This is a genomic window from Modestobacter sp. I12A-02662, assembly GCF_041028325.1.
Taxonomy (GTDB): domain Bacteria; phylum Actinomycetota; class Actinomycetes; order Mycobacteriales; family Geodermatophilaceae; genus Modestobacter.
Map to the genome: position 1 here is coordinate 57,672 of NZ_JABGDE010000010.1, position 55,151 is coordinate 112,822.

Annotated in this window: 57 protein-coding genes (2 of these 57 cut by a window edge); 33 read left to right on the forward strand and 24 right to left on the reverse strand. The window is 74.6% G+C overall.

Annotated elements, in window-relative coordinates; genetic code table 11:
* From HL189_RS15740 to HL189_RS15765, 6 genes are all read left to right on the forward strand, one after another.
* A protein-coding gene (locus tag HL189_RS15740) for a DEAD/DEAH box helicase (RefSeq protein ID WP_369134792.1) crosses the window boundary here: on the forward strand, window positions 1-965 show its final stretch. 1,429 nt of this gene lie to the left of the window's left edge; the window shows 965 of its 2,394 coding nt (coding positions 1,430-2,394); its start codon lies off the left edge, out of view; the stop codon is at window positions 963-965.
* Window positions 966-1,083: 118 nt separating this feature from the next.
* Complete coding sequence (locus tag HL189_RS15745; protein ID WP_369134655.1) at window positions 1,084-1,701, forward strand: antibiotic biosynthesis monooxygenase; 618 nt, start codon at window positions 1,084-1,086, stop codon at window positions 1,699-1,701.
* A 604-nt stretch (window positions 1,702-2,305) separates the two neighbouring features.
* Complete coding sequence (locus HL189_RS15750; RefSeq protein WP_369134656.1) at window positions 2,306-2,923, forward strand: AarF/UbiB family protein; 618 nt, start codon at window positions 2,306-2,308, stop codon at window positions 2,921-2,923.
* The gene (locus HL189_RS15755; RefSeq protein ID WP_369134657.1) at window positions 2,866-3,468 is read left to right on the forward strand and encodes a very short patch repair endonuclease; all 603 of its coding nucleotides are present in this window, start codon (window positions 2,866-2,868) and stop codon (window positions 3,466-3,468) included. The genes HL189_RS15750 and HL189_RS15755 overlap by 58 nt, the downstream gene beginning before the upstream one ends.
* 266 nt (window positions 3,469-3,734) lie before the next feature.
* A complete protein-coding gene (locus tag HL189_RS15760) occupies window positions 3,735-4,325 on the forward strand; it encodes a hypothetical protein (protein WP_369134658.1) in 591 nt (196 codons plus the stop codon).
* Complete coding sequence (locus HL189_RS15765) at window positions 4,322-4,780, forward strand: hypothetical protein (protein ID WP_369134659.1); 459 nt, start codon at window positions 4,322-4,324, stop codon at window positions 4,778-4,780. Before HL189_RS15760 ends, HL189_RS15765 begins: the two co-directional genes overlap by 4 nt.
* On the opposite strand, the gene HL189_RS15770 is transcribed toward HL189_RS15765, so the two are convergent.
* Both HL189_RS15770 and HL189_RS15775 read right to left on the reverse strand, forming a co-directional pair.
* Window positions 4,769-5,116: a type II toxin-antitoxin system PemK/MazF family toxin gene (locus tag HL189_RS15770; RefSeq protein ID WP_369134660.1), complete on the reverse strand. Its 348-nt coding sequence runs from the start codon at window positions 5,114-5,116 to the stop codon at window positions 4,769-4,771. The genes HL189_RS15765 and HL189_RS15770 overlap by 12 nt on opposite strands.
* The gene (locus HL189_RS15775; RefSeq protein WP_369134661.1) at window positions 5,103-5,333 is read right to left on the reverse strand and encodes a ribbon-helix-helix domain-containing protein; all 231 of its coding nucleotides are present in this window, start codon (window positions 5,331-5,333) and stop codon (window positions 5,103-5,105) included. The genes HL189_RS15770 and HL189_RS15775 overlap by 14 nt, the downstream gene beginning before the upstream one ends.
* An 88-nt stretch (window positions 5,334-5,421) precedes the next feature.
* On the opposite strand from HL189_RS15775, the gene HL189_RS15780 reads away from it, so the two are divergent.
* Window positions 5,422-5,658 carry a ribbon-helix-helix domain-containing protein gene (locus HL189_RS15780; RefSeq protein WP_369134662.1) on the forward strand — a complete coding sequence of 79 codons (237 nt, stop codon included), beginning with the start codon at window positions 5,422-5,424 and terminating at the stop codon, window positions 5,656-5,658.
* 387 nt (window positions 5,659-6,045) lie between these two features.
* Here the strand turns inward: HL189_RS15780 and HL189_RS15785 are convergent, their stop codons facing one another.
* Window positions 6,046-6,594 (reverse strand): hypothetical protein, encoded by a 549-nt coding sequence (locus HL189_RS15785; protein ID WP_369134663.1) that lies wholly within the window; start codon window positions 6,592-6,594, stop codon window positions 6,046-6,048.
* A gap of 203 nt (window positions 6,595-6,797) precedes the next feature.
* Here HL189_RS15785 and HL189_RS15790 point away from each other — a divergent pair, with 203 nt between their 5' ends.
* The 4 genes from HL189_RS15790 to HL189_RS15805 all read left to right on the forward strand — a co-directional run bounded on the left by HL189_RS15790 (window position 6,798) and on the right by HL189_RS15805 (window position 11,441).
* Window positions 6,798-8,033 (forward strand): MFS transporter, encoded by a 1,236-nt coding sequence (locus HL189_RS15790; RefSeq protein ID WP_369134664.1) that lies wholly within the window; start codon window positions 6,798-6,800, stop codon window positions 8,031-8,033.
* A gap of 211 nt (window positions 8,034-8,244) precedes the next feature.
* Window positions 8,245-9,828: an amidase gene (locus tag HL189_RS15795; RefSeq protein WP_369134665.1), complete on the forward strand. Its 1,584-nt coding sequence runs from the start codon at window positions 8,245-8,247 to the stop codon at window positions 9,826-9,828.
* Between the two features lie 93 nt (window positions 9,829-9,921).
* The gene (locus HL189_RS15800) at window positions 9,922-10,560 is read left to right on the forward strand and encodes a MerR family transcriptional regulator (RefSeq protein WP_369134666.1); all 639 of its coding nucleotides are present in this window, start codon (window positions 9,922-9,924) and stop codon (window positions 10,558-10,560) included.
* Entirely contained in the window at window positions 10,557-11,441 is an 885-nt protein-coding gene (locus HL189_RS15805) for a hypothetical protein (RefSeq protein ID WP_369134667.1), read from the forward strand. Before HL189_RS15800 ends, HL189_RS15805 begins: the two co-directional genes overlap by 4 nt.
* Window positions 11,442-11,495: 54 nt before the next feature.
* Here the strand turns inward: HL189_RS15805 and HL189_RS15810 are convergent, their stop codons facing one another.
* Window positions 11,496-12,026 (reverse strand): NUDIX hydrolase family protein, encoded by a 531-nt coding sequence (locus tag HL189_RS15810; protein ID WP_369134668.1) that lies wholly within the window; start codon window positions 12,024-12,026, stop codon window positions 11,496-11,498.
* A gap of 103 nt (window positions 12,027-12,129) precedes the next feature.
* Entirely contained in the window at window positions 12,130-14,787 is a 2,658-nt protein-coding gene (locus tag HL189_RS15815; protein WP_369134669.1) for a S8 family serine peptidase, read from the reverse strand.
* Between the two features lie 218 nt (window positions 14,788-15,005).
* On the opposite strand from HL189_RS15815, the gene HL189_RS15820 reads away from it, so the two are divergent.
* Window positions 15,006-15,545, forward strand: a complete 540-nt coding sequence (locus HL189_RS15820; protein ID WP_369134670.1) for a dihydrofolate reductase family protein — start codon at window positions 15,006-15,008, stop codon at window positions 15,543-15,545.
* 40 nt (window positions 15,546-15,585) lie between these two features.
* Window positions 15,586-15,792 (forward strand): hypothetical protein, encoded by a 207-nt coding sequence (locus HL189_RS15825; protein WP_369134671.1) that lies wholly within the window; start codon window positions 15,586-15,588, stop codon window positions 15,790-15,792.
* 10 nt (window positions 15,793-15,802) lie between these two features.
* Here HL189_RS15825 and HL189_RS15830 read toward each other — a convergent pair whose 3' ends face one another.
* Complete coding sequence (locus HL189_RS15830; protein ID WP_369134672.1) at window positions 15,803-16,759, reverse strand: DUF808 domain-containing protein; 957 nt, start codon at window positions 16,757-16,759, stop codon at window positions 15,803-15,805.
* A gap of 209 nt (window positions 16,760-16,968) precedes the next feature.
* Window positions 16,969-17,403: a hypothetical protein gene (locus HL189_RS15835; RefSeq protein ID WP_369134673.1), complete on the reverse strand. Its 435-nt coding sequence runs from the start codon at window positions 17,401-17,403 to the stop codon at window positions 16,969-16,971.
* A gap of 286 nt (window positions 17,404-17,689) precedes the next feature.
* Here HL189_RS15835 and HL189_RS15840 point away from each other — a divergent pair, with 286 nt between their 5' ends.
* A complete protein-coding gene (locus HL189_RS15840) occupies window positions 17,690-18,148 on the forward strand; it encodes an acyl-CoA thioesterase (protein WP_369134793.1) in 459 nt (152 codons plus the stop codon).
* Between the two features lie 57 nt (window positions 18,149-18,205).
* Here HL189_RS15840 and HL189_RS15845 read toward each other — a convergent pair whose 3' ends face one another.
* Both HL189_RS15845 and HL189_RS15850 read right to left on the reverse strand, forming a co-directional pair.
* A complete protein-coding gene (locus HL189_RS15845; protein WP_369134674.1) occupies window positions 18,206-19,111 on the reverse strand; it encodes a hypothetical protein in 906 nt (301 codons plus the stop codon).
* 39 nt (window positions 19,112-19,150) lie between these two features.
* Window positions 19,151-20,638 carry a DUF4407 domain-containing protein gene (locus HL189_RS15850; RefSeq protein WP_369134675.1) on the reverse strand — a complete coding sequence of 496 codons (1,488 nt, stop codon included), beginning with the start codon at window positions 20,636-20,638 and terminating at the stop codon, window positions 19,151-19,153.
* A 244-nt stretch (window positions 20,639-20,882) separates the two neighbouring features.
* On the opposite strand from HL189_RS15850, the gene HL189_RS15855 reads away from it, so the two are divergent.
* Complete coding sequence (locus tag HL189_RS15855) at window positions 20,883-21,506, forward strand: hypothetical protein (protein ID WP_369134676.1); 624 nt, start codon at window positions 20,883-20,885, stop codon at window positions 21,504-21,506.
* Window positions 21,507-21,548: 42 nt separating this feature from the next.
* On the opposite strand, the gene HL189_RS15860 is transcribed toward HL189_RS15855, so the two are convergent.
* Window positions 21,549-22,565 (reverse strand): LLM class flavin-dependent oxidoreductase, encoded by a 1,017-nt coding sequence (locus HL189_RS15860; protein WP_369134677.1) that lies wholly within the window; start codon window positions 22,563-22,565, stop codon window positions 21,549-21,551.
* A 142-nt stretch (window positions 22,566-22,707) separates the two neighbouring features.
* On the opposite strand from HL189_RS15860, the gene HL189_RS15865 reads away from it, so the two are divergent.
* The 3 genes from HL189_RS15865 (at window position 22,708) to HL189_RS15875 (ending at window position 25,017) form a co-directional block, all read left to right on the forward strand.
* The gene (locus HL189_RS15865) at window positions 22,708-23,118 is read left to right on the forward strand and encodes a hypothetical protein (RefSeq protein WP_369134678.1); all 411 of its coding nucleotides are present in this window, start codon (window positions 22,708-22,710) and stop codon (window positions 23,116-23,118) included.
* A 5-nt stretch (window positions 23,119-23,123) separates the two neighbouring features.
* The gene (locus HL189_RS15870; RefSeq protein WP_369134679.1) at window positions 23,124-23,885 is read left to right on the forward strand and encodes a class F sortase; all 762 of its coding nucleotides are present in this window, start codon (window positions 23,124-23,126) and stop codon (window positions 23,883-23,885) included.
* Between the two features lie 268 nt (window positions 23,886-24,153).
* Window positions 24,154-25,017 (forward strand): dioxygenase, encoded by an 864-nt coding sequence (locus tag HL189_RS15875; RefSeq protein ID WP_369134680.1) that lies wholly within the window; start codon window positions 24,154-24,156, stop codon window positions 25,015-25,017.
* 10 nt (window positions 25,018-25,027) lie between these two features.
* Here HL189_RS15875 and HL189_RS15880 read toward each other — a convergent pair whose 3' ends face one another.
* Both HL189_RS15880 and HL189_RS15885 read right to left on the reverse strand, forming a co-directional pair.
* The gene (locus tag HL189_RS15880) at window positions 25,028-25,378 is read right to left on the reverse strand and encodes a DUF3303 family protein (RefSeq protein WP_369134681.1); all 351 of its coding nucleotides are present in this window, start codon (window positions 25,376-25,378) and stop codon (window positions 25,028-25,030) included.
* Window positions 25,379-25,480: 102 nt separating this feature from the next.
* A complete protein-coding gene (locus tag HL189_RS15885) occupies window positions 25,481-25,621 on the reverse strand; it encodes a hypothetical protein (protein ID WP_369134682.1) in 141 nt (46 codons plus the stop codon).
* Between the two features lie 92 nt (window positions 25,622-25,713).
* Between HL189_RS15885 and HL189_RS15890 the strand changes: the two genes are divergently transcribed.
* Together HL189_RS15890 and HL189_RS15895 are read left to right on the forward strand one after the other, a co-directional pair.
* Window positions 25,714-27,285 carry a protein kinase gene (locus tag HL189_RS15890; RefSeq protein ID WP_369134683.1) on the forward strand — a complete coding sequence of 524 codons (1,572 nt, stop codon included), beginning with the start codon at window positions 25,714-25,716 and terminating at the stop codon, window positions 27,283-27,285.
* A gap of 100 nt (window positions 27,286-27,385) precedes the next feature.
* Complete coding sequence (locus HL189_RS15895) at window positions 27,386-28,234, forward strand: formate/nitrite transporter family protein (protein WP_369134684.1); 849 nt, start codon at window positions 27,386-27,388, stop codon at window positions 28,232-28,234.
* Window positions 28,235-28,242: 8 nt separating this feature from the next.
* Here HL189_RS15895 and HL189_RS15900 read toward each other — a convergent pair whose 3' ends face one another.
* Window positions 28,243-28,623: a DUF4440 domain-containing protein gene (locus HL189_RS15900; RefSeq protein WP_369134685.1), complete on the reverse strand. Its 381-nt coding sequence runs from the start codon at window positions 28,621-28,623 to the stop codon at window positions 28,243-28,245.
* 203 nt (window positions 28,624-28,826) lie between these two features.
* Between HL189_RS15900 and HL189_RS15905 the strand changes: the two genes are divergently transcribed.
* The gene (locus HL189_RS15905; RefSeq protein ID WP_369134686.1) at window positions 28,827-29,897 is read left to right on the forward strand and encodes a glutathione S-transferase family protein; all 1,071 of its coding nucleotides are present in this window, start codon (window positions 28,827-28,829) and stop codon (window positions 29,895-29,897) included.
* Between the two features lie 3 nt (window positions 29,898-29,900).
* Here the strand turns inward: HL189_RS15905 and HL189_RS15910 are convergent, their stop codons facing one another.
* The gene (locus HL189_RS15910; protein WP_369134687.1) at window positions 29,901-30,491 is read right to left on the reverse strand and encodes a TIGR03086 family metal-binding protein; all 591 of its coding nucleotides are present in this window, start codon (window positions 30,489-30,491) and stop codon (window positions 29,901-29,903) included.
* A gap of 117 nt (window positions 30,492-30,608) precedes the next feature.
* On the opposite strand from HL189_RS15910, the gene HL189_RS15915 reads away from it, so the two are divergent.
* From HL189_RS15915 to HL189_RS15930, 4 genes are all read left to right on the forward strand, one after another.
* Window positions 30,609-31,901, forward strand: a complete 1,293-nt coding sequence (locus HL189_RS15915) for an alkaline phosphatase (protein ID WP_369134688.1) — start codon at window positions 30,609-30,611, stop codon at window positions 31,899-31,901.
* A 163-nt stretch (window positions 31,902-32,064) separates the two neighbouring features.
* Window positions 32,065-32,688: a hypothetical protein gene (locus HL189_RS15920; protein ID WP_369134689.1), complete on the forward strand. Its 624-nt coding sequence runs from the start codon at window positions 32,065-32,067 to the stop codon at window positions 32,686-32,688.
* 66 nt (window positions 32,689-32,754) lie between these two features.
* Window positions 32,755-33,006 (forward strand): hypothetical protein, encoded by a 252-nt coding sequence (locus HL189_RS15925; protein ID WP_369134690.1) that lies wholly within the window; start codon window positions 32,755-32,757, stop codon window positions 33,004-33,006.
* Window positions 33,003-33,425, forward strand: coding sequence for a DUF1810 domain-containing protein (locus tag HL189_RS15930; protein ID WP_369134691.1), 423 nt, complete (start codon window positions 33,003-33,005; stop codon window positions 33,423-33,425). The genes HL189_RS15925 and HL189_RS15930 overlap by 4 nt, the downstream gene beginning before the upstream one ends.
* Window positions 33,426-33,468: 43 nt before the next feature.
* On the opposite strand, the gene HL189_RS15935 is transcribed toward HL189_RS15930, so the two are convergent.
* Window positions 33,469-34,203 carry an alanyl-tRNA editing protein gene (locus HL189_RS15935; protein WP_369134692.1) on the reverse strand — a complete coding sequence of 245 codons (735 nt, stop codon included), beginning with the start codon at window positions 34,201-34,203 and terminating at the stop codon, window positions 33,469-33,471.
* A gap of 132 nt (window positions 34,204-34,335) precedes the next feature.
* Between HL189_RS15935 and HL189_RS15940 the strand changes: the two genes are divergently transcribed.
* The gene (locus HL189_RS15940; protein WP_369134693.1) at window positions 34,336-36,645 is read left to right on the forward strand and encodes a helicase; all 2,310 of its coding nucleotides are present in this window, start codon (window positions 34,336-34,338) and stop codon (window positions 36,643-36,645) included.
* A gap of 9 nt (window positions 36,646-36,654) precedes the next feature.
* Here the strand turns inward: HL189_RS15940 and HL189_RS15945 are convergent, their stop codons facing one another.
* The 5 genes from HL189_RS15945 to HL189_RS15965 form a co-directional block, all read right to left on the reverse strand.
* The gene (locus tag HL189_RS15945) at window positions 36,655-38,934 is read right to left on the reverse strand and encodes a SpoIIE family protein phosphatase (RefSeq protein WP_369134694.1); all 2,280 of its coding nucleotides are present in this window, start codon (window positions 38,932-38,934) and stop codon (window positions 36,655-36,657) included.
* A 10-nt stretch (window positions 38,935-38,944) separates the two neighbouring features.
* Entirely contained in the window at window positions 38,945-39,730 is a 786-nt protein-coding gene (locus HL189_RS15950; protein WP_369134695.1) for an alpha/beta fold hydrolase, read from the reverse strand.
* An 89-nt stretch (window positions 39,731-39,819) separates the two neighbouring features.
* Window positions 39,820-41,382, reverse strand: coding sequence for an SIR2 family protein (locus tag HL189_RS15955; protein ID WP_369134696.1), 1,563 nt, complete (start codon window positions 41,380-41,382; stop codon window positions 39,820-39,822).
* Window positions 41,379-42,110, reverse strand: a complete 732-nt coding sequence (locus tag HL189_RS15960; RefSeq protein WP_369134697.1) for a phosphodiesterase — start codon at window positions 42,108-42,110, stop codon at window positions 41,379-41,381. Before HL189_RS15960 ends, HL189_RS15955 begins: the two co-directional genes overlap by 4 nt.
* A gap of 315 nt (window positions 42,111-42,425) precedes the next feature.
* The gene (locus tag HL189_RS15965; protein WP_369134698.1) at window positions 42,426-43,064 is read right to left on the reverse strand and encodes a hypothetical protein; all 639 of its coding nucleotides are present in this window, start codon (window positions 43,062-43,064) and stop codon (window positions 42,426-42,428) included.
* A 147-nt stretch (window positions 43,065-43,211) separates the two neighbouring features.
* Between HL189_RS15965 and HL189_RS15970 the strand changes: the two genes are divergently transcribed.
* Window positions 43,212-44,048 (forward strand): DUF1206 domain-containing protein, encoded by an 837-nt coding sequence (locus HL189_RS15970; RefSeq protein ID WP_369134699.1) that lies wholly within the window; start codon window positions 43,212-43,214, stop codon window positions 44,046-44,048.
* A gap of 8 nt (window positions 44,049-44,056) precedes the next feature.
* Complete coding sequence (locus HL189_RS15975) at window positions 44,057-44,920, forward strand: DUF1206 domain-containing protein (RefSeq protein WP_369134700.1); 864 nt, start codon at window positions 44,057-44,059, stop codon at window positions 44,918-44,920.
* 15 nt (window positions 44,921-44,935) lie between these two features.
* On the opposite strand, the gene HL189_RS15980 is transcribed toward HL189_RS15975, so the two are convergent.
* Window positions 44,936-45,283, reverse strand: a complete 348-nt coding sequence (locus tag HL189_RS15980) for an STAS domain-containing protein (protein ID WP_369134701.1) — start codon at window positions 45,281-45,283, stop codon at window positions 44,936-44,938.
* 263 nt (window positions 45,284-45,546) lie between these two features.
* On the opposite strand from HL189_RS15980, the gene HL189_RS15985 reads away from it, so the two are divergent.
* Both HL189_RS15985 and HL189_RS15990 read left to right on the forward strand, forming a co-directional pair.
* The gene (locus tag HL189_RS15985; protein ID WP_369134702.1) at window positions 45,547-45,855 is read left to right on the forward strand and encodes a hypothetical protein; all 309 of its coding nucleotides are present in this window, start codon (window positions 45,547-45,549) and stop codon (window positions 45,853-45,855) included.
* Between the two features lie 213 nt (window positions 45,856-46,068).
* Window positions 46,069-46,449 (forward strand): hypothetical protein, encoded by a 381-nt coding sequence (locus HL189_RS15990; protein WP_369134703.1) that lies wholly within the window; start codon window positions 46,069-46,071, stop codon window positions 46,447-46,449.
* Window positions 46,450-46,467: 18 nt separating this feature from the next.
* On the opposite strand, the gene HL189_RS15995 is transcribed toward HL189_RS15990, so the two are convergent.
* A complete protein-coding gene (locus HL189_RS15995) occupies window positions 46,468-49,422 on the reverse strand; it encodes a sacsin N-terminal ATP-binding-like domain-containing protein (RefSeq protein ID WP_369134704.1) in 2,955 nt (984 codons plus the stop codon).
* 61 nt (window positions 49,423-49,483) lie between these two features.
* Window positions 49,484-50,173: a hypothetical protein gene (locus HL189_RS16000; protein ID WP_369134705.1), complete on the reverse strand. Its 690-nt coding sequence runs from the start codon at window positions 50,171-50,173 to the stop codon at window positions 49,484-49,486.
* Between the two features lie 270 nt (window positions 50,174-50,443).
* Between HL189_RS16000 and HL189_RS16005 the strand changes: the two genes are divergently transcribed.
* The gene (locus tag HL189_RS16005; RefSeq protein WP_369134706.1) at window positions 50,444-51,943 is read left to right on the forward strand and encodes an aldehyde dehydrogenase family protein; all 1,500 of its coding nucleotides are present in this window, start codon (window positions 50,444-50,446) and stop codon (window positions 51,941-51,943) included.
* Window positions 51,940-53,538: a GMC family oxidoreductase gene (locus tag HL189_RS16010; protein ID WP_369134707.1), complete on the forward strand. Its 1,599-nt coding sequence runs from the start codon at window positions 51,940-51,942 to the stop codon at window positions 53,536-53,538. Before HL189_RS16005 ends, HL189_RS16010 begins: the two co-directional genes overlap by 4 nt.
* 67 nt (window positions 53,539-53,605) lie before the next feature.
* Here HL189_RS16010 and HL189_RS16015 read toward each other — a convergent pair whose 3' ends face one another.
* Window positions 53,606-54,922, reverse strand: coding sequence for an MFS transporter (locus HL189_RS16015; protein ID WP_369134708.1), 1,317 nt, complete (start codon window positions 54,920-54,922; stop codon window positions 53,606-53,608).
* Between the two features lie 73 nt (window positions 54,923-54,995).
* Here HL189_RS16015 and HL189_RS16020 point away from each other — a divergent pair, with 73 nt between their 5' ends.
* Window positions 54,996-55,151: the 5' end (the start) of a GlxA family transcriptional regulator gene (locus HL189_RS16020; protein ID WP_369134709.1), read on the forward strand. It continues 822 nt past the right edge of the window; the window shows 156 of its 978 coding nt (coding positions 1-156); the start codon lies at window positions 54,996-54,998; its stop codon lies beyond the right edge, outside the window.

The window sequence follows — 55,151 nt, forward strand, 5'->3', positions numbered from 1 at the left end:
GACGGTCCAGCGCCGTCACCCTGCTCAGCGCGTCCATCGTCCGGCACCTGCGCTCCGTGCCCCTCGAGGACCTCGACTCGGACGCCCGCAAGCTGCTCACGTTCGTCGACAACCGGCAAGATGCCAGCCTTCAGGCTGGACACTTCAACGACTTCGTCCAGGTCAGTCAGCTGCGGGCGGCGCTGCATGCAGCGCTGGAGAAGGCCGGCCCGGAGGGGCTGACGCACGACACCATCGCCGGTGCGGTGACCGAGTCGCTCGGCCTGCAGACCGTGGACTTCTCCGCCAACCCGCAGGCGAAGTTCAGCGCCAAGGCGGCCGCGGAGCGAGCGCTGCGCGCGGTGGTCGAGTACCAGCTGTACGTCGACCTGCAGCGGGGCTGGCGCGTGACCATGCCCAACCTCGAGCAGACCGGTCTGCTCCGGGTCGACTACCGCGACCTGAAGGAGCTGGCCGCGGACGACGAGTCGTGGACCGGCACCTATCTGCTCAACCAGATCTCCGCCGCGCACCGCGAGGAGCTGGGCCGGATCCTCCTCGACGAGCTTCGGCGCGTCCGCGCCATCGACGTCGACTGCCTCCCGGAGGAGGGGTTCGAGCGGCTGCGGAAGGAGTCCCGTCAGCAGCTCATCGAGCCGTGGGCCATGTCCGAGGACGAGCGGTTGGTCGAGGTCGGGCACGCCGCTCCGCGCCCCTCCAAGCCCGGCGGCCCGCGCGGGCGCCTGGCGCTGACCGGGCGCGGCGCGTTCGGCCGCTACCTGCGGACGGACGCAGCCGGGCTGCCGGGTGTGGTCAAGACCGAGGATGCGAGCAAGGTCATCATCGACCTGCTCCGCGTGCTCGCCGAGGCCGGCCTGCTGATCCAGTCGGACGGCCCGGACGGGTCGGAGTCTGCCTGCCGCGCGCCCGGCCAGTTCCGACCGCTGCTGCGCCACGGGAGGATCGATGAGCAGTACGTTTCGTGATCGCGGTCGCGACGGCACCCCGTCCCGTGCAGGCATTGCGACAGAAATCGATCACAGCCAAGGTGAGCCCTAGTGGCGACGCCACCGGGGCGCCGCCACGAGCGGAAGGTGCGGCGGCATGCACGCTCGATCCACCACCATCAAGGCCGACCCCGACAACCTCGACGCCGGCATCGCCTTCACACGCGACGAGGTGATGCCGGCGATCCAGCAGATCGACGGCTGCATCGGCCTCTCGATGCTCGCCGATCGCGAGAGCGGCCGCTGCATCGTCACGACGTCCTGGGCGGACGCCGACGCGATGCGCGCGGCCACCGAGGACGTCCACCCCATCCGGCTCATGCAGGCCCTCGGCGCCCAGGGCCTCGACATCCAGGAGTGGGAGATCGCCGTCCTGCACCGGGAGCGCCCGGCCGGGGACGGCGCCGGCGCCCAGGTCACCTGGGCCCGCATCCCGCCGAACCACCTGAACGAGCTGCTCGATGCCTACCGGCACAACCTGATGCCGCGGCTGCAGGAGCTGATGGGCTTCGACAGCCTCAGCATGCTCGTCGACCGGCGCACCGGTCGCACGGTCAGCGTCACCGCCTTCGAGACCCGCGACGCCCTCGCGCTGGTCCGCAAGCACGCCAGGCACCTGCGCGAGCAGTTCTCCCAGGCCATGGGCGCCCGCATCACCGACATCGCCGAGATGGACCTCGCCGTCGCCCACCTGCGCGTCCCCGAGACGGTCTGATGGACGTCGCCGCCTGAGGAGGAGCGCCAGGAGCGTCAGCCCATGGCGATCGACACCCGCGGTGCCGACCTCAAGCGCTACTTCCAGGAGGACGCCGGCGGTCCCGTGGTGATGCTCAACCCGCTACGCTTCACCGAGGGCGGCCGCGAGTCCTACGACCAGTACACCAAGGCCCTCTCCGAGACCTTCCTCCCCCGTTACGGCGGCGAGGTCGTCTACGCCGGCGACGGCGGCACGCCGCTAGTCGCCGAGCAGGGCCGCCGTCCTGCTCGTCCGCTATCCCTGCCGCTACTCGTTCAGCCGCATGGTCGCCGACCCGGACTGCCAGCAGGGCACGCACCTTCGCACTCAGGCGCTCACCGAGGCCGTGCTCCAGCCCACCACCCCCTGGTAGCGGTGACGGGCTCGGACGAGGGGACGCCGGCACGAGGCTGCCTCGCCCGAACGGCGCGTCTCGCCGCGCTGCCCGCCGCCTACGCCGGCCGCACCGCTCGGTCTCGGCAAGCGCCTCGGTGGCCGCCCCGCCGAGCTCGTCGCCGCACAGGTCCAGCAACGCATCGCCGAGCAGCTGTTCGCCACGCTTGGCCCTCTCAAGGGCGGCGCCATGAAGATGGGGCAGGCGCTCTCCGGCACGGAGGCCGCACTCCCGGAGCAGCTGGCCGGCCCCTACCGCGAGACGCCCGTCCCGTTGCAGGAGGCGGCGCTGCCCATGCCGGCCGCCCGCGTCCACGAGCAACTCACAGCGTCATTCAGTCCGCACTGGCGCGAACGATCCCGCGGCTTCGACGACCGGCCCGCCGCGGCCGCCAGCATCGGGCAGGTCCACCGCGCCACCTGTTCGGACGGCACGCCGGTGGCCGTCAAGGTCCAGCCCCCGGGCGCCGCCGAGGCGCTGGTCGCCGATCTCGGCATGCTGCGGAGGCTCTCCCCGATCGCGAAAGCGGCGGTCCCGCACCTCGAGCGGCAGGCTGGCCTGCTCGGCGCAAAGGACACCAGCCTGATCGCCTGGCTTGATCCGCCCTCTGTCAGTGGCAGCAGACAAGCTGCATCCGTACGGAGGTGGCAATGCAGCCGAACGGAGACGCGCCGTTGGACCCCCTCCTCGAACCGATCGTCGATCCGGGCCCACACCCAGGCGCGTCGACAGACGACGTCAGGGCGCGCATGTCCCGCTTGCGCCGGCGAGACAACAAGCCGGAAATCGCAGTCCGGCGGCTGCTGACAGCGGCCGGGCTGCGCTACCGGGTCGCCTACCGCATCCCGGGCCAACGGCGGCGCACGATGGACATCGCCGTACCTCGCCGAAAGCTGGCCGTCTACATCGACGGCTGCTTCTGGCACAGCTGTCCGGAGCACCTCCACCTGCCCAAGGCCAACGCGGATTGGTGGATCCGCAAGATGGAGATGAACCGGGCCCGCGATGCCGCGAGCACCGCACAGCTCGAGGCCCTCGGTTGGACCGTCTTGCGGTTCTGGGAGCACGAGCCACCGGCCGACGTGGCGGCCGCGATCCTCGATGCGGCGCGGCGGCGACCGGAGGACTCACGCGAGCAACTCAGCGAGCGAGTGCGCGCACTGCTCGACCCGGACGGCGGCCTCCGACATGCCCGAACCCGAGTTCATCACCACCCCGGCGACGAGCTCGCCCGGTTCGGACCGGACGGAAGCCACCACGCAGCCGACCCGGTCGGGTTGTTCGCCCCGTCGAGCTGCCCAGTCCTGGGCGCGAATCTCGCGAGGCAGGCGTCGAGCTGGTCGGCCTGGTGATCGTCTTGTCGGTGAACCGGGGTTCCACGCAGCCATCAGGCCATCGCCGCAAAGAGCGTTACCTCGGGCACCTCGGGACAGTTGCCGCGGCTGTGTCGGTTGGGTTGAGGTCCCCTGACTGGTTGCGCTGAGAAACCGAACCGACACATAACGCACTCGGGATGCGACAGAACGTCGCGACGGGAAGACATGAGCGCAACGAGTCGCGATCAAGGTCTGCCTCGACACGGCGCCGCCGGGGCGCCGCGAACTCGGGAGACCCGCCCATGGCCATCTCCGATCCACCCGCCCAGACGACGACCGCCGAGAGCAGGACGCTGAAGGGCTCGCTCGGCGTCGGCGCGATCATCTTGATGGTCGTCGCCGCCGCGGCGCCGCTCACCGTCGTCGCCGGGGCCGTGCCGATCGGCATCCTCGCCGGCAACGGGGCCGGCTTCCCGTCGTCCTACGTGATCAGCGCCGTCATCCTGCTGTTCTTCGCCGTCGGCTTCGTCGCGATGACCCCGCACGTGCCCCAGGCCGGTGCCTTCTACAGCTACGTCTCCAAGGGTCTCAACCGCCCGCTCGGCCTCGGCGCGGCAATGCTCGCGCTCCTCACCTACATCACCATCCAGGGCGCCGTCTTCGGCTACGTCGGCCAGGCGATCGGTGACCTGCTCGGCCGCTACGGCGTCGCCACCCCGCCCTGGTGGGTGTGGACCCTCGTCGTCGTCGCCGGCATCGGCTGGCCGGTCATGCCGACCGACTACTCCGGCTTCACGCTCAAGCCGGTCGGCTTCTTCGACCGCAACCCGGCGCTGGGCGTTCCAAAGTCGACCTCGTCGCACTGCGCCTCGTCGCCGGGCCACTGCTCGTGACGACGGCCGTCCTGACCACCCGGCCGAGTGCTGTTGCCCTCGGCCGGGTGGCCGCCGGCCTGGCGGTGGCGTCGGCGGTGGTGCACCTGCTGCTGCTCGACGCGTCGCTTGGGTCGTTGGTGATGTTCGCTATGGCGGCGGCGTGCCTGCCGTGCGCCTGGCACCTGTGGCAGAACCCGACCGGCTCGGTGTGGTGCTTCACCGCCCTGGTGGACGGCGCGATGCTCGTCCTGCACGCGCAGATGCTCGGCGGCTCAGATGGGCACGAGCACATTCACCACGCGGCCGCGCCGTCGTCGCTGATGTGGCTGGGACTGGCCCTGGTCGGTGGTCAACTGGCCCTGGCCGGAGCCGCCGTCCGCCGTCCCTGGTCCCGCACCGCGGGGAGCGCCGTTCCGGGACCTCACCACCGAGTTCCCGGGGCGGCACTGTGCCTTCTCGGCCTACAGCTGTAGGTGGACCCGCAGCGCGTCGTCGAGCTCGGACATGAGGTCGGCCGGCACCTGCCCCAGCGCGGGGCCGATGCGTTCGGCAGCCACCGAGCGGAGCTGCTCCGCCTGCGCCTTGGAATCGGTCCGCAGGCCCGTGCGCGCGGCCGGGAGGAACGTCTGGAACGGGAAGATCCGAGCGACGTTGCTGGTGACTGGGACGACCGTGACAACCCCGCGCTTCAGTCGGGCGGCCGCAACGTTGGCCCGGTCGTTGCTGACCAGGACGGCCGGCCGGCGCTTGTCCGCCTCGCTGCCGCGCACGGGATCCAGGTCGACGAGCCGGATCTCACCGCGGCGCATCTGCCATGCCGTCCGCAGCGGTCGCCTCCCACACGGTCTGCTCGCCGGAGGTCTCCCATTCCTCCCATGCCGCTGCATAGTCCTGCTCGAGATCGGCGTGCCGTAGTAGCCGGAGTGCGTGCTGGATCACCGCAGACCGTCCCTTGAGCCCCGAGTGACGGGCGTACTCGTCCAGGAGGGCAACGTCGTCCTCGGACAGGCTGACACTGAGCTTCACACCGGAATGCTACCTCGGTAGCAACCTCGTCGGCCTGGATGAGAATGCCTGTGCCGCACTGTGGTACCGGCGGGCTTACCGTGACGCCGTGAGCACCCGGATCGCCGTCCGGCTCCCCGAGGAAGTTGTGCAGTTCGTCGACCGACTGGTCGCCGAGGGCAAGGCACCGTCTCGCGCGGCCGTCGTCACCCGCGCGCTCGAACGCGAGCGACGCCGGGAGGTGTCCGCCCGGGACGCCGCCATCCTGGCCACTGGGGACGACGGCGACGACTTCGATGCGCTGGCCGAGCACGCCGCCCGGACCTCCCTTGACGACCTGGCCTGATGCGGCCCGTCCACGTCGCTCGGCTGGACGAGAGTTGCCCGGTGCTGGTGCTGACCCGCGAGCTGGTGCGCCCGCACCTGGCGCGGGCCACGGTCGCACCGCTCACCAGCACGATCCGGGCCTGTCGACCGAGGTGCCGGTCGGTCCGGACAACGGACTCGATCATCCAGCGTCGTCAGCTGCGACAACGTCGTGACCGTGCCGAAGTCGACCCTCGGCCTACAGATCGGTGAGCTCCTACGGAGCAGGAGGTCGAGCTCACCGCGGCGCTGCACGCCGCCTTAGACCTCGATGACCTCCCGCGGGGACGCTGACCCACGATCGTCAGCGACTCGACATGGCTGCGCCCCCGGCTCCTGAGGAGCAGGGGGCGCAGTCGTCGAGCTGTTAGGCGCGGGTGGCGCCGTGACCGGTGCTCTTCTCGCGGAACGTGTGCTCTTCGGTTACCTGCTGGGCGACGTTCGGCTGCCCGACCTCGTTGGCCTGCCGAGCCTCGTTCGGCTGCCGCACCTCGTTCGGCCGGTCGGCCGCATCCCGCTGGTCGACCGCATCCGCCCGACGGTCGCCGTCCCGATCGCGGTGCAGGTCGTTGGCCGACATGCCGGGCGCCAGCTTCTGCGCCTTGGCCCGCAGCTGCTCCGCGGCCGACCGGTCCGCCTCGGCACGGGCCGCGTGCTCGCGGGCCTCCTTGTCGGCCAGCGCCAGCCGCTCCTCGGCCTCGGCGCGCTCGCGCCGGGTGCGGGCCAGCTGCTCGTCGGCGAGCGCCTTCTCCTTGTCGGCGCGGGCCTGCTTGACCTGCGCCTCGCGCAGGTGCTCGCGCGCCTGCTCCTGCTTTCGGATCTTCGCCGCCTTGCTGCGCTTGGCGACCGCGAGAGCGATCAGGGCCAGCAACACGACGACGGCGATCACGATGACGACGATTGCCCACGTGGGCATGGCCGGGCCTCCTCGGTTCGGGAGTTGGTGGATTGCCCGAGCCGCGCCTCAGGAAACGGCTCGCTGAAGATCACACCCGGAATCGGCCCTGGCCACGCCGACGACTGGCTATCGTCGATGGAGTACTCGAACGTGCAACTACCGGCCGCCGGTGTCTCCGGCGGAGAAGGCGGCACGCCCCGCCACCCGGTTGCACAGAGGTCATGACGCTCCCCCAGCTCTCCGAGTCCCCGCTCGTCCGGCACGCCGGTCTCTCCTACTTCCCGCTCGCGTTCATCGCGCGGCTGCCCTTCGCGATGATGACCGTCGGCGTGCTCACCCTCGTCGTCGCCGAGCGCGGGTCGCTGACCCTGGGCGGCCTCAACTCCGCCGCCGCCGGCCTCGGGACGGCGCTCGCCGGTCCCCTGCTCGGCGCAGCGGCCGACCGCTTCGGCCAGCGCCGGACGCTCGTCCCGATCGGGCTGCTCAACGCGGCCCTGCTCGGCGCCTTCCCGTTCGTCGTCGCGAGCACCGTCCGGGACCTCGTCGTCCTCGCCCTGTCGGTGCTGATCGGCGCCTCCGCGCCGCAGGTCGCACCGATGTCGCGCACCCGCCTGGTCGCCATCATCCGCCGGGCGGTCCGCGCGGACCGCCGCGAGCGGGTGGTGAACGGGACCATGGCCTACGAGTCCGCGGCCGACGAGACGGTCTTCATCGTCGGCCCCTTCCTCGTCGGGCTGCTCGCCACCGCCATCGCCCCGTGGCTGGCCATCGCCGGCGCGTCGGTGCTGACGCTCGTGTTCGTCACCTGGTTCGCCCTGCACCCCACCGGGCGGCTCGCACCCGTCGGGCAGACGTCGAAGGCGCAGGCGCCCGTCCGCGAGCTCGCCCGGTTCCCGCTGCTCACCGTGGTCGCCGGCGCGCTCGGCATCGGCTTCTTCTTCGGCGCGACCCTCACCTCGCTCACCGGGTTCCTGGCCGACGACGGCAGCGGCGACCGGGCCGGGCTGCTCTACGGCGTGATGGGCATCGGGTCGGCCGCGCTCGCCCTCGCCTCGGCGGCGTTCCCGGCGCGGTTCAGCCTGCGGGCACGGTGGCTGGCCTTCGGGTCGCTGCTGCTCGCCGCGGCGGTCACCTACGCACTCGCGCGGTCGGTGCCGGCCCTCGTCGTCGCACTCGCGATGCTGGGCTGCGGCATCGGCCCGACCCTCGTCACCCAGTACAGCCTCGCCGCGAAGCTGAGCCCCGCCGGCCGCTCGGCGACGACCATGACGATGCTCGGCTCGGCGGTCGTTGTCGGCCAGGCCGTCGCGTCCGCGGTCACCGGCCTCGTCGTCGACCGGCTCGGCGCCGACGCCGCGCTCGCGCTCCCCGCCGTCACCGCCGCCTTCGTGGTCGCGGCCGGGATCGCCCACGCCGCGTCGGCGCACTCCGCCGAACGGCAGCCCGTCCCCGCCTGAGCCGGTCCAGCTCTGCTCGATCGGGCATGGCCAACGCCCGCCGCCGGGGTCCAGACTCGGGAATCCGAACTCCGGGGATCGACGCGGTCGCCGTCCGTCATGTCGGGCCTCGAACCGCCCGATCCGACGTCCGAGACCTCCGGGGGTGACCCCCACACCGAGGAGTCCTAGCGCACGAAGCCAGATCGAATCCTCTTCAAAGGAGAAGAGAATGCCGACGCACGACTCGCACGCGCCCGCTGACACCGACCCGGTCGAGACAGCCGGCTTCTCCAGGCGCACGTTCCTGGCGACGTCCGGCGCGGTGGTCGCCGGCATGGCGCTGGCCGGCCTGCCGACGGCCAGCGCCGCGGCCCAGGAGACCTCGGCCGACGACCTGGTGATGCTGGACGCCCTCGACCTGTCGGAGGCCATCCGGCGCCGCGACGTCTCCTGCGTCGAGGTCATGGAGACCTACCTGGCACACATCCACCGCCTCAATCCCGAGGTCAACGCGATCATCGGCATGGCGGACGACGCCGAGCTGCTGGACCAGGCGCGGGAACGGGACCGTCAGCTGCAGCGGGGCGAGTACCTCGGCTGGATGCACGGCTTCCCGCAGGCCATCAAGGACCTCGCCGACGCCGAGAGGTTCCCGTCCACCTCGGGCGGCTCCCCCGTCTACGCCGACCGCATCGCGGACTCCGACTCCCTGTTCGTCGCCCGCATCAAGGCGGCCGGCGGCATCGTGATCGGCAAGACGAACGCCCCCGAGTTCGGGCTGGGGTCGCAGAGCTACAACCCGGTCTGGGGGACGACGGGCAACGCCTACGCCCCGTCGCGGACGTCCGGTGGCAGCAGCGGAGGCGCCGCGTCGGCGCTCGGGCTGCGGATGCTCCCGGTCGCGGACGGCAGCGACTACATGGGCTCGCTCCGCAACCCGGCGGCGTTCAACAACGTCCTCGGCTTCCGGCCGTCGTGGGGGCGCGTCCCGGCCAACGGCTTCATCGCGCAGGCCTCCGTCACCGGGCCTATGGGGCGGACCGTCCGGGACGTCGCCGCGCTGCTGTCGGTGATGGCCGGCCCGAGCGACGCCGCGGCGCTGGACATCGAGGAGGACCCGGCGATCTTCCGGGCGCCGCTGGACCGGGATTTCCGGGGCACCCGGATCGCCTGGGTGGGCGACTACAACGGCCACCTGGCCACCGAGCCCGGGATCCTCGAGCTCTGCCGGGGCTCCTTCCATGCCTTCGAGAACCTGGGGGCCACCGTCGAGGAGGTGCTGCCCGACCAGGACATGGCCGCGCTCTTCGAGACCTTCATGGCGTGGCGCGGCCTGGCCCAGCTGGACCGCTACGACCTGTACAACGACCCGGCGACCCGGGCGATGCTGAAGCCGGAGCAGATCTGGGAGGTCGAGCGTGCTCTGGGCCTGAGCGCCCTCGACATCAACCGGGCGGACGACGCACGCAACGCGTGGTACGCCACCGTGCTCGAGATGTTCGAGACCTACGACTACATCCTCGCCCCGAGCGCCCAGGTGTTCCCGTTCGACAAGAACGTGCACTGGCCGACGGAGATCAACGGCCGCGCGATGGACACCTACCACCGCTGGATGGAGACCGTCGCCCCCTGGTCGCTGACCAACCTGCCGAACATGGGCATGCCGGTCGGGTTCAACGAGGCCGGGCTCCCGGCGGGGATCCAGCTCATCGGCAAGGACAACGCCGACCTGGCCGTGCTCCAGATGGCGCACGCCTACGAGCAGGAGACCCGGTGGGTCTCCTCGGTGCTGCCGCCCCTGCTCCAGGCCTGACCGGAGTCGGGTGACCGACGGCGCGCCACGGGACCGTCCAAGGCGCGTCGTCGGCCTATTGACAGGAGCGCTATCGATAGCGATGCTATCGGCATGCGCATCTCGGAGCTCGCCGCCCGCAGCGGCGTCAGTGCGGCGTCGATCAAGTGGTACGCCCGGGAGGGCCTGCTGCCGGCCGGCGAGCGCACCGGCTACAACCAGACCGAGTACGGCGAGGAGCACCTGGCCCGGCTGCACCTGATCCGGTCGCTCATCGAGGTGGGCGGCCTGTCGGTCGCGGCGGCCCGTGCGGTGCTGGCCGCTGCCGACGACCCGGACCACGCGTTCGGCGACACGCTCGGCATCGCCCAGGCATCCCTCCCCCAGGCGGCCACCCCGCCCTCAGCGGAGTCGGTGCAGCAGGTCCTCGACGTGGTCGCCGAGCGCGGATGGCAGTGGTGCGAGGACAACCCCGGCGTGCCGGCGGCCGCGGCCGTGCTCGACCGGTACCGCGCGCTGGGCCGCGGGGACCTCGCCGCCACCCTGCCCGACTACGCCCGGGCAGCGGAGATCGTCGCCGCCGCCGACCTGGACTGCATCACCAAGAACCTGGACGCCGGCCCGGCCGTCGCCACGCAGACCGTCGTCGTCGGCACCGTGCTCGGCGACGCCCTGCTCGCCGGGCTGCGCCGGATGGCCCAGGCCAACGAGACCTTCCGCCGCTTCGGACCCACCCCCGGGAGCCCGTCATGACCGTCCTCGACCGACCCTCCACCGCCGACACCCGCCCGCTGGTGACCCGGCCGGCCAACCGGCCGCTGATGACCCTCGCCGCGCTCATGGCCGTGACCGCCGTGGTCACCGCCGCGCTGGCGCTCGTCGACCCGGTGCAGATCACCGGCCGCAACGGCTGGTTCAAGCCGCTGAAGTTCGCCATCTCGATCAGCGTCTACGCGGTCACCCTGGCCTGGCTGCTCGACCGGCTGCCCGCCCGCCGGCAGCGGCTCGGCCGGATCGCGGCCTGGGTGGTCACCGTCGCCCTGCTCATCGAGATCGTCATCATCGTCGGCGCGGTCGCCGCGGGCACCACCAGCCACTTCAACGTCTCCTCCCCGCTGGCCACGACCCTGTGGTCGGTCATGGGGACGTCGATCGCGGTGGTCTGGGTGGTCACCCTGGCCCTGGCGGCCCTGCTCTGGCGCGCCGCGGACGCCGACGCCGCCCGGCGGCTGGCCATCCGGGCCGGCCTGGTCATCGGGCTGGCCGGCATGGCGGTGGCGTTCCTGATGACGTCGCCGACCGCCGAGCAGCTCGACGACTTCGCCGGAGTGGCCGGGGCGCACGCCGTCGGCGCCGCGGACGACGGCCCGGGCCTGCCCTTCCTCGGCTGGTCCACCACCGGCGGGGACCTGCGGGTGCCGCACTTCGTGGGCATGCACGCCCTGCAGGCCCTGCCGCTGCTGGTCCTCGGCCTCGAGGCCCTGGCCGGCCGGGTCCCGGCACTGCGCTACCCCCGCACCAGGTTCCGCATCGTCGCCGTCGCCTCGACCGGCTACGCCGTCGTCCTGGTGCTGCTCACCCTGCAGGCCCTGGCCGGCATCCCCGTCACCGACCCACTGGGCTTCCTGCGCTGACCACACCCGGCGACCCCCACCCCGGCCATGTTGGCCAACATGGCCGGGGTGGGGTCAGACGCCGACGTGGTTGAGCGCCTGCAGCAGCAGGGTGCTCTGGCCGTTGGCCAGCTCGGCCAGCACGGTGGGCTCCCGGACCTCCAGCGGCGAAAACCAGGTGAGCTCCAGCGCGTCCTGCTGCGGGGCGCAGTCCCCCTCCACCGGCACGATGTAGGCCAGCGACACCGCGTGCTGCCGCGGGTCGTGGAAGGGCGTCACCCCCGGCGTCGGGAAGTACTCGGCGATCGTGAACGGCTGCGGCGACGTCGGCACCCGGGGCAGCGCCAGCGGGCCGAGGTCCTTCTCCAGATGACGGAGCAGCGCCGAGCGGACCCGCTCGTGGTACAGCACCCGCCCGGACACCAGCGCCCGCTTGACCTGCCCGTCCTCACCGATGCGCAGCAGCAGGCCGACCGCGGTCACCGTGCCGTGGACGTCGACCCGGACCGGGACGGCGTCGACGTACAGGATGGGCAGCCGCTCGCGGGCGGAGTCCATCTCCTCGCGGGAGAGCCAGGCAGCGCCGGTGTTCGTCACCTCGGTCATGTGCCTTGTCTATCCGATGCCCACCGGAGTCCGACGCGCGACCGCGCCGGAAACGCCGGTGCCCCCGCCGCGGGAACGCGACGGGGGCACCGGGTGAAACAGATCAGACAGCCAGCCCCGCGCAGGAGACCGAGCAGTTCAGCCGCCAGATCGTTCGGCCCAGCGAGGCGAACAGCTCCGACCGGACCAGCCGCTGGCCGTTGGGTCCGACGAACTCCTGCGGCACGTCGACCGCGTCGTCGTCGGCCGGCGGCTCGCCGCCGCCGGGGCCCGGATCGGCCGATTCGTCGGGGTCCGCCGGCGGGGGGCCGACGGCAGCGGCGAGGTAGACCAGCCCGTCCTCCAGCACGTCGGAGGTCACCCGGTCCGGCGCGAACACGGTCACGTCGTAGGTGCCCGCCGCCATCGCCGGCGCGGTGAACACCAGCTTCGTGGTCGAGGACTGCACGACCGTGGTCCGGCCGGTGTCGCCGACCAGGACCAGGGCGCCCGCCGGGATCGCGCGTCCGGTGATCGTCACCCGGGTGCCGCCGTCCACCGAGACCCGGTAGGGGCTGATCGACGTGACCCGGAACGGCCCGGCGCCGTCGTACGGCCTGATCCCGCCGGGGACCTGCTCGGGGGCCGGCGGCGTCGACGACTCCGGCGGCGTGGACCTGACCGGCGGTGTCGAGGAGACCGGCGGCGTCGACGGGCCTGGCGCGGACGGGTCCGAGGTGTCCGTCGGGTCGGTGGGGTCCGAGGAGTCCGACGGGTCGGACGGCGTCGAGGGACCCGACGGGGTCGACGGGCCGACCGGGTCAGCGGGGGCCGGACCGGAGGGGTCCGACGGGTCCGACGGCGTCGAGGGGTTTGGACTGTCGGACGGGTCCGACGGCGTAGCGGGCCCCGAGGAGTCCGACGGGTCCGAGGGGTCGGCGGGGTCCGAGGGGTCGTTCGAGCCCGGGTTGGACGGCGCGGACGGGTTCGACGGAGTCGAGGGGCCCGACGGCGTCGATGGGCTGGACGGGTCGGAGGAGTCCGCCGGCGGCGTCGTCCCGCCGTCCGAGTCGTCCTCGTCGGCCTGCTGCGGCGGCACGCCGACCAGCAGCGGCGCGGCGGCAGCGCGGCCCACCGGCCGGCCGTCGGCCAGCATCTGGACCACCAGCACGTAACGGCCCTGCGCCAGCGCGGTCTGCGGCGTGAGCACCAGCGGGCCGACGTTGGACCGGCTGCCCAGCTGGAACGTCGCCGAGCCGGTGTCGTCGGTGGCGACGGTCGCGCCGTTCAGCGTGATCGGGTGGTCGGCCAGGGCCATGACCTCGCCGTTGAACTCCATGCCCAGCGAGAGCGTCGCGGAGTAGGCGCCGGGGTCGGTGTCGCCGTTGACGGTCACCGTGGGGGCGGCCGTGCCCGGGTCGGTCACCATGCCGGTGAACGAGTAGCTGACCTCGTCGCTCGTGCTGCCCAGCTCGGCGAGGGAGAGCCGCCCGCCGGTGACCGACCGGCCGGCGTACGCCCCGACCGGCACGGTGTCGGCGAGCAGCCGCTGCTTGAGCTCGAGCGCCGTGGCGTCGGGGAAGCGTGCCCGGTACAGCGCCACGGCCGCGGCCACCTGCGGTGCGGCGATGCTCGTGCCGCTGATCCAGTCGTAGCCGCCGTCGTTCGTGGGCGAGTAGACCCACAGGCCCGGCGCGTACAGGTCGACGGTCGAGGCGCCGTATGCGGAGAAGCTCGCCACCGTGTCGGCCGCGGTGCTCGCCCCCACCTTGATCAGGTTGTCCGCGTTCTGGCTCGCCGGGTAGAGCCGCGCGGTGTCGCGGTTGCCGCTGTCGTTGCCCGCAGCGGCGACCACGACCACGTTCTTGGACCGCGCGTAGTCGATCGCCTGAGTCAGGATCGGGATCTCCTGGTTGCCGTTGCTGATCCAGGAGGCGTTGACGACGGCGGCGCCGTGGTCGGCCGCGTACACGATGGCCTGCGCGCCGGCGACGATGTCGACCGACATCCCCGAGCCGATGACCAGCGGCATCACCGTGACGTCCGGGGCGACCCCGGCCGAGCCGACGCCGTTGCCGGCCCGCGCGGCGGCGGCGCCGGCCACGCTGGTGCCGTGGGCGTTGTTCGCCGGCCCGCCGTTGGTGACGTCGGCGGAGTTCCGGTAGAAGTTCCAGCCGTGGCAGTCGCCGGCGTAGCCGTCGGCGTCGGCGTCCGCCGGCCCGCACGGCTCGTCCGGGTCGGTCCACAGCGCACCCTGCAGGTCGGGGTGGTCGATCTGCAGCCCGCTGTCGACGACGGCGACGACGATCCCGCGACCGGTGGAGGCCTGCCAGCCGTCCGGAGCCGCGACGTCGATGCCCCGTGAGGTCGACTGGCCGAGAGCGTTGGCGCCGTTGTTCTGCAGGTTCCAGCCGTAGGAGGCCCACGCCGGGTCGGTGACGACCCCGCCGGTGACCGTGCCGCTCGCCGAGTGCGCCACCTGGACGCCGGGCAGGACGGCGCTGAGGTCCTGCGGCTCGAGGTCCTGGGTGGCGACCAGCGCGGAGCCGTCGAACAGCCGCTGGGCGCTCACCACGCCGGGGGTCGCCTGCATCTGCGCGAGCTGGGCGTCGGTCACCGCCCCGTCGGCCGGGCTGACGACCAGGCGGGTGAGCCCGTCGCCGGGGGCGCCGAAGTCGGCGGCCACGGTGATGTCGGGGGCGTCGAACGCGAGCGCGTCGATGACGGCCGCCCCGCTGAACCCGGTGGCCGCCGCCGCCACGACGGCGACCGCTCTCTTCATCCGGCGCACGCGGGACGTCGTCCCCCGTGGCTCCCCTGCTCGCCGCATCGACTGCCTCTGTTCTCGCACAGGCCCTTCTCAGGGATCCCCGTCCCATCGGCGCCAGCGGCGAGCGGCTACATGCCCCGTCGGAGGGAGATGCCCCCTGGGGGGCAGAAATGGCCACTTCTGCCCCTCGACGGGGGATGAGTTCCGCCATCCGAGGGGGTCTGGAAGGCATGGCGCGGGTTCTCTACTCGGTGACGATGTCGCTGGACGGCTTCATCGCCGGCCCCGGCGGGGACATGTCGTGGCTGCGGCCGTACCTGGGGCCCAACCCGGAGGCGGAGGCGCTGGTCGCCGACATCGGCGCGATCCTGGTCGGCGCCCGCACGTACTCCGGCGACGACCCGAACCGCGGCACCGACAAGGAGGGCGCGTTCGAGGGCGCCTGGCACGGGCCGCAGTTCGTGCTCACCCACCACCCGCCGGAGACGCCGGTCGAGGGGGTCACCTTCGTCGGGGACCTCGCCACCGCCCTCGCCGCCGCTCAGGAGGCGGCCGGCGACAAGTACGTCAACGTGCTGGGCGCCGACGTCGCCCGGCAGTGCCTGGAGGCGGGAGCGCTCGACGAGGTGCTGACCATCGTGGCGCCGGTCCTGCTCGGCGACGGCACCCGGCTCTTCGAGCAGTCCGGCGGGCGGCAGGTGCCGCTCGAGCCGGTCCGGGTCACCGAGCTCCCGCACGCGACCAACCTGTGGTTCCGCGTGCTGCGCTGAGCCCGTACCGGTCGGCGCGCCGGCTGCCGATGAGGAGCTCATGGGTCTCAGGGGCAGTGTCGCCCGGCGCGGCGACGAGCAGTCGGACGGCGGAGAGCTCGAGGGCTGGATCTCAGACCTGGCCGGCGGCGAGACGTCCGTCCGGCGGCTGCGCAGACGGCTGGACGAGCAGCGCGAGACCACCGAGGGCGGGTGCACCTCGTGCGGCTGCGCCGGCGACGATCACCTGGCGCAGCAACCGGCCTGAGCCCCGGCGGCTAGTGCGCCTCGGCCTTGCGGGCGCTCTTGTCCTTGCGCCGGTGCACGGTGAGGTTCAGGACCAGCACGATCAGTGCGCCGACGACGAGCCCGATGAGCGCGCTGGCGAACGTGTTGACCAGCCAGCCGACGAGCCCGCCGAGGGCTCCGGTGGCCTCGTGCGCCGCCTCCTCGAGGTGGTGCACGACGCTGTAGAGGCCGTGCCAGCCGAGGTCGTCGGTGCCCACCAGCAGGATGTGGCCGCCGACCCACAGCATGGCGGCGGTGCCGACGACGGTGAGGACGCTCAGCAGCTTCGGCATCCCCTTGACCAGCCCGCGGCCGAACGACGCCACGCCCTTGCCCTGGCGCTCGGCCAGGTTCAGCCCGACGTCGTCCATCTTCACGATGAGCCCGACGACGCCGTACACCAGGACGGTGATGCCGAGCGCGACGACCACGAGGATGATCGCCCGCGACCAGAACCCCTCGTCGGCCACCTCGTTCAGTGAGATGACCATGATCTCCGCGGACAGGATGAAGTCGGTGCGGACGGCCCCGGACACGATGGTGTTCTCGTCGGGGGCCTTCTCCTCCCCGCCGGCGTGGGCCTCGTGGTGGGGGCGCAGCTTGTGCCACACCTTCTCCGCGCCCTCGTAGCTCAGGTAGGCGCCGCCGACCATGAGGATCGGGGTGAGCAGCCAGGGCAGGAACTGGCTGAGCAGCAGGATCGCGGGCAGGATGATCAGCAACTTGTTGCGCAGCGATCCCTTGGCGATGCGCCGGATGATCGGCAGCTCGCGCTCGGCGGCCAGGCCGTGCACGTACTGCGGGGTGACGGCGGTGTCGTCGACGACGACCCCGGCGGCCTTCGCGCTGGCCCGTCCGGCGGCGGCCCCGATGTCATCGACGGACGCGGCGGCTGTCTTCGCCAGCAACGCCACGTCGTCGAGCAGAGCTACGAGTCCACCGGCCAAGGCAGGTCCTTCCGATCGGTCGACACGGGCGTGCCGCCCACGATGGTGGTCGATCCTGCCGCACCGCGCGCGGGCGCCGCGGCAGGCGTCCCCGGCGGTGGTACCCGGCCGGGCGCACGCCTACCTCGATCGGGGCCCACAACGTCCGACCCGCGGGACGGGGCCGTGCGCCGCCCGGCCGACGCGGCGAGCCGGCGCCGGCCGAGGGATCAACGACGGGTGGTGGTGGTCCCGTCGTTCCCGTCGCGGGGCAGGTCCTCCGCCGGTCCGGCGTCGTGCCGACCGGCACGGTCCGCGTCCCGGTGCGTCACGCCGGGCGCGAGCTTCTCGGCCTTGGCCCGCAGCTGCTCGGCCGCGGACCGGTTGCCCTCGGCCTGGCCGACCCGGTCCCGGGCCTCCTGCTCGGTCTGGGCCAGCCGCTCCTCGACCTCGGCGCGCTCCCGCCGGGCCCGGGCGACCTGCTCCTCGGCGAGGGCCTGGTCCTTGTCGGCCTGCGCCTGGCGGACCTGCGCGTCCTGCAGGTGCTCGCGCGCCTGCTCCTGCTTGCGGGCCTTGCCGGCGCCGCCGCGCCGGGCGGCCATCAGGGCGGCCAGCGCCAGCAGGACCACGACGACGACGATCAGGACGATCACCCAGGTCTCCATCGAGACTCCTCCCGCGCGGGCCGCACGGGACCCTGCGCTGCTGCTGAGTGTCCCCCTGAACAGGCAGCTCAGCGGCTCGGTCCGCGCGCCATTCCGCGCAACGGTGTGCGCTGAGGCCGGGTGACACTCGTCGCAACCCGGCCCCAGCGCACACCGTCGGCGCCTGCGCCACGGTCAGGTCTGCCACCATCCGGCACCACGACCGGCGGACGGCGAGGAGCGCGCGGTGGAGCAGACGGACGTTCCCGCGGGAACGCGCAGCGAGAGCGACCGGCGGCGGCTGTCCATGACGGTGCTGATGACACCGGACATGGCCAACTTCGCCGGCAACGTGCACGGCGGGCAACTGCTCAAGCTCCTGGACCAGGTCGCCTACACCTGCGCCAGCCGGTACTCCCGGCACTACGCGGTCACGCTCTCGGTCGACCAGGTCGTCTTCCGCGAGGCCATCCACGTCGGTGAGCTGGTCACCTTCCAGGCGAGCGTCAACTACACCGGTCGGACGTCGATGGAGATCGGCATCCGGGTCACCACCGAGGACCTGGTCGACCTGCGGGTGCGGCACACCAACAGCTGCTACTTCACGATGGTGGCGCTCGACCAGGACCGCCGTCCGGTCGAGGTGCCGCCGCTCGTGCCGGACACCCCCGAGCAGCAGCGCCGGCACGCCGCCGCCATCCGCCGCCGGGAGCTCCGCCGCGAGATCGAGCTGCGCACCGCGGAGATCCGCCAGGGCGGCGACTGACCGGCCTGAACGCAGAACGGGGGCCGCAGCAGTGCTGCGGCCCCCGTTCTGTCCGGACTACTTGCCGGTGTTGACGAACTGGATGCACTGCCCCTGGTTGCGGAAGCCGGGGTCCAGGTCCTTCCAGCCACCGCTCTTGCAGTCCTCCGCGGCCAGCGGCGCCACGTACGTGACCTCGCCGGCCGCCGGGCCACGCTGGTCCCAGGCCGTCATGTTCCCGTTGGCGGCGGACAGCGTCGCCATGCTCGGGTAGCGGGAGGACGCCGTCCCCTCGAAGACCACGAAGCTCCACTCGCTGCGCGCCTCCGGGTCGCCGGCGGAGTTGCCGGTGAACGTGAACGCGGCGTTGTCGATCAGGAAGTCGCCCTTGGTGTCGTGGAGCGTGTTCCCGGCGATCAGCCCGGTGCCGTTGGGGTTGAGGTAGGCCCCCGACCGCAGCGAGTGGATGGTGTTGCCGCTGGCGTTCAGCCCGCTGATCCCGCCCGCCGTCACGAAGCCGCGGTTGCCCACCCAGCCGCTCATCGGCAGGGCCTGGCGCGGCCCGTGGATCGTGTTGTCCGACAGCGTCACGTCGTCGGCCCCGACGTAGACGAACTCGGCGGGCTTCGGGGTGTCGCTGGTGATCTCCAGGCCCGTCAGCGTGGCCCCGGCGCCGGTGATCCGGAAGGTGACCGCGGAGCCGGTCTGGACGACCCTGGCGCCGGGCGCGCCGCTGACGGTGACGTCCTCGGCGATCGTCGTGGTCCCGTCGACGGTCACCGTGCCGACGACCTGGACGGTGTCTCCCGGATCCGCGGCGCCGAGCGCCGACGCGAGGGTCGTGTGGTCACAGCTGCCGGTGGCTGGGGCGCAGACGGTGACCGTGCGGGCCTCCGCGGCGACGGCCGGGGAGACGGCACCGCCGACGGCGACAGCACCGGCGGTCAGGGCGACGGCCAGGAGGGCGGCGCGCGTGTTCTTCATGTCAGCAGGTCCTTTGACGTCAGTAGGGAGAAGGGCAGGTCAGCGGTCGGCGAGCTCGACGTCCTCGGCCGGGCGGGGGGCGGGCAGGCGGGGACGGTCGGCGTCCGTCGCGGTGCCGATCATCAGCGCCTCGAGCTCACCGGTGTCCAGGGTCGGCTCGGCGACCGGCTCCGGGGCGACCTCCCGGTTGGGCCGGATGACGTCGCCGACGATCCGGGCGATCCGGGACCGCCGGCGCCGGGCCCGGCGCTCGGCCCGGCGCGCCGCCTCCTCGCGGGCGGCGTTCTCCCGGTCGACGATCTCCCGCGCCATCCGGTCGGTCTCCGCGGCGACCAGCAGGTCGGCGCGGGCCTGCTGCGCCCGGATCCGCCCCTGCGAGCGGATCTGCTCGGACAGCACCTCCTCGTCGTCCCGTGCCGTGACCAGCCGGTCGTAGGCGGCGGGCTCGCCGAGGGTGAGCAGCACCTTCACCAGCACCGGCAGGATCTCGACGCTCAGGAACAGCAGGAAGAGCATGAGGTGCGCGGTGGCCACCATCGGCCGGTCCTCGGACAGCCGGCTCATCGCCTCGAGCCGGGCGAGGATGCCGTCGCTCTCCGAGTTCTGCGCCTCGAAGGCCGCCTGCTCGGCGGTCCGCGCGTCGGTCAGCCGGGCGAGCGCGGCGGAGTCGGTGGCCAGGTCGGCCTCGGCCAGGGCGACCGCGCGGGCGTCGGCGCTGGCGGCGTCCTGGTCGGCGGTGGCGCGCGCCTGCCGCAGGGTGGCGTCGGCGGAGTCCAGCGCGGCCTTGGCCGCATCGCGGACCGCCGACTGCTCGGCGGCGGCGGCCGCGGCCGCGAAGTACGCGTCGCCGGTGCCCTCCCGGCCGGAGCCGCAGCTGCCGTCCAGCTCGCACTGGGCCTTGGCCTGCAGCTCGGTGAACCGGGCCAGGGCCGCGTCGTAGGCGGTCTGCTTCGCGTCCCGCTCGGCCTGCGCCCCCACGACGGCCGGGTCGGCGTTCGGGTCGGTGCTGCCGCCGCCGGCGATCACGGCCTGCTCCTCGGCCACGCGCTCGCGCAGCGCCGGGATCGGCGCGTACCGCTCGTCGGCGTCCAGGCCGGCGGCGAACTCCGCCGCGGCCTCGGCCTGCATCGTCACGATCGTCGCGTCGATCTCCTTGTCGAAGACCTGCAGCGTCAGCGGCGTGGAGATGACCGTGCCCAGCACCGCGGCCAGGGCGACCCGCGGCAGGGCCATGGCCAGCGTGCGCTGCCAGGACACCTGGTGCCCCATCCCGACCAGCAGCATCCGGTCCAGGTTGAGGATCACCAGCCCCCAGCCCAGGCCGATCAGCACCGCGAACGCCCACCAGGCGCCCAGGGCCATGTGGACGGCGAACGCCGCTGACAGCGCCGCCAGGGCACCGGTGCTCACCAGGACGCCGCCGAGCGCGACGTGCCGCGCCCGGGCGCCGGGGGCGACCGAGAGCAAGTCGAGCCGGGCGCCGGCCAGCACGGCCAGCCGGTCGCCGGTACGGGTGCGGCTTCGCACGGGGCAGTTCCTTCCGCCGGGGATCTCCCGACCGTCATCGGCCGCCGGGAGCCCATCCGGTACCGCCGGACGACGGAGCGCCGCCGCACACCGGGTCGACTCGTGCGTGCGCGCCGGGCTGCACACGGTCGGTACGCGCCGCACCCGCCATCCCGGACGCCGAGTCCGTTCCCCCACCGCCCCGGCGCGAGGACGCTGACCGTGCGGCGATGCCGCCGGGGCATCGCCAGGGAGGAGCACTGGCATGTACGCGAGGACGACAACCGTCCGCGGCGACCCGCGTGCGATGGACGAGGGGATCGCCTTCTGCCGCGACGAGGTCTGGCCCACCGTGCAGGGCATGAGCGGCTGCGTGGGCATGTCGATGCTCGCCGACCGCGAGGGCGGCCGGTGCATCGTGACGACCGCGTGGGCCAGCGACGAGGCCATGGCCGCGAGCGCGGAGATGGTGAAGGAGATCCGCAGCCGGGCGGCCGAGGCGCTGCGGGCCGACGCGGTCGACGTCGAGGACTGGCAGATCGCGATCCTGCACCGCATCCGGCCGGCCGGGGACGGCGCGTGCGTCCGGGCGACCTGGGTGGACACGATGCCCGGCGAGGCCGACCAGATGATCGACGCCTTCCGGATGGCGCTGATGCCCCGCCTGGAGGAGCTGCCCGGTTTCTGCAGCGTCAGCCTGATGATCGACCGGATGCGCAACCGCGGGGTCTCGGCGGTCACCTACGAGAGCCGGGAGGCGATGGAGCGCACCCGCGACGCGGGCACCTCACTGCGCGAGGAGTTCGCGCAGCACATGGGCGCGACCATCACCGAGGTCGCCGAGTTCGAGCTGGTGATGGCCCATCTGCACGTCCCCGAGATGGCCTGAGGACCCGGTGGGGCTCCCGGCACCGGGAGCCCCATCCGGCGATCAGGCCGGGCGCCGCCAGCCGAGGGCCGGGCCGAGGTGGGTCGCCATGTCGGTGAGGATCTGCACGTAGTCCTCGGCCTCGAAGCTGAACGGCAGCGCGAACACCACCTCGGCCACCTCCCGGAAGCCGGCGTGCGCGTACAGCCGCTCGGCGATCTGCTCGGAGGTGCCGAGCAGGTCCTCGGCGAACAGCAGCCGGGCCGGGCCCTGCGGAGCCCGGGTCCGCGGGGTGCGCGCCTCGACGTAGGCCGCGTACTTCTCCCGCTGGGCCGGCGATGCCGAGTCGGTGGGGATGACGACCAGGCCCTGCGACACCCGGCCGGCCGGGTTGGCCTCCTTGTAGCCCTGCACCTGCGCGGCCTGGATACCGGCGAAGTCCCCCTCACCCCCCTCGGCCTTGACCACGCTCGAGGTCAGGAAGTTCAGCCCGTTCTCCCCCGCCCACTGCGCCGAGCGCAGGCTCCCGCCGCCGTACCAGGTGCGGTCCGCGAGCCCCGGCGAGTACGGCTGCACCCGGTCCGACCACTCCTCCACGACACCCTCCCGCCCGCTGAACGGGGACGCGGACTCGCCGCGGAGGAACCGCATCAGCCGCAGCACCCGCTCGTAGCTGAAGTCCTCGGCGTAGGCGGTGTCCGGGTAGAGGGCGTCCCGGACGTCGTCCCACCGCATCGGCGGGCCGACGCTGACCCCGGGGTTGAGCCGGCCGCCGCTGAGCACGTCGACGGTCGCGAGGTCCTCCGCGAGCCGCAGCGGGTTCTCCCAGCCCAGCGGGATGACCGCGGTGCCCAGCTCGATCCGCCGGGTGCGCTGCGTGGCGGCGGCCAGGACGGCGACCGGCGAGGAGATGCCGTACTGGAAGTGGCGGTCCCGCAGCCACGCGCTGTCGAAGCCGAGCTGCTCGCCGAGCTCGATCACCTGCAGCGTCGTCTCGTGCCCGGCGGCGGGGTCCGCCTCGTCGAACAGGCCGATGGTCAGGAACCCCATCCTCTCCAGCGGCGTCCCGGGCTGCGGCATGGAGCGACCCTAGGAACCCCTCGGCAGCACCTGCCAATCGGGACCCGCCGTCGTGGGAGGACACGCGCGCGCGCCCGCCCGGCCGCCGAGCGCGCCGGAGCAGAAGCTTGTCCCTCCGGACCCACCAGTACCAGGAGCTGACATGCGCCCCCGCAGTACCGCCGCCGTCGTCGTCCTCTGCGCAGGCCTGTCGGTCCCCCTGGCCGGCACCGCCGGCGCCGCCGACCTCGACTGCGAGGACTTCGCGACCCAGGCGCAGGCGCAGGCCGTCCTCGTCGCGGACCCCGACGACCCCAACCGCCTCGACGCCGACGACGACGGCCGGGCCTGCGACGACCACGTCTACGTGGCCGCCGCGGTCAGCGCGACGGCCTCCCCCTCGCCCGCCGGCAGCCAGGTGGCCACCCGCCCGGCCGGCGCGGTCGCCGCCGGTGACGGCAGCACCGCCCCCGACGAGGGCAGCTCCCTGCCCTACGTCCTGGGCGGTCTGGCCTTCGCCGGCGCCGGCGCCGCCGCCGTGGCCGCCCGACGCAGCTCCCGGACCTCTGCCTGACGGCGGTGAGCACACCGCACCATCCACCGGACGGCCCGGTACGGATCACCGGGACCTATCCCCCACCGCTGACCCCGACCGCGGCTCCCCGTGCGCGGCACCGCGCTCCCCGCGGGGCACGCCCGCGCGCCGCGCGCCCCTGGGCGATGACGTCGGCCGCGCTGGCGGCGGCCGGCCTGCTCGCCGTGCTCCCGTTCCCGAGGCAGGGACCGGCGGCTCCGCCGGCCGAGGTCGCCGCCGCGGCCGAAGCGCCGGCCGGCAACCGGCTCCCGCTGGCACTGCCGGTGTACCCGACGCCGGGAGCGGTGCAGCTGCCGCCGAGCGATCCGGTGCGGGTGCGGATCCCAGCCCTCGGCACCACCTCGCCCGTGGTCGAGCTCGGCCTGGACGGCGACGGCGCCATGGAGGTGCCGCCCGCCGCGGACCCGGTCGGCTGGTACACCGGCAGCCCCACCCCCGGGGAGCTCGGACCGGCCGTCCTCGCCGGGCACGTCGACTGGGCCGGGGAGCCCGGCGCCTTCGCCGGACTCGCCCGGCTGCTGCCCGGCGAGCCGGTCGTGGTCGAGCGCGCCGACGGCTCGGTCGCGACGTTCACGGTCGACCGGGTCGAGGAGCACGCCAAGGACGACTTCCCGGCCGACCGGGTCTACGGCGACCTCGACCACGCCGGGCTGCGGCTCATCACCTGTGGCGGCGACTTCGACCGGGACGGCGGCGACTACCCGGACAACGTCATCGTGTTCGCCTCCCTGACCTCGACCTCCTGACCCGGGGCGGTCCCCAGGGGCAGAAGTGGCCACTTCTGCCCCTGAGGCGGGCGCGGATCCAGTTACGCGTGGGTCACGTTCAGCGCCACCCGGTTGCGGACGATCTCGTCCGCTACTTAGCGTGCCCAGGCGTGGACCGCACGGTCCGCGCACTGGTCGCCGTCCATCCGGTGCCTCGGGGGGACCGGGCGGGCGGCGACCCCTCTGACCGGGAGATCCATGCCCGCAAGTACTTGAGGTTTCAAGCTCTCGGGCTACGCTGAGGACCATGCAGCAGCACCCGTTCCAGGCCCACCTCGACCGGGTCGCCGCCCTGGAGGCCGCCGATCCGCAGCGGGGGTGGACGCCGGCCGACGGCGCGCTGCCCAGCCTGTACCTCAGCCACGGCGCCCCACCCACCTTCGAGGACGCCGGGTGGATGACCCAGCTGCACACCTGGGCGCGCTCGCTGCCCGAGCCGCGGGCCATCCTCATCGTCAGCGCGCACTGGGAGTCCGCGCCGCTGTCGATCAGCAGCACCATCGCCGGCACCGAGCTCGTCTACGACTTCGGCGGCTTCCACCCGATGTACCACCGGATGCGCTACGACACCCCGCCCGCCGAGGAGCTGGCCCAGCTGGTCGTCTCGGTGCTGCCCGACGGCGAGGAGGTGCACGAGCACCGCAGCCGCGGGCTGGACCACGGCGCCTGGGTCCCGCTCAAGGTGATGTACCCCGACGCCGACGTCCCGGTGCTGCAGCTGTCGCTGCCCACGCACGACGCCTCGAGGCTGCTGGCCCTGGGCCGCCGGCTGCGCGCGCTCCGGGAGCACGGCGTGCTGGTGATCGGCAGCGGGTTCATGACCCACGGGCTGCCGTTCCTGACCCGGGAGATGTTCACCGGCAACGTCGTCCCCGGCTGGTCGGCCGACTTCGACGCCTGGGCCGCCGACGCCCTCGCCCGGGGGGACGTCGACGAGCTGGCCGCCTTCGCGACCCGGGCGCCGGGCATGCCGTACTCGCACCCGACCGTCGAGCACTTCACGCCGCTGTTCGTCACCCTCGGCGCGGCCACCGACCCGGAGGCGCCGGTGACCACCGCGATCGAGGGCTACGCGATGGGCCTGTCCAAGCGGTCGTTCCAGGCCGCCTGACCCGCCCGGCTCACCCGACGAAGGCCGAGTCCCCGCCGGGGGCGCCGTCGCCGGCCGGTGCGGCCGCGGTCCCCGTGACCTGGGCCAGCCCCTTCCGCATGTCCGCCAGGTCCATGCACGGCGAGACCGTCACCCGGGCGTTGGCGCCCTGGAACAGCGGCTCGCAGACGGCCGGCAGCTGCGCCGCATCGGTCATGTCGAACACGATGAAGCACGCCCGCTGACCGTCCTCCCCGGCGAAGTAGGCGGCCTCCGGGCGGAGCTGCTCGACCATCTGCCCGATCACCTGGGCGATCGAGCCGTCGCGGATCGCGGCGTTCCCCGACGGGGTGTCGACGACGGCCTTCAGCATCATGCGCATGGCAGCCTCCCCAGCTGGATGAGGACGTCCAGCGTCGTCCCCCGCCCGGACGTCGACAAGGCCGGCCGTCCCCGCCCGGGCGGGGCCCGCGCGTGCGGACGGTCAGTCGTCGGCCGGGGACGATCCGGCACCCAGGAGCGTGCGGGTCATCGCGTTGCGGGTGTCCAGCAGCTCGTCCAGTGCGGCGGTGAGGTCGGCCGCGGCGAGCGCCGCCGAGGTCCCGACCGGGACTCGCCCGGGCACCGGTCGTTCGCGGGACGCGCGCGACGACGGGGCGCGGTCGTGGGATCGTCGTACCCGGCAGCCGGGTCGGCCGGTGCCGGTCGGGGAGCGTGATGCAGCCGCAGGACGGGGCCATCGGAGGCCGTTACGAGCTCGCCTCCCTCATCGCCACGGGTGGCATGGGGCAGGTCTGGCGTGCCCGCGACCGGGTGCTCAACCGGGACGTCGCGGTCAAGGTGCTGCGCACCGAGTTCACCGGTGACCCCACCTTCCTCGCCCGCTTCCGCGCCGAGGCGCAGCACTCGGCGGGGCTGATCCACCCCCACATCGCCACGCTCTTCGACTACGGCGAGGTGCCGGCCGAGCAGTCCGCCTCCGGCGACCACCTGGCCTACCTGGTGATGGAGCTGGTGCGCGGGGAGTCGCTGTCGTCGCTGCTGCGCCGCGAGCAGCGGCTCAGCCCGGAGCGGACCCTGCAGATCCTGCGGCAGACCGCCGACGGGCTGGCCGCCGCGCACGCCGCGGGCGTCGTCCACCGGGACGTCAAGCCGGGCAACGTGCTGCTCACCGAGGACGGCTCGGTGAAGATCACCGACTTCGGGGTCGCGTCCTCCGCCGCCAGCGTGCCGCTCACCCTCACCGGCCAGGTGGTCGGCACCGCGCACTACCTCTCCCCCGAGCAGGCCAAGGGCGGGAAGGCCGGCCCGGCGAGCGACGTCTACGCCCTGGGCCTGGTGGCCTACGAGTGCCTGGCCGGCCGGCGCGCGTTCGAGGGCGAGAGCTCCGTCCAGGTGGCGCTCATGCACATCCGGGAGGTGCCGCCGCCGCTGCCGCCCGACGTCCCCGTCGACGTCCGGGCGCTCGTCGAGCACGCGACGGCCAAGGACCCGGCCGTGCGCATCCCCGACGGCGCGGCGCTGCGCGACGCCGTGGACGCGCTGCTGTCCCGCGAACCGGGCACCGCCCGGCAGGCCGCGGTCACGCCGGTCACGCCCCCGACAGCGGTCGCCCCGCCCCCGGCCGCCGGGCCCGGCACGTCGCCGATGCCGGCCACCCGCGTCCTGCCGCTGCCGGAGTCCGACGCCTCGCCGCTCGACGAGGTCGCCCCCGGCGGCGACGGGCAGCCGACCAGGCGCCGGCCGCGGTGGCTGGTGCCCGTGCTGCTCGGCCTGCTGCTCGTGGCCGGTCTCGTGGTCGGCGGGGTCCAGCTGCTCGGCAGCCCGTCGGAGCCCGCGGCCTCCCGGGCCGATCCGACTCCGGCGCCGACCACCTCGGCGGCGCCCTCCCCCACCGTGCAGCTGGTCACCCTCACCGCCGCGGACTTCGTCGGGCGCCCGCTGACCGACGTCCAGGCCGGGCTCACCGCGCTGGGCTTCGCGGTCACCCCGAAGCCGTTGCAGACCGCCGACGTCCCCGACGGCCAGGTCATCGCCGTCGACCCGACCGGCCCGCTGCCCCGCGGCACCGCGGTGACGGTGACCCACGCGGTGACCCCGCCGCCTCCGCCGACGCCCACCCAGGCACCGGAGACCACCGCCGAGCCCACCGACGAGAACGGGGACGACGGCGGCAACGGGGACGGCGACGGCGTGCCGGACCGGGACGACGAGGACGGCGACCGGGACCGGGACCGCGACCGGGACCGAGACCGGGACCGGGACCGCGACCGGGACCGCGACGGCTGACCCCGATCCCCGTCGCGTGGCAGGACGGGCCCGTCTCGGTGACCCTTGACCTGCCCTGGAGGCCGGCGGTGGCCCGGGGCAGGAGCGTCCGGGAGGCCCGATGACCGCGCGTGAACCGAAGGAGATGGCCCAGGCGGCCGTCGAGACCGGCGCGAAGAAGACCCACCGCACCTGGGACAAGGTGCTCGTCAGTGCGTTCCTGGCCGGCGCCTACATCGCCTTCGGCGCGCTGGTGGCGGTCACCGTCTCCTCCGGCCTGTCGCCCGAGCGGTGGGGCACGCTGCCCACGCTGTTCATGGGCGCGGCCTTCACCCTCGGGCTCGTGCTGGTGCTCATCGCCGGCTCGGACCTCGCGACCGGCAACATGATGCTCGTCCCGCTGAGCGCGATGCGCGGCCGGATCGGGGTGGGCGACGTCGTCCAGAACCTGACGCTGGTGCTGCTCGGCAACCTGCTCGGCTCGCTGTTCGTCGCCTACTTCCTCGCCGTGCAGACCGGCGTGATCGGGCAGGCCGGGGACGCCGGCAGCCCCGGCCTGATCTACGAGCGGCTCGCGTCGATCGCGGAGGCGAAGGGGCTGCACGAGACGCCGTGGCAGGTGTTCCTGCGCGGCGTCGGCTGCAACTGGCTGGTGTGCCTCGCGGTGTGGATGTCGCTGGCCGCCAAGGACGTCTCCGGCAAGGTGCTGGCGGTCTTCTTCCCGATCATGGCCTTCGTCGCGATGGGCTTCGACCACGTCGTCGCCAACATGTTCTTCCTGCCCGCGGCGATCTTCGTCGGCGTCCCGGACGTCGGCTGGGGCGAGACGCTGGTCAACTGGCTGCTCGCGGGCGTCGGGAACCTGGTCGGCGCGGTCGTCTTCGTGGCGACGTCCTACTGGTACCTGTTCCTGCGCGACGAGCCGAAGCAGCCCGCGACCGTGGAGGCCCCGGACGCCGAACGCGCCTGAGCCAGTCGTCAGGCCGGCGCGGCCGTCGGCAGGCTGGAGTTCCAGATCTCCGTGTCGAACAGCCAGCTCCCATCGGCCTGCCGCCGGTGGACGACCACGTACTTGCCCTGGTCGACCACCGTCTGGTCGATCCGCATCTCGTACCGCCCCTCCTCGACGGCCACCTCGCCGTGCTCCTCGAGCGACACCGTCTGCACCCGGGCCGACGTGATGCCGGCGTCCAGGACGCTTTGCCAGTACTGCTGGATCGACCGTCCGGTCAGCACGTCCGACCCCGGCGGCAGCACCCGCGCGGAGGGACCGTAGACCGCGGCGACCAGGGCCGCGTCGGACTTCAAGATGCCCTGTTCCATGGTGGCGTTGAGGGCGTCGATGTCGCTGCGGGTCATGGTCTGCCTCCTCGTCGAAGGAGGTCGAGGCTGCGCGCGCCGGGCACCGCCGTCAATGACCCGCGGCCGCATCTGTTGTGCACCTGATGTCGCCTCCCCGCCCGGCAAGCGACCACCAGCGCACAACGGCGCGGAGGCCCGAGAGGACGTCGTTCCCCGGCGACCACGCTGCGGGAGGCGCCGAGGTCGGTCAGGGTGGAGCCGTGAGCACCTCGGAATCCGGCTCCGGCTACGTCAACGACGGGCAGGAGTACAAGCGCGACCAGAACTACCTCACCGACCGGATCACCGCGGACGGGTCCAGCGGCTGGCCGGTCGAGCCCGACCGGTACCGGCTTGTCGTCGCGCGGGCCTGCCCGTGGGCCAACCGGGCGACCATCGTCCGCCGGCTGCTCGGCCTCGAGCCGGTCATCTCGATGGGCATCTGCGGCCCCACCCACGACGAGCGCAGCTGGACCTTCGACCTGGACCCGGACGGCCGCGACCCGGTGCTCGGCTACGAACGGCTGCAGGAGGCGTTCCTCGCCCGGGACCCGGAGTACTCCCGGGGCATCACGGTGCCGGCGATGGTCGACGTCCCCACCGGGGCCGTGGTCACCAACGACTTCAAGCAGATGACGCTGGACCTCTCCACCGAGTGGACGGCGTACCACCGCGACGGCGCGCCCGACCTCTACCCGGAGCACCTGCGGGACGAGATGGACCAGCTCATCGACAAGGTCTTCACCGAGGTCAACAACGGTGTGTACCGCTGCGGGTTCGCCGGCTCCCAGCGCGCCTACGACCGGGCCTACCAGCGGCTGTGGACGGCGCTGGACTGGCTGGAGGAGCGGCTCACCGACCAGCGGTACCTGATGGGCGACACGATCACCGAGGCCGACGTCCGGCTGTTCACCACCCTCGCCCGGTTCGACGCCGTCTACCACGGCCACTTCAAGTGCAACCGGCAGAAGCTGTCGGAGATGCCGGCGCTGTGGGCGTACGCCCGCGACCTGTTCCAGACCCCCGGGTTCGGTGACACCACCGACTTCCCGCAGATCAAGGAGCACTACTACGTGGTGCACGCCGACATCAACCCGACCCAGGTCGTCCCCCTGGGACCGGACACGTCGAACTGGCTGACCCCGCACCACCGCGAGGAGCTCGGCGGCAGCCCGTTCGGCGACGGCACCCCGCCGGGGGCGGTCGCGCCCGGCGAGGAGGTCGACCCCGAGCACGGCGCGGGCGGCATCGGCCACCGCCGGACCGTGCGGGCGGTGGCCGCGCGGGGCTGACCGTCAGCCGCGGCCGGGCCGCCAGGCCGGGTCGCGGCCGGTCTGGCCCAGCAGCCGGTCGAGGGCAGGGGCGTCGGGCGGCACCGGGACGGCGGGCCCGAACAGGCCGCCGTCCTCGTCGGCCGGCAGGCTCGTGCGGTCGCCCACCAGCTCCTGGCACGCCGCCACGCCGGCCGGGTCGGCGCGGAAGGTCTGGCCGGTGGCGACCGCGAGATCCCAGCCGTGCACCAGCAGCTCGTCCAGCGCCACCACCGCCATGACCGGGGCCGGCAGCTCCACACCCCCGGCCTCGGCCGCCCCCTGCCAGGCGGCCGGCTCCCGCCAGGCGGCGACCAGCTCGTCGAGCTGGCGCGGCACACGGTCGCGCCAGTCGGCGGGCAGGGTGTCGGCCGCGGCCTGCGGAGGGCCGGGCAGCGGCCGCTTCTCCGCGGCGCACCGGAACGCGTACGTCAGGCCCACCACGTGGTCGAGCAGCCAGGCCACGGGGGTGCCGGCGCACGGGGTCGGGGCGTCGAGCTGGTCGTCGCGGATCCCGGCCACCACGCGGGCCAGCTCGGCGGCCTGGGGGGCGAGGTCGAGGGTCGTCGTCGTCATGGGAGCACGACCGGCCGGGTGCGCCGGACTCATCGGTCGGCGGGCATTGCACCCGCGCAGGAGGCGCTCGCACGCTGGGAGCAGCGCAGCCGGCAAGCGCACACCCGAGGGGGACCCATGTCGACGTCCACGTCCCGGCGCTCCCGCGGACTCCCCACCACGCTGGCGGCGATCCTGGCCGGCCTGGTCCTGCTGTCCTCCTGCACGGCGTCCGGCGGGGACGAGGACCGCGCCCGCAGCGTCATCTTCGTCAACGGCGACGGCATGGCGGCCGCGCACCGCGAGGCCGGCCGGCTGGACCAGGAGGGCTTCGACGGGCAGCTGGCCATGGACTCCCTGCCGGTCTCCGGGCTCCAGACCACCGACCCGCGCGACCCGCTGGAGACGGTGACCGACTCCGCCGCCGGGGCCAGCGCCTGGGCCACCGGGGTGAAGACGTTCAACGGCGGGGTCAGCGTCGACGTCGACGGCAACCCGCTGCCCACCATCGGCGCGCAGGCGGCCGGGGCGGGACTCGCCACCGGCCTGGTGACGACGGCGCAGGTCACCGACGCCACGCCGGCCGCCTTCTTCAGCTCCACCACCGACCGTGCCCTGCAGGACGAGATCGCCCGCCAGTACCTGGAGGACAGCGAGCCGCGGGTGATCCTCGGCGGCGGCGAGGACTGGTGGCTGCCGGCCGGGGACGAGGGCGTCTTCCCGCCCGGGACCGGTGACGCGGACGAGGTGAGCCGCAGCCAGCAGGGCGACCTGATAGCGCACGCCGAGGCGCTGGGCTACGACCACGTCTCCGACGCCACGGGTCTCGCGGCGGCCGAGGGCGACCGGCTGCTCGGCCTGTTCGCCAACGAGGAGATGTTCCAGATGCGGGAGGAGGGCGCCGGCGACGAGTACGCGCCCGTCATCCCGCTGGCGGACATGACGGCGAAGGCCCTCGACGTGCTGTCCGAGGACGAGGACGGCTTCTTCCTCCTCGTCGAGGAGGAGGGCGTCGACGAGATGGCGCACCACAACAACGGCACCCGCATGCTGGAGGCGATGCGGGCCCTGGACGACGCGGTGCAGGTCGCCCGGGACCACGTGGCCGAGCACCCGGACACCCTGTTGATCATCACCGGCGATCACGAGACCGGCGGGCTGTCCATCGAGGACGTCGCCCCGGGGGACGAGAGCGGCCCCGGCGGCACGCTGGACGGCACCCCCGCACCGGACGAGGACATGGTCTCCGGCGAGGACGGCCCGTTCCCCGTGGCCGGCAGCGACAAGACGTTCGTCCTGGACTGGACGTCGGTCCAGCACACCGGCGCGCCGACCGTCGTCACCGCGGAGGGCCCGGGCAGCGAGGAGCTGACGGGCACGTACCCGAACACGCACCTGTACGAGGTGCTCAGCGACGCCCTGCTCGACTGATGCCCGCTCGCTCGACCGTGACGAGGCCATAACAGAGCGTGGCGGAACGCCGGACGCCGGTGCCGACCGGGTCACCCCGTCGATGCCGGGGCCAGGCGTCCCGCAGAGTGCCAGTACGGCGGCGCCGGCCGGGGTGCCGCCGCTGCGAGAGGAGCCCCTGCCGATGTACGCACGGACCACCACGCTGCGCGGGAACCCCCGGGCCGTCGAGCAGGCGATCGCCGTCGTCCGCGACGAGTGGCTGCCCGCGACCACCGAGCTCGACGGCTGCACCGGCCTGTCGCTGCTCGCCGGCCGCCGGTCCGGCCGCTGCATCGTCACCAGCGGCTGGCGCACCGAGGAGACCATGCAGGCCAGCGCGGAGAGCATGCGGCCGCACCGCGCCCGGATCGCCCAGGTGCTCGGCGCCGTCCCGATGGTCAACGAGTGGGAGATCGCCGTCATGCACCGGGTGCAGCCGGCCGGGCCGGAGGCCTGCTGCCGGGTGACCTGGGGTGCGCACCTGGACCCCGCCCGGCTGGACGACGACCTCGGCACCTTCCGGATGACCCTGCTCCCCCGGTTCGAGGAGCTCGTCGGCTTCAGCAGCGCCAGCCTCATGATCGACCGGGTCGCCGGCCGGACCGTGCTCGCGGTGACCTACGCCGACCCGGAGGCGATGCTCGCCGCCGGCCAGCGGGCCGACCTGCTGCGCGACCAGTACGCCCGCGCCATGGGGGCACGCGTGACGGAGATCGCCGAGTTCGACCTCGCCGTCGCCCATCTGCGGATCCCCGAGACGGTCTGACCCCGCGGTCGGCGAACGGCGTCGGGGAGGCTTGCGCGGAGGGCCGCCCGGCACGACCCTCCGGGGATGCAGCCCACCCTGCCCACCCTGCACCCCGTGGCACCCGAGGACCTGGCGGTGCTGATCGGCCTGCTGGCCGTGCTGGAGGGTCACCTCCTCGCCGGCGACGTCCCCGACCACCTGACCCGCCGACTGGCCGAGCGGTTCCGGCGCCTCGGCATGCTGCCCGAGCCCGGTGACGAGGTCTCGCTGCGCGAGGCGCTCGACGGCCTCAACCACCGGCTGAGGTCGGCACTCGGCGAGTACGAGGCCCCGTGACCGACCCGTTCGGCCTGCAGCGGTTCGTCGACGCCCAGGACGACGCCGGCACGTACCGGCAGGCGCTGGCGGAGCTGCGGGCCGGGCGGAAGCGCAGCCACTGGATGTGGTTCGTCTTCCCGCAGGTGGCCGGGCTCGGCCGCAGCCCCACGGCGCAGCGCTACGCGATCAGCGGCCGCGACGAGGCCCGGGCCTACTTGGCCCACCCGCTGCTCGGGCCGCGCCTGGTCGAGTGCGCGCGGGCGCTCACCGGCCTCGGCACGACCGACCCGGCCGCCGTCCTCGGGCCGGTGGACGGCCAGAAGCTGCGATCCTCGATGACCCTGTTCGCCGCGGTGTCCGACGAGCCGGCCTTCCGCGCGGTGCTGGACCAGTACTTCGCCGGCACCGAGGACGCCGCAACCACCGCCCGCCTCTGACCCGGCTCCCCGGCCATGTTGGCCAACATGGCCCTGAGGCGCTTCAGACGATGCGGACGCGCAGGCGGCGGAAGCCGCGGCCCTTGTTCTCCACCTTGACCACCTCCACCCGGCCGACCATCGCCGTCGACGCCACGTGGGTGCCGCCGTCGGCCTGGGTGTCCAGCCCGACGATGTCGACGATCCGCACCACCTCGATGTCCGGCGGCAGCAGGTTCGTGGCGGTCCGGATGATGTCGGGGATCGCGAACGCCTCCTCCCGCGGCAGGGTCCTGACCTCGATCCGCCGGTCGGCGGCGAGCTCCGCGTTCACCGACGCGGCGACCCGCTCCTTGAAGTCCGGCGGCAGCTCGGCGAGGTCGAAGTCCATCCGGGCGGTCAGCGGCTCCATGTTGCCGCCGGTGACCAGGGCGCCGAAGTCGCGGAAGACGACGCCGGTGAGCACGTGCAGCCCGGAGTGGGTGCGCATCAGCGCCGTGCGCCGCTCGTCGTCCAGCGCGCCGCGCACCGCCGTCCCCACCGGCGGAACCGGGTCCCCCTCGACCGGGACCAGGTACAGCTCGTCGCCCTTGCGGGTGCCGGCGATGCGGGTGCGCACGCCGCCCCACAGCAGCACGCCCTCATCCGGCGGCTGCCCGCCGCCGCCCGGGTAGAACGCGGACCGGTCGAGCACGATGCCCTGCTCCGGGTCGGCGGACAGGACGGTCGCGTCCCACTCCCGCACGGTGGCGTCGTCGAGGTCGAGGCGGTGCGTGTGCCCGGGGGCGGCGTCGGCCATGACCCGATCCTGGCCGGTCCGGCGCCGTCCGGGCACGCCGACATGGACGCGCCCTGCCACGTATGGTTGCCAGTCGCCACCGAGCACGCCGCGCGCAGCCGTACGCGCCACCTCCCGAGGAGCAGCACCCCGTTGTCGAGCCCCTCGCCCTCTGTTCCGGACGCCGCGGACCTGCCGGCCGAGCAGACGGCCGTCACCGACCTCTACCGCCGGCTGGACGCCGCCCGGGAGCTGGCGGTCACCCGCTTCAGGCAGGCGCTGGCCATGCCGGCCATCAACCCGCAGGCCCTCGGCGAGCGGGAGGCGGCGGCCCGCTTCCAGACCCAGCGGATCACCGCTCTGGACGCCGCCGAGCACGCGCTGGTGATCGGCCGGCTGGACCGCGAGGCGTCCCCGCAGCCGCTGTACATCGGCCGGGTCGGGCTCGCCGCCGACGACCCGTCCGGTGACCCGGCGCTGGTCGACTGGCGGGCGCCGGCCTCCCGGCCCTTCTACACCGCGACGGCCTTCCGGCCCGAGGGCGTGGTGCGCCGGCGGCACATCCGGACCCGCGGCCGCACCGTGACGGCGGTCAACGACGAGGTGCTCACCGTCGACCCTGGGGCCGCGGACGGGCCCGCGCTCACCGGCGAGGCCGCGCTGATGGCCGCGCTGACCGCCGAGCGCACCGGCCGGATGACCGACATCGTCGCGACCATCCAGGCCGAGCAGGACGCGATCATCCGCAGCGACGCCCGCGGCGTGCTCGTCGTCCAGGGCGGGCCGGGCACCGGCAAGACCGCCGTTGCGCTGCACCGGGCCGCCTACCTGCTCTACACCCACCGCGAGCGGCTGGCCCGCAGCGGGCTGCTCGTGGTCGGCCCCACGCCGACCTTCCTCCGCTACATCGCCGACGTGCTGCCCGCGCTCGGCGAGACCGGCGTGCTGCTGGCCGGGCTCGGCCAGCTGCGGCCCGGGCTGGACGCGCAGGGCACCGAGCGCCCCGAGGTCGCCGAGCTCAAGGGCCGGCTGGCCATGGTCGACGTCCTCAAGGCCGCCATCAAGGACCGGCAGACCCTGCCGCGCGGCGTCCGGGAGCTGGTCGTGGACGGCGTCCGCATCCCGCTGCGCGGCGCGGACCTGACCCGCTGCCGGACCGTCGGCCGGCGCGCCTCGCGGCAGCACAACCTGGGGCGGCCGGCCTTCGCGCGGGCGGTCGTCGACCTGGTGACCGAGCGCTTCGCCGCCCGGATCGGCAACGAGGTCCGCGGCGCGGAGAGCCTGCTGGCCCGCCGCGAGGTCGAGGACCTGCGGGCGGAGATGGCCGCCGACCCGGGCGTCCGCCGGCTGGTCGACGAGCTGTGGCCGGTGCTCACCCCCGAGCAGCTGCTCGCCGACCTGCTCGCGGACCCGGAGCGCATCCAGCGCGCCACCAGGGGCTGGTCGGAGGAGGAGCGGGCGCTGCTGCACCGCCCGGCGGACGCGCCCTGGACGCCGGCCGACGTGCCGCTGCTGGAGGAGGCCGACGAGCTGCTCGGCCACGACGACAGCGCCGAGCGGGCCCGCGAGGCGCGCCGGCGGCGGCAGGCCCGGGAGCACGCGCAGGAGACCCTGGACCTGCTGCACGGCTCCCGGTCGGTGGACTTCGAGGACGAGGAGTCCGAGGAGCTCACCGCCGTCGACCTGCTGGACGCCGAGCTGCTGGCCGACCGGGAGACGGAGGTCGACGTCCGCACCGCCGCCGAGCGCGCCGCCGTCGACCGCACCTGGACCTTCGGGCACGTCGTCGTCGACGAGGCGCAGGAGCTCTCACCGATGGCCTGGCGGCTGCTGGTGCGCAAGTGCCCGACCCGGTCGATGACCGTCGTCGGCGACCTGGCGCAGACCGGCAGCCTGGAGGGCGCCCGGGACTGGGCGGAGGCGCTGCAGCCGCACGCCGAGGGCCAGTGGCGGCTCGCCCAGCTGACCGTCAACTACCGCACGCCGACCGAGATCATGGCCGTGGCGGCCGACGTCCTGGCCGCCAGCGGCTCGACCGCGTCGGCGCCCCGGTCGGTGCGCAGCACGGGGGTGCCGCCCGGGGCCGAGCAGCTGACGGAGGGCGGCCTCCTCCCCCGGGCCGTCAGCGCGACCGCCGAGCTGGCCGACCAGGGCGGCACGGTGGCGGTGATCGCCCCGCCGAGCCGGGTGCCGGCGCTGGTCGAGGCGCTGTCGGGCCGCTTCCCCGCGGTCTCCTCCGGCCCGGCGGCCGACTCCTCGGCCGGCCCGGTGGTGCTGCGCCCGGCGCACGCGAAGGGCCTGGAGTTCGACTCGGTGCTGCTGGTCGACCCGCAGGGTCTGCTGGACGAGGGCGTCCGCGGCGACAGCGACCTGTACGTGGCGCTCACCCGGGCCACCCAGCGCCTCGCCGTCCTCTCCCCCGGCCCGCTGCCCGCCGTGCTGGACCGGCTCGAGCTCGGCTGACCCGCGGGGTCAGGCCTGCCGGGTGAGGGCCAGCAGCGCGATGTCGTCGGCGCGGTGAGTGCCGGCCAGGTCGGTGAGCAGCCGGTCGCACAGCTCGTCCGGGTCACTGGTCGCCCGGCGGCAGGCCGAGGCCCGCAGCCGCTCCAGCCCGGCGTCGATGTCGTGGCCGCGGCTCTCGACCAGCCCGTCGGTGAACAGCACCAGCGTCGCGCCGGGCGGGAGGACGCCGGACCACTCGACGGCCGGGGCCGGCGGCGCGCCCAGCATCCGGCTGGGCCGGACGGGGAGGAACTCGGCCCGGTCGCCGGTGACCATCAGCGGCGGCGGGTGCCCGGCCGAGGCGACGTGCAGCAGGCCGGTGTCCAGGTCGAGGGTGGCGAACAGCGCGGTGGCCATGCGCTGCAGCCCCAGCAGCGGCCAGCTGGCCTGCAGCCGGTCGATGACGGTGCTCGGCGCGGGGCTCTCCACCAGCAGCGCCCGGTAGACGCTGCGCAGCTGGCCCATGGTGGCGGCGGCGGTGATGTCGTGCCCGACGACGTCACCGACGGCGATCGCCACGTGGTCGCCGGGCAGCGTCGTGACGTCGTAGAAGTCGCCACCGATCTCGACCCCGTGGGTGGCGGCCAGGTACCGGACGGCGACCGTGACGCCGGGCACCGGTGGTGGCGGCGGCGGCAGCAGGGTCGCCTGCAGCGTGTGCGAGGTGTGCGCCTCCAGCTCGTACCGCTGCGCCTTGACCATCATCAGCGACACCTGCAGGGCCAGCTGCTCGGCCAGCTCGACGTCCGCCGTGCCGAACGGGGCACGCGACCGGTCGGCGCTGAGCGTCATCACCCCCAGCGCCCGCCCCTCGGCCAGCAACGGGACGCTGATCACGCTCACCAGCTCCAGTGCCCGCACGGCGGAGAGCTCGTCCGGGTCCCGGACCACCTCGGCCAGCCAGTCGTCGGCCAGCGACGGGAAGAAGCGGGTCCGCCCCTGCTCCATCGCCTCCCGCGCCGGTGCCGGCAGCTCCCGCACCGGCGGCGCCCACGCCCGCAGCGCGTCCACCAGCGGCTGACGCTCCGGGCTGCCGTGCCGGGCCACCACCCGGCTCATGCCGTGCTCGTCGATGACGTCCAGCAGGCAGATGTCGGCCAGCCGGGGCACGACCATCGCCGCGAGCTGCTCGAGGGACTCGGTCACCCCGGTGGCCCCGGCCAGCAGCCGCGCCGCGTCCAGCAGGAAGGTCGACCGTTCCGCCTGGCGGGCGGTCTCCTCGTACAGCCGCGCCCGCTCCAGCGCCTGCCCGGCCTGGCTGCCCAGCGTGCCGAGCAGTTCCAGGTCGGCCGGGGGCAGCGCGGCACCGGGCTCCTCCAGGCTGATCAGCTCGTCCTCGGAGCGGCCGTCCATCCCGAGCACGAGCGCGCCGAGGCGGCGGCTGTCGGCCGACACCGGCACGACGACGACGGCCTCCAGGTGCGCGGCGTCGAGCGCATCCGCCAGCCGGGGTTGGTGGTGGCGCAGCCCGTCGTCCAGCCGGACGAACCGCACCCCCTGGGCCAGCTCCAGCGCCCACTGGCCGCGCGCCGAGTCCACCAGCGCGCGGAGCAGCGGCTCGGGGAGTCCGTCCGAGTGGGCCAGGGTCAGCGCCCGCTCCGGTGCCGGCGTGGCCGCTGACGGCACCCGGGACGCCGGCGGCATCCAGTCGTTGAGCAGCCACAGCGCGGCGCCGGCCGCCCGGACCGCGCGCCGGCCGCGCTCGGCCACGACCCGGGCGACGGCCGCGACGGTGGTGGCCTCGGCCAGCTCGGAGACGACCTGCTGCAGCGTGCGGGACCGCGCCTGGGACTCCTCGGCGGCCCGGTGCGCGGTCAGGATCTCCCGCTCGTAGCGCCGCCGGGCGGTGGCCTCGAAGAGGGTCGCCCGCACCATGAGCGGGTTGCCGTCGGCGTCGCGCAGCTCCACGGCGTTCACCAGGCAGGGCAGCAGCGAGCCGTCCGACCGGACGACGTCCAGGGCGACCTCGCGGACCGCGCCCTGCATCCGCAGCAGCGGCGCCAGGTGGGTGTCGTGGAAGACCTGCCCACCGAGGCTCAGCACGTCGCGCAGCCGGGTGCGCAGCAGCTGCTCGGGGGTGCGGCCGGTCCAGGCGCACAGCGTCCGGTTGACCTTGACGATCGTCCCGTCGGGCAGCGTGGACAGGTAGCCGCACGGCGCGTTCTCGTAGAGGTCCGCCGGGTCGTCCTCGAGCAGGTGGTCCAGCGTGGTCCGGACCTCGCTCCCGGAGCGCCGGTCGTCGGGGCTCATCCGCGGCCGGCTACAGGAATGCCCGGATCGCCGCGGTCGTCTCCTCCGGAGCACTCAGGTTCGGGCAGTGGCCGGTGGCGGCGAGCTGGGTGAAGGCGCTGCCCGCGACGTTCTCGTGCACGAAGCGACCGGCGGGCTCCGGTGCGATCACGTCCTCGGAGCACTGCAGCACCAGGGTGGGCGCGGTGACGCCGGCGAGGTCGGCCCGGTTGTCGGACAGGAACGCGACCCGGGCGAACTGGCGGGCGACGTCGGGGTGCGTGCGGCAGAAGCTGTTGGTCAGCTCCTGCGCGAGTTCCGGCCGGTCCGGGTTGCCCATGATCACCGGCGCCATCGCGGCTGACCAGCCCAGGTGGTTGGCGTCGAGGTTGTCCAGCAGCTCGCTGATCGCCGCCCGGGAGAAGCCCCCGGTGTAGTCGCCGTCGTCGACGTACCGGGCGCTCGGGCCGACCATCACCAGGGCGCCGATGAGATCCGGCGCCTGCAGGTGGGCGAGGACGCCGATCATCGCGCTGACCGAGTGACCGACGAACACCACGTCGGTGAGCTCCAGCTCGCGGAGCAGCTGCACGACGTCAGCGGCGTACCCGCGCAGCGAGTTGTACCTGTCCGGGTCGTAGGCCGACAGGTCGGACTGCCCGAAGCCGACGAAGTCGAACGTGACGACCTTGTGGTCCACCTCGAAGTCCGGCGCGACGAACCGCCACATGTTCTGGTCGCAGCCGTAACCGTGGGCGAAGACGATCGGCCGCCCGTCCGGGACCCCGCTCACACGGACGTCGTTTCCCGTGCTCACGATCACCGGACCCACGGTACCGATCGCCGCCGTTCCGCGACAGTGCCGCCTGACCTGCGGCCGCGCAGGTCAGGCCGGGCGGACGGCGCTCAGCCGCCGGCGCCGTGCCCGTCGCGGTGGCCCAGCTCGGACAGCAACCGCCGCACCTCGCGACCGGCCCAGCTCTGCCCCGCCCCCTGCTCGACGGCGCCGGCGACGTCGGCCAGCGCGGCGGCCAGCGTCGTCTCCGCCTCGTCGAGCAGGCCGCGGTAGGCGGGGTCGAGGAGGTAGCCGGTCGGGCGGCTGGACAGGCAGCCGAGCAGGTCCAGCAGCACCTCCAGCCGGCGGGCCGCCTCGGCCGGGTCGACGTCGGCGCCGGCCATCGCCACCGTCTCGACGTCCTGCTCCCACAGCCGGGCGCGCACCGGGTCCTCCTGCAGCGTCAGCACCGTGCCGGTGCGCCGCTCCCGGACGGGGTCGGGCAGGTGCAGCACGTTCCGCACCTGGTGGGCGATGCGGATCAGGTCGTCGTCGAGCATCGAGGTGCCGACGAACAGCACGTGCCGGGTGAGCAGCAGCGACTGGAGCACCCCGGCCAGCGCCGTCCGGTGGTCGCCGAACTCCAGGTACTGCTCGCGGGTGAGCACGATGCTGTCCGGGTGCCGGACGTCGCCGTGCAGCTTGAGCAGCCACGGGTCCTCGACCGTCGCCTCGTCGAACGGCAGGACCCGCATCGGCCGGCCCACGTCGGCGGCGGCGAGCTCGACCAGCGGGTCGTAGTTCGTCGTCACGTACTCGTGCACCGGCAGCCCGGCGATGAGCGCGTGCGCCAGCGAGTACGTGCCCGGGCCGAAGCGCTCCTCCACGTAGCGGGTGAGCTCCTCCCGGCCCAGTTCCCGGGCGAGCAGGGCGGCGGCGTCCTGCGGGGGCAGCTGGGCCAGCCCGGCCCGCAGCCCGCCGTCCAGCCCGGCCCGCTCGGCGAGCTCCGCGAGCAGCTCGGGCCAGGTCGGCAGGCCGGCCGCGGCGCTCACCCCGGCGCCCACGAAGACCGCGAGCCCGCCGGCCCGCGCGCGGGCACCGAGGTCCTCGGCCACCTCACGGAGCTCCGCCGGGAGCTGCCAGCCGCCCTCGACGCGGCGCACCCGCTGGGCGGCGGCCACGTCACTGGGCCGGTGCAGCACCAGCGCGACGTCGTACCCGTGCTCCTCCGCCGCCTGCCGCAGCACCGGCAGCAGCTGGCTGAGCAGCTCACCGCGGCGCCCGGCCGCCCCGCCCCACCCCGTGCCCAGGGCGGGCAGCCCGACCAGCCGGCGGGCCCGGCCGTGCGCGGGCTCGGCCACCTCCCGCCCGGCCACCGCGGCCAGCACCTCCCGCGCGCCGTCGAGCAGCCAGGCCAGCCGGGCGTCGTCGGCCTCGGCGACGTCGCCGTAGTCGACCGTGTCGACCAGCCAGGCCCGGCGCTCCCCGCAGCCGGGGACCTCGAGCACCCGCTCGTCCCCGGTCCACTGCGCCGCGACGTCCACCCCGTCGTCGTCCTCGTCCCCCAGCGCGTCCGGTGGCAGCAGCGGCACCCAGCTCCGGGTCACACGCAGCGCGCGGTCGGTCGGCACGACCACGTCGTCGCAGGTCAGCCGGGTCAGGTCGGCGCCGACCACGAACACGTGCCCGCTCATCGCCGGCCCGGGGCGGTGTCCGGGGCCTCCAGCGGCCCGGCCGCCGGATCCGCCGGCTGCCGGGTCCGGGCCCGGGCGTAGGCCGGCCGGCGGAACCGGGCCATCGCGCCGTCGGCGACCAGCCCCGGCGGGGCGTGCAGCACCGCGTCGAAGTGCAGCTGCGGATCGGGTGGGTCGTGCGGCGCCGCCAGCACGAGCCGGGCGAACGACTCCAGCGCGCCGCGCTCCAGGGCGGCGGCCAGCGTGAAGGTGCGTCCGGGCCCGGCCGCGAGCAGCCCCTCGGGGTCGGCCGGCAGCGGGCCGTCGGCCCGCGCCGCGAGCGTGACCGGCCCGAGCGGCGTCCGGAACGCCATGATCGAGCCGTAGGGAGCCCCCGCGTCCCGGCGGAACACCGGCACCGTCCGGGTCCACCGGCTCCGCCCGGTGGAGGAGAGCAGCAGGTCGACCGGGCGGCCCCCCGGCGCGGGCGGCGGGACCCGGACGGCGAGCCCCAGCAGGTCGGGCAGCCGGGACGGCAGGCCGGCACCGCGGGACAGCCGCACCAGGACGTCCGCTTCCTCCCGCGCGTCGATCCACGGCAGACCCCACGGGCGCGCCGGCCCGGTTCGGACCAGCCGGGCGTCGAAGACGACCCCGCGCGGGTGCATCGGTTTGGCGCCGCGCACCCGGGCGAGGGCAGCGAGGGGGGCGGCCACCGCCCGGCCCGCCGCGTCGACGAGGTCAGCCATGCCCAGCGGGTTACCACCCGGCGGGCAGCTCACCCATCGGGACGCGCACGAGCCCGGCAGCCGGGGTTCAGTCGCGGGTGGTGCCGCAGTCCGCGCAGCGCTTCCGGCCGCCGGCGTTCGGCCGCCTGCAGTTCACGCACACCCACGTCGTCCGTTCCATGGTCGCCACGTCGTACCTCCTCGCCGGCCGCTCGGCCGGCATCGTCGTGCCCGGCGGGACCCGGGATCACCGGCTCCGTCGCCGCGGCCGACGCTAGGCGGGGTGGATGACGGGGAGGTTGCGGGCGCGGGAAGACCGCGTGCACTCCGTGCTGGTCAGCGCAGGCTGCCGCAGCCGCCGGCGCCACAGGCGCAGCCCCCGCACCCCGCCGCGGGCGCCGGGGTGGGCTCCGGCTGACGTGCGAGGCGCGCCATGCCGACGGCTCCGGCGACGTCGACCAGCCCGAGCAGCGCCACCAGGACGGCGGCGGCGCCCCGGGCGCCGTCCAGCAGCACGTCGACGCCGCCGAGCACCAGCAGGCCGAGCGCGGCGAGGGCGACGCCGCCGGCGGCCGCCAGGAACGGCCCCCGGCGGCCCGGCACCGCGACGGCCAGGCACGGCAGGGCCAGCAGCAGGACGGCGGCGAGTGCCCACCCGGTCGCGGTGGCCGACAGCAGCGCCAGGGCGAACGCGACGGCGCCGAACCACACCGCGCCCGCCCCGATGACGGCTGCGGCGCGCTCCACCGAGCCGGTGCGCCCCCGCCGCAGCATCGTGGCGCCCCAGACCGCGGCGAGCACGCCGAGCGCGCCCAGCAGCAGCCGCGGACCGGCTCCGGACCAGGTCAGGGCGAGCACGCCGAGCGCCAGCAGGAGGACACCCAGCCCGGCCATCCGCGGCCAGGTGGCCCGGGCCTGCGCGGCGGTGCTGGGGGCGTTCCCGGCCAGCCGGCCGGCGGTCACGGCGTTGGTCACCGGCCCATCCTCCCCCACCCGCGCCGGGAGCTCCCGCGCGCACCGGCCCCTGCTCGAGGACGGCCGACCGTTCACCGGGCGCACAGCCCTTCGTCGTGCCACGCTGATCCGCCCCGCACCGGGGCACACGAGCAGGGAGGAACGGCCGTGAACACGTCGGGTGGCGCGGCGGCTGCCGGCCGCGCGGGGAACAGCGACGCGCTCGAGCACCTGGCCCGGGTGGGCCTGGTCGCACTGGGCATCGTCCACCTGCTGATCGCCTGGCTGGCCCTGCAGCTGGCCTGGGGCGGCGGGGGCGGATCGGCCGACCAGTCCGGCGCGATGGCCACCCTGGCGGAACAGCCGTTCGGCAAGCCGCTGCTCTGGGTGCTGACCGTGGGCCTGCTGGCCCTGGCGCTCTGGCAGCTGGCCGAGCTCACCCGCAAGGCCCACGGCCTGCGCAGCACCGGCGAGGAGCGGAAGAAGGCGGTCACCGGCACTGTCAAGACCGTCGCCAAGGTGGTCGTGTACCTGTTCCTCGCGTTCACCGCGTTCCGGTTCGCCTCCGGCGGCGGCCAGTCCAGCTCCGGGCAGGAGCAGCAGACGGTCGCCGGTGTGTTCGCCTGGCCGGGGGGCCGGTTCCTGGTCGGCATCGCGGCCCTCGTCCTGATCGGTGTCGGCGCCTACCACGTGCACAAGGGCGTGACGAAGCGCTTCATGAAGGAGATCGACGCCGCGCAGGCGTCCGCGGGTGAGCGCCGGACGATCGAGCGGCTGGGCCAGGTGGGCTACCCCGCGAAGGGCGTCGCGCTGGCCGTGGTCGGCGGGCTGCTGGGCTGGGCGGCCGTCACGTTCGACCCGGCCAAGGCCTCCGGCCTCGACGGCGCGCTGCGCACGCTGCTCGAGGCCCCGTTCGGCAAGGTGCTGCTCACGCTCGTGGCCCTGGGGATCGCGGCGTTCGGCGTCTTCGCGTTCTTCCGGGCCCGGTACCCCGAGCGGACCTGACGCCGCCGGTGCACGTCGTCCTGCAGCGGGTGCACGACGCGGTCGCCTCCGCCCGTGGGGTCACCGACCACCCGGTCCTCGAGCACCTGGCCCGGGTGGGGCTGGTGGCGTACGGCGTCCTGCACGTGCTCATCGGCTGGCTGGCGTTCCGGATCGCCTGGTCACCGCAGCAGCGCGCGCCCGACGCCGACCAGACCGGAGCGCTGCAGACCGTCGGTAGCTCCCCCGGCGGCCGGGTGCTGCTGTGGGTGATCGGCCTGGGCCTGCTCGGGCTGGCGCTGTGGCAGGCCGGTGAGGTGCTGCGCTGGTGGACCGGGCTGCTCCGCCCCGGGCACCGGCTGCGGGTGGCCGTCGTCTGCGCGAAGTGCGGGGCGAAGGCCGTGGTCTACGCCGTCCTCGGGGTGACCGGGGTGCTCTTCGCCGCCGGCCTCGACTACCGGGCGGCGGAGCGGTTCCGGGAGCTCACCGACGAGGTGCTGCGCATCCCCGGCGGCGGGGCGTTCGTCGGGGCGGCCGGCGTCGGCGTCGCCGCCGTCGGGCTGTACGTCCTGGTCCGCGGGGTGACCGGCGGGTTCATGAAGGACGTCGACCTGCACGCGGCGCCCGACCGGTGGGAGCCGCTGATCGAACGGCTGGGCGCGGTCGGCTACGTGGCCAAGGGGATCGCGTTCGCCGTCGCCGGGATGCTGCTGGTGTATGCCGCGGTGACCGCCGACGTCTCGACCGCAACCGGCCTGGACGGTGCGCTGAACGCGATCGGCGCGGTCCGCACCGGACGGTGGCTGCTCACCGCGGTCGCCGTCGGGTTCGCGGCGTTCGGGGTCTACGCCCTCGCCCGGGCGCGCTACCCCGACCGGGACCCGTCGACCTGACGCCGCGCCCTCTTGCTACTCGACGACGGTGAAGACGTCCCAGAGGCCGGTGATCTGCAGGGGGCGGACGACGGCGCGGGCCGTGCCGCACTGCATGCGGAGGGTGCGACCGGCGGCCTCGGCGGCGCGGTGCGCGGTGGCCAGCGCGGACAGCCCGGCGGAGTCGAGGAACGACACGTCCCGCAGGTCGAGCTCGACGACCTCGACGCCGGGGCGGGCGAGCACCTCGAGCAGGCAGCCCCGCAGGCCGGGGGCCGTCGCGGAGTCGACCTCCCCGCTCACGGTGATCCGGCAGCCGGTGCGGGAGGGGGCCGCGGTGACGTCGATGCGCGTCGGATCGACGTCGAGGGGAAGAGCGGTCATGGTCGCCTCCGGCGGTGGACCCGAGCTGTGCCGGCGGCGGCGCCGCCGGCTGTGCGCCGGGCAGGGTGCCCGGCCACGGCTGGTGGTTGAACCGCACGATCGACGCTAGGGACGCTGTCGGTGATCCACAAGGGGTTGGCGGCGTGGCGATGGCCCGACACGCCGGTGCGGCCGGCCCTGCACAGCGCCCGGACGGCTCGGTTCTCCCCCGCCTCGTGCGGGGCACCGGGCCTGCGCACAGGGACCGCGCGGATACTGGGGGCATGTCGAAGCGGGTCGTCATCGCCGGGGCCGTGTGGGTCGTGCTGTCCGTCCTGGCGTTCCTCACCGACCCGATCCTCGGCGCCTTCGTGCTCCTCTTCGGCGGCATCGGCGTGGTCGTCCTCCACCTGGCCGGCACCTGGGAGGAGCACCCGGACTTCGAGGCCCGTGAGCAGCGGCGGGCCGTGAAGCGGAAGGCCAAGTGGGAGAAGAACAAGGACGTCCGCGAGCGGGACGCCGCCCGCTACGCCGAGCACAAGGCGCGGCAGGCGGAGAAGGCGCGCCGGCAGGCCGAGCGGCACCCCTCCTGAGCGGAAAACCCGTCGACGGCGGGCGGCGTCGTCCGTACCGTCCCGGGCATGGGCGACTTCGTGCGGATGCGCACCCGCTGAGCTGATCCGCGGCGCTGCTGTGCAGCCCCGCCGTCCGCCGGCCCTTCTGGCCCGGCCGACCGCTCCCCCACCCGTTCCCGGCGTGCCCGCCGGACGTCGCGGGCACCCGCCAGTCCCCTCCCGGAGGCCGCCATGTCACGCCCCACCCCACTGCCCACCGGTCCCGCCGCCGAGGCCCGCGAGCAGCTGCCGGAGGACGCCCTCCCCGGCTTCGACCGCCTGGTGCACGCGGTCCTCGCGTCGCCCGGCGCCACCCGGCACCCGGCGCTCGGCGCCGCCCTGCGCGGCCAGCTGCCCGGCACCGCCGGGGTCCGCTGGCTCCACGCGGAGGGCCTGTCCCCCACCGCCCGCGCGTCGGACCTCACCGCGGCCCACTGGCTCTCGCTGCACGAGACGTGGCAGGCGAACCAGCCGGCGCCCCGGGACGGCGCCCGCCCGGCCGGTCGGGCCGGGCGGGCGGACAGCCGGCACGGCCACGCGCCGGGCGCGCAGGCGATCCCGCGGTACTTCTGAGAGGACCCCCGTCCTCCGTCAGCCGACCGCGTCCTCCGCGGCCAGCCGGGCCTCCTGGTCCGGCTGCGCGAAGGCCTCGGTGAGCGCTGCGCGCAGCGGCCAGGCCCCGGCCCGCCAGGCCAGGGCCCGGCCGAACGCGGCGGGGGTGCCGTCGACGGCGTCCGGGCCGTTCCCGCCCGGCCACCAGGGCACCGGCCGGCCGCCGGTGACGGTCAGCTCGGCGTGCACGCCCACCTCGCCGGTCAGCTCGAGGACGCCGAGGCGGGCGGCGGCCAGCCGCGCGCCCGGCACCTCCGCCCACGGCAGGACGCGCACCGGGCGGCTCGTCACCCTCGCCCGACCGGCGAGCTCACCCGCCAGCGGCAGGTCGAGCAGGTCGGCCACCGCGCCGGGCCGGCCGCCGGCCGGGACCAGCGGCTGGTCGACCAGTGGCTGCAACCAGGGCGCGTCGAGCACGACGGCGTCCGCGCTTACCCGGTCCGGCGCCACCCGGACGCGGTCGGGCGGGTCGACGTCGACACCGTCCAGGGCGGCCGCCAGCTGGGCGTAGACGGTCCGCAGCAGGGCCGGGGGGACGGTGCGGGCCGGATCGCCGAGCCGGTCGAGCAGGTCGGTGGCGTCGTCGACGTCGGCGAGCACGTCGGCCAGCGTCGCCGGCGGTCGCAGCAGGTCCAGGACGGTGGCGTCCAGCTCCTCGGCCGGTTCGTACAGTCCCTGCAACTCCGTGCTCGCCGGGTGCCGCAGCCGACCGGGACGACGGCCGCCCAGCACCGGCGACGTGCGCAGCCACCAGCGCAGGTAGCCGGGCACGGTGGTGCCGCCCAGGTCGAGGTCCGCCCGCGCGGCCCCCGGCAGCGCCGCCAGCAGAGGCAGCGCCCGCGGCCAGTCCCGCACCAGTTCCAGGTCCCGGACGGCGGTCAGCGCCGGCCACCCCGGCGGTGGCGCGTCGGCGGGCAGCCGGTCGAGGACGGCGTCCACCCACTCCTCGACCCGGTCGACGTCGAGCTCGTCCGGATCGTCGGCGGTCACCAGCGCGAAGGTGTCGAGCACCCCGACCGCCCGCAGCGCACCGGGCTCGAACCGGCGGGCGAAGCGCCGGTCGACGGTGCCGAGCGCGCCCCGCTCGAGCACCCCGGCCAGCGGGGAGCCGGGCAGTACCAGCTCCCCGGCCGGCGCCCAGCCGCCGTCGTCGTCCGGGAGCGCCAGCTCGGCCAGCCACGGCAGCTCACCGGGCGTCGGCCCGGCCGCGGCGACCAGCGTGAGGACGGCGGCGGCCAGCGGCTCGGCGTCCTCCCCGTCGTCGGCGCGGTCCAGCGAGCTCTCCACGGCGGCTCGCACGTCGGGGTCGGCGAGCACCGCCGCTGCGGTCGCCGGACGGGCACCCAGCCGTTCCAGCACCCGGCGCGCGCTGCCGGCCGCGGCGGCCGGGTCGGCGATGCGCAGCCCGAGCGGAGCGAGCCGGCCGGCGGGCAACGAGTCGTCGGTGAGCAGCACCCCCGCCGGCGTCTGGGCCATCCGCCCGTCGGCCAGCGGCACCGGGAGGGCAGCGAGCTCGTCGCGGTCGGCGTCGGCGAGGGCGGTGTAGAGCGCGGCCCACCAGCCGGCCGGTCGCTGCACCCCGCGCACGGCGTCGACGACGTCGGCCGGCCCGATGCGGCGGACGCCGAGGGCGCCGAGCGCCGCGGCGTCGGAGCGGCGGGACCAGCCGGCGGGCAGCAGCCCCGGGACCACGCCGGTGAGGGCGGCCACCCGCTCGGGCGCCGGGTCGTCGAGGGCGACCGCGCGACCGGGGCGCAGCGGCGGGTCGGCCGGATCGGCCGCGGGCAGCCACGCGGTGTCGGTGAGCCGGGCGAGGACGGCCCGGCAGAGCGCGGCGTCGAGCTCGGCGGCGGCCAGACCGGCGCGCGGCACGAGCCGGAGCAGGGCGGGGTCCGCCGGGAGGTCGGCGAGCAGCGCGGCGTAGGCGTCGGCGGCGATCCCGACCAGGGCGTCGGTGACCCGGCCGGGGGCGACGTGCCGCCGGTCGGGGCCGAGCGGGAAGGGGGCGACGAGGCGGACGGGCAGGGACAGCGGCTCGTCGCTCGGGGTGGGCGCGTGCAGCACCTGCCGGCCGGTGAGCGGCTGCGCGCACCCGTCGTCGTCCACGGGCACGGCCCAGGTCAGCGAGTAGCCGCGCCGGTCGCGCTCCTCCACCGGCCGGTCGGCGAAGAGCTCGGCGGGCAGGTCGCCGGAGCGGGTGAGCACCCGCCAGGCCGTGGTCAGGTGGCCGTCGGTGAGCAGGGTGGTGTTCCCCGAGGCGTCGCGGGCCAGGGTGCGGGTGGCGCCGTCGTCGACGACGTGGATCTCGGCCAGCGCGGGCAGGGTCAGCAGCAGCTCCGCGTCCAGCGCCCGCAGCCCCTCGCGGACCACCTCGACCGCGCCCGCGCGGAGCGGGAGGACCACCTCGGTGGCGAAGCCGTGGGGCGGCTGGCCGGTGGTCGCGAAGGGGAGGCGGAGGACGGGGACGGCGCCGTCCCGCCGGGCCAGCTCGTCGGCGAGCGCCGGGACGGCGGCGACCGCGGCGCGGGTCTCGTCGGCGCTGAAGCGCACCGAGCGGTCGGTGGAGACGACGGCCGGCTCGTCGCTCACCGCGAGGACGGCGGCGAACCCGACCCCGAACCGGCCGACGCTGCGCTCGGCGTCCCGCTTGGCCGAGGCCCGCAGGGTGCACAGCGCCTGGACGCCGGCGTCGTCCAGCGGCGCGCCGGTGTTCGCCGCGCGCAGGGTCGTGCCACGCAGCTCGAGGCGGAGCAGTCCCGCGGCGCCGGCGCGGGCCGCGGCGTCGGCGGCGTTCTGCGCGAGCTCGACGACCAGCCGGTCCCGGTAGCCGCCGCGGACGAGGTCCTCCTCGGCGTTGGCGTCCTCCCGGAAGCGCGCCGGGGAGTCGGTCCACGCGGCGAGCACCCGGCGGCGGAGCTCAGCTGGATCGGCCACGGGAGGCAGTATCGCGCCGCGACCACCCGCTCCTGCACCGTCCGCGACAGGTAGCCCGTCCTCACCGGTTGAGCGGCTTGTGGATCTTCAGCACCTCGATGATCACGTACAGCTGGGTCATCAGCTGGCCACCGTCGCGGACCTCGTCGACGACCCTGCGGACATCCTCGCGCCGCGCCTCCGGTGCCTCCGCGGCGCGTTCGAGCAGAGCAGTTCGTCCCGGGTCCTCCAGTCGGTGAAGCCAGGCCGCCCTGCTCCATTCCGCGGCGTCCAGTGCCTCCGTGACATCGGGGCGGAGGGCCGCCAGCCGCCACAAACGGCTGAAGACCCGCTCGAGGATCCGGTCGACCTCCCGGGTACCCAGCCGCACCTGTGCATCCAGCGCTTCCCCGAGGATGGTCCGCGCCTCGTCGCCGGCCCCTTCAAGCAGCCCGGCGACGCGGTCGAGCACGTTCGCTGCGTAGGCGAAGTGCAGCGCCCCGTCGCCCTTCTCGGGCCGGTCGACGATCCACTCCTCGACGACGTACAGCGCAAGGGCGAGCCGCGCTATCAGGTCGCCGGACCGGTCGAGGCCGCGGACCTCCGAGTCGAAGCGGCGCTCTCTCTCCAGCGCCTCGGCTCGGGTCAGCAACGCCTCGACGACGAAGAAGGCGACGAGCGCCGTCGCGGGCAGTCCGAGAAGGCCCGCGAGCAGGTTCGACAGCAGCGGCTGGCTGCCGAGCCACCCCTGGCTGTCCATGACGGCCGCCACGACGATCCCGAGCAGTGCCAGCCCCGACAGCAGGACGATGTTGCCGCGTCGGCTGGTGGCCAACCGCGGACGTCGGCTTCCGGCCATGAACCGGGACTATCACTGATGCCGACCCGTGGCGCCCGGAGAACCGACTCGCGGCCGAGACCGGCTCCTGGGCGCACACGCCCGGAGGATCGGAGACCCCATGACCGCGCGACCACGTCCGGCGGAGCCGCCGTCCCCGCCGGATGGGCGAGTCCGCGACTACCGATGGGTAACCTCCGGCGCATGCCGCTCAGCGAGGAGTTGGACATGGCCACGGCGACCTTCGAGTCGACCGCCCCGGGCACCGGCGCCGTCGTCGGTGTCTTCCCCGTGCACGACACAGACGCCGTCACCGAGACCGTCGCGCGGGCCCGCCCGGCCGCCGAGCACTGGGCCGCCCTCGGCTTCGGGGAGCGCAAGCTCCGGCTCGCCGCCTACCGCGGGTACCTCGCCCGCCGGCTCCACGAGCTGGCCGACCTGGTGCACCGGGAGAACGGCAAGCCGCACGCCGACGCGGTCCTCGAGATCACCCTGGCGATCGACCACCTCGCCTGGGCCGGCGCCCACGCCCCCAGGACGCTGGGCCTGCGCAGGGTCCGGGCCGGGCTGCTCGCCGCCAACCACGCCGCCTACCTCGAGTACCGGCCGCTGGGCGTGGTCGGCGTGATCGGCCCGTGGAACTACCCGGTGTTCACGCCGATGGGCTCGATCGCCTACGCCCTCGCCGCCGGGAACGCCGTCGTCTTCAAGCCCAGCGAGTTGACCCCCGCCGTCGGCGTCTGGCTGGCGGCCGCGTGGCGCGCTGCCGTCCCCGACTGCGCCGACGTCCTCCAGGTCGTCACCGGCGCCGGCGAGACCGGTGCCGCGCTCTGCCGCGCGGGCGTCGACAAGCTCGCCTTCACCGGCTCCGCCCCCACCGGCCGCCGGGTCATGGCCGCCTGCGCCGAGACGCTCACCCCCGTGCTCCTGGAGCTCGGCGGCAAGGACGCGATGATCGTCGACGACGACGCCGACGTCCCCGCGGCCGCCGACGCCGCCGTCTGGGGCGCGCTGAGCAACGCCGGTCAGACGTGCATCGGCATCGAGCGGGTCTACGCCACCGACGCCGTCTACGACCGGTTCGTCGCCGAGGTCACCGCGAAGGCCCGCGATCTCTCCGCCGGCGCGCACGAGGGGGCGCACTACGGCCCGATGACCATGCCCGGCCAGGTGGACGTCGTCCGCCGGCACGTCGAGGGCGCGCTGGCCGCCGGTGGCCGCGCCGTCGTCGGCGGCACCGTGGACGGCGCCCTTATCGCGCCGACCGTCCTGGTCGACGTGCCCGCCGACGCCGACGCCGTCCGCGAGGAGACCTTCGGCCCGACGATCGTGGTCAGCCGGGTCGCCGACGCCGAGGAGGGTCTGCGGCAGGCCAACGCCTCGGTGCACGGGCTGGCCGGCGCGGTGTTCTCCGGGTCCAGGACCCGCGCGCTGGACCTGGCGCGCCGGATGAGGAGCGGCATGACGTCGGTGAACTCGGTGCTGACCTTCGCCTCCGTGCCCGCGCTCCCCTTCGGCGGCGTCGGCGAGAGCGGGTTCGGCCGCATCCACGGCGAGGACGGGCTGCGCGAGTTCACCCGCGCCAAGGCCATCACCCGCCGGCGCTTCCCGCTGCCGGTGGACCTGATGAGCTTCACCCGCCCGGAGGCCGCGGCCGACGCGGTGGCCCGGGTCATCGGCCTGGTCCACGGGCGGCACCGGTGAGCGAGGAGTACGACGTCGTCGTCGTGGGCGCCGGCTCGGCCGGCTGCACGCTCGCCGGCCGGCTCACGGAGGACCCCGCGCTGCGGGTGCTGCTGCTGGAGGCCGGTGGATCGGACGACGTCCTGGAGGTGCAGGTCCCGGCCGCCCTCTACAAGGTGTGGCGCACCCGCCGCGACTGGAACTACGCCACCACCCCGCAGCCCGGCCTCGGCGGGCGGGAGCTGTACTGGCCGCGCGGCAAGCTGCTCGGCGGCTCGAGCTCGATCAACGCGATGATCTACGTCCGGGGTGCGGCCGCCGACTACGACGAGTGGGCGCGGCTGACCGGGGAGGACGGCTGGTCCTACGCGAGCGTGCTGCCGCTGTTCCGGCGCAGCGAGGACAACGCCCGCGGCGCCTCCGAGCACCACGGCGTCGGCGGTCCGCTGCGCGTGGAGGACCTGCGCTCGCCGCACCCGTGGACCCGCGCCGTCGTCGCCTCCGCCGTCGCCGCGGGCCACCCCCGCAACGACGACTTCAACGGCGCCCGCCAGGACGGCGTCGGGCCGTACCAGGTCACCCAGAAGCGGGGCCGCCGCTGGTCCGCGGCCGACGCGTTCCTCGAGCCGGCGAAGCGCCGGCCCAACTTGACCGTGCGCACCGGCGCCTCCGCGACCCGCGTGCTGCTGTCGGGGAGCCGGGCGACCGGCGTCGCGTACCTGCGGGGCGGGCGGCGGCACACCGCGCACGCCTCCGCGGAGGTCGTGCTCGCCGGCGGCGCGGTCAACTCCCCGCAGCTGCTGATGCTCTCCGGCATCGGGCCGGCCGACCACCTGCGCTCGGTCGGCGTCGAGGTGCACGCCGACCTCCCCGGCGTCGGCACCGGACTGCAGGACCACCCGCTCGTGCCCACGATCTGGCACGTCCGCTCGGGGAGGTCGCTGTTCCGCGCCGAGTCGCCGTCGGGGTACGCGCAGTGGTTCGCCGCCCGCCGCGGCCCGCTCACCTCGAACCTCGCCGAGGCGGGGCTGTTCACCCGGTCCGCGGACCAGCTGGCCGAGCCCGACCTGCAGTACCACTTCCTGCCGGTCAAGTTCTGGCGGCAGGCCGAGGTCGACCCGGACGTCGACGCGTTCACCGCCGCGACCGTCCTGGTGCACGTGCACTCCCGGGGATCGGTGCGGCTGCGCTCGGCGGACCCCACCTGGGCACCGGCCATCGACGCCGGCTACCTCACCGACGAGCGCGACCTCGAGGCGCTGGTCACCGGCGTCGAGCGCTCCCGGGAGATCGCGTCGGTCGGGCCGCTGGCCCGGGTCCTCGCGGACGAGTGGTCACCCGGCGGCGCGGTGCGCGGGCGGGCCGCTCTGCGGGAGGAGGCGCGGCGGACCCTCGAGTCGCTGTACCACCCGGTGTCGTCCTGCCGGATGGGCACCGACGACCTCGCCGTGGTCGACCCCCAGCTGCGCGTGCACGGCGTCGACGGGCTCCGGGTGGTCGACGCCTCGGTGATGCCGACGCTGGTCCGCGGCAACACGAACGCCCCGACGATCATGATCGCCGAGCGCGCGAGCGACCTGATCAAGACCGACCTCGCCGCGGCCTCCCTCCCCTGACGGACTTCGGGGCGGTAATGGCCGCCGTCCGGCCGGGCCATCACCGCCCCAGAGTTCCTGAGGGTGGCTAGCCGTGGGCCTCGGCGGCGGCTGCGGGGGTCGGCGCGACCGGGAGGGTCGTCTCCGGGTCCGCGGGCCGGCGGCGGATCGAGATGGACAGCACCGCGGCGACGAGGCACAGCGCCGCGGCCGCGTACCAGGCGCCGTCGTAGGAGCCGGTGACGTCCCGGACGACGCCCGCCCCGAACGCGGCCACCGCGGCACCCACCTGGTGCGCGGCGAACACCCAGCCGAACACCACCGGCGCCCGCGCACCGAAGTACTGGCGGCACAGCGCGAGGGTCGGCGGCACGGTGGCCACCCAGTCCAACCCGTAGAACACGATGAACGCGATCATCGACGCCTGGATGTCGGTGCCGAACAGCTGCGGCAGCAGGAACAGCGACATCCCGCGCAGCCCGTAGTAGGCCAGCAGCAGCACCCGGGGGTCGACCCGGTCGGTGAGCCAGCCGGAGAACACGGTGCCCGCGACGTCGAAGACGCCGACCACCGCCAGCAGCCCGGCGGCCGTCGTCACCGGCATGCCGTGGTCGTGCGCGGCGGGGATGAAGTGCGGCTGCACCAGCCCGTTCGTCGAGGCCCCGCAGATCAGGAAGCCCCCGGCGAGCAGCCAGAACGGCCGGGTGCGCACGGCGTCGGCCAGCCCGCGCAGCGCCGTCCGGGCCGGGTTGCCGTGCACCGGGTCGACGTCGTCCGCGGGCGTGCCACCGAACGGCGCGACGCCCAGGTCACGCGGCCGGTCCCGGAGCAGCCAGGCGACGAAGGGGACGACGGCGAGCGCGGCCGCCGCCGTCCCCAGCGCCGCCGGCCGCCACCCCCACCGCTCGTCGACCACGGCCACGATCGGCAGGAACACCAGCTGCCCGGTCGCACCGGCGGCGGTGAGCACGCCCGACACCAGCCCGCGGCGGGCGACGAACCACCGGCCGGTCACCGTGGCCACCAGGGACATGGCCATCGACCCGGTGCCCAGCCCGACGAGCACGCCCCAGCACAGCACCAGCTGCCAGCTCGCCGTCATGCCGACCGTCGCCGCGCTGCCCGCGGCCACGACGAGCAGCGCGGTGACCACGACCCGCCGGATGCCGAACCGCTCCATGAGCGCCGCGGCGAACGGCGCGGTGAGGCCGTAGAGCGCCAGGTTCACCGCCACGGCGGCGGAGATGGTCGACAACGACCAGCCGAACTCCTCGTGCAGCGGGGCGATGAGCACCCCCGGGACCGCGCGGAACGCGGCCGCGCCGAGCAGCGCCAGGAAGGTCACCGCCGCCACCCACCAGGCGGGGTGGATCCGTCGGGTGCGGGTCGGGAGCACGGCGGTCACGACAGGAGATCCTGCCGGTCCCCACCGCGAGCGAAGAAGTGGCCCGACGGCCATCCTCTGCAAGGATCCGGCCATGGCCGTGCACGAGGTCGCCGTCCTCGCCCTGGAACGCACCATCTCCTTCGAGCTGGGCCTGCCGCACGCCTTCCTCGGCGGCGCGGTGGACGCCGCCGGTCAGCCGCTGTACCGGGTCCGCGTCGCCACGGTCGACGGCGGCCCGGTGCGGACG

Coding starts and splice junctions, on each gene's coding strand:
- HL189_RS15835 (WP_369134673.1), bottom strand. CDS start 17,403: ATGGAGACCTGGGTGATCGTCCTGATCGTCGTCGTCGTGGTCCTGCTG.
- HL189_RS15920 (WP_369134689.1), top strand. CDS start 32,065: ATGTACGCACGGACCACCACGCTGCGCGGGAACCCCCGGGCCGTCGAG.
- HL189_RS15880 (WP_369134681.1), bottom strand. CDS start 25,378: ATGCGCATGATGCTGAAGGCCGTCGTCGACACCCCGTCGGGGAACGCC.
- HL189_RS16005 (WP_369134706.1), top strand. CDS start 50,444: ATGCCGCTCAGCGAGGAGTTGGACATGGCCACGGCGACCTTCGAGTCG.
- HL189_RS15800 (WP_369134666.1), top strand. CDS start 9,922: ATGCGCATCTCGGAGCTCGCCGCCCGCAGCGGCGTCAGTGCGGCGTCG.
- HL189_RS15820 (WP_369134670.1), top strand. CDS start 15,006: ATGGCGCGGGTTCTCTACTCGGTGACGATGTCGCTGGACGGCTTCATC.
- HL189_RS15750 (WP_369134656.1), top strand. CDS start 2,306: ATGAAGATGGGGCAGGCGCTCTCCGGCACGGAGGCCGCACTCCCGGAG.
- HL189_RS15875 (WP_369134680.1), top strand. CDS start 24,154: ATGCAGCAGCACCCGTTCCAGGCCCACCTCGACCGGGTCGCCGCCCTG.
- HL189_RS15785 (WP_369134663.1), bottom strand. CDS start 6,594: ATGCCCACGTGGGCAATCGTCGTCATCGTGATCGCCGTCGTCGTGTTG.
- HL189_RS15855 (WP_369134676.1), top strand. CDS start 20,883: ATGTACGCGAGGACGACAACCGTCCGCGGCGACCCGCGTGCGATGGAC.
- HL189_RS15805 (WP_369134667.1), top strand. CDS start 10,557: ATGACCGTCCTCGACCGACCCTCCACCGCCGACACCCGCCCGCTGGTG.
- HL189_RS15980 (WP_369134701.1), bottom strand. CDS start 45,283: ATGACCGCTCTTCCCCTCGACGTCGATCCGACGCGCATCGACGTCACC.
- HL189_RS15845 (WP_369134674.1), bottom strand. CDS start 19,111: ATGAAGAACACGCGCGCCGCCCTCCTGGCCGTCGCCCTGACCGCCGGT.
- HL189_RS15770 (WP_369134660.1), bottom strand. CDS start 5,116: ATGCGCCGCGGTGAGATCCGGCTCGTCGACCTGGATCCCGTGCGCGGC.
- HL189_RS15865 (WP_369134678.1), top strand. CDS start 22,708: ATGCGCCCCCGCAGTACCGCCGCCGTCGTCGTCCTCTGCGCAGGCCTG.
- HL189_RS15985 (WP_369134702.1), top strand. CDS start 45,547: ATGTCGAAGCGGGTCGTCATCGCCGGGGCCGTGTGGGTCGTGCTGTCC.
- HL189_RS15860 (WP_369134677.1), bottom strand. CDS start 22,565: ATGCCGCAGCCCGGGACGCCGCTGGAGAGGATGGGGTTCCTGACCATC.
- HL189_RS15910 (WP_369134687.1), bottom strand. CDS start 30,491: ATGACGACGACGACCCTCGACCTCGCCCCCCAGGCCGCCGAGCTGGCC.
- HL189_RS15890 (WP_369134683.1), top strand. CDS start 25,714: ATGCAGCCGCAGGACGGGGCCATCGGAGGCCGTTACGAGCTCGCCTCC.
- HL189_RS15795 (WP_369134665.1), top strand. CDS start 8,245: ATGCCGACGCACGACTCGCACGCGCCCGCTGACACCGACCCGGTCGAG.
- HL189_RS15815 (WP_369134669.1), bottom strand. CDS start 14,787: ATGAAGAGAGCGGTCGCCGTCGTGGCGGCGGCGGCCACCGGGTTCAGC.
- HL189_RS15945 (WP_369134694.1), bottom strand. CDS start 38,934: ATGAGCCCCGACGACCGGCGCTCCGGGAGCGAGGTCCGGACCACGCTG.
- HL189_RS15790 (WP_369134664.1), top strand. CDS start 6,798: ATGACGCTCCCCCAGCTCTCCGAGTCCCCGCTCGTCCGGCACGCCGGT.
- HL189_RS15925 (WP_369134690.1), top strand. CDS start 32,755: ATGCAGCCCACCCTGCCCACCCTGCACCCCGTGGCACCCGAGGACCTG.
- HL189_RS15960 (WP_369134697.1), bottom strand. CDS start 42,110: ATGGCTGACCTCGTCGACGCGGCGGGCCGGGCGGTGGCCGCCCCCCTC.
- HL189_RS15745 (WP_369134655.1), top strand. CDS start 1,084: ATGCACGCTCGATCCACCACCATCAAGGCCGACCCCGACAACCTCGAC.
- HL189_RS15895 (WP_369134684.1), top strand. CDS start 27,386: ATGACCGCGCGTGAACCGAAGGAGATGGCCCAGGCGGCCGTCGAGACC.
- HL189_RS15825 (WP_369134671.1), top strand. CDS start 15,586: ATGGGTCTCAGGGGCAGTGTCGCCCGGCGCGGCGACGAGCAGTCGGAC.
- HL189_RS15755 (WP_369134657.1), top strand. CDS start 2,866: ATGTCCCGCTTGCGCCGGCGAGACAACAAGCCGGAAATCGCAGTCCGG.
- HL189_RS15955 (WP_369134696.1), bottom strand. CDS start 41,382: ATGAGCGGGCACGTGTTCGTGGTCGGCGCCGACCTGACCCGGCTGACC.
- HL189_RS15900 (WP_369134685.1), bottom strand. CDS start 28,623: ATGACCCGCAGCGACATCGACGCCCTCAACGCCACCATGGAACAGGGC.
- HL189_RS15840 (WP_369134793.1), top strand. CDS start 17,690: ATGACGGTGCTGATGACACCGGACATGGCCAACTTCGCCGGCAACGTG.
- HL189_RS15915 (WP_369134688.1), top strand. CDS start 30,609: ATGTCGACGTCCACGTCCCGGCGCTCCCGCGGACTCCCCACCACGCTG.
- HL189_RS15760 (WP_369134658.1), top strand. CDS start 3,735: ATGGCCATCTCCGATCCACCCGCCCAGACGACGACCGCCGAGAGCAGG.
- HL189_RS15810 (WP_369134668.1), bottom strand. CDS start 12,026: ATGACCGAGGTGACGAACACCGGCGCTGCCTGGCTCTCCCGCGAGGAG.
- HL189_RS15990 (WP_369134703.1), top strand. CDS start 46,069: ATGTCACGCCCCACCCCACTGCCCACCGGTCCCGCCGCCGAGGCCCGC.
- HL189_RS15935 (WP_369134692.1), bottom strand. CDS start 34,203: ATGGCCGACGCCGCCCCCGGGCACACGCACCGCCTCGACCTCGACGAC.